This window comes from Nonomuraea sp. NPDC049378 (genome assembly GCF_055586745.1).
Genome location: NZ_JBVJHP010000003.1, coordinates 281,733 through 337,437, shown reverse-complemented (window position 1 = coordinate 337,437; position 55,705 = coordinate 281,733). Strand labels below are relative to the sequence as shown.

50 protein-coding genes (1 of these 50 running past the window's edge) are annotated in these 55,705 nt (G+C 70.5%); 23 read left to right on the top strand and 27 right to left on the bottom strand.

Annotated elements, in window-relative coordinates:
- Positions 1-7 precede the first annotated feature (7 nt).
- Both ACZ6SA_RS09255 and ACZ6SA_RS09250 read right to left on the bottom strand, forming a co-directional pair.
- Complete coding sequence (locus ACZ6SA_RS09255; protein ID WP_347616678.1) at positions 8-211, bottom strand: hypothetical protein; 204 nt, start codon at positions 209-211, stop codon at positions 8-10.
- Positions 201-1,787, bottom strand: a complete 1,587-nt coding sequence (locus ACZ6SA_RS09250; RefSeq protein WP_347646597.1) for a PspC domain-containing protein — start codon at positions 1,785-1,787, stop codon at positions 201-203. Before ACZ6SA_RS09250 ends, ACZ6SA_RS09255 begins: the two co-directional genes overlap by 11 nt.
- A 112-nt stretch (positions 1,788-1,899) precedes the next feature.
- Between ACZ6SA_RS09250 and ACZ6SA_RS09245 the strand changes: the two genes are divergently transcribed.
- On the top strand, positions 1,900-3,111 hold the full coding sequence (locus ACZ6SA_RS09245; RefSeq protein WP_347646598.1) for an ATP-binding protein: 1,212 nt from the start codon (positions 1,900-1,902) through the stop codon (positions 3,109-3,111).
- The gene (locus ACZ6SA_RS09240; protein ID WP_347646599.1) at positions 3,108-3,740 is read left to right on the top strand and encodes a response regulator transcription factor; all 633 of its coding nucleotides are present in this window, start codon (positions 3,108-3,110) and stop codon (positions 3,738-3,740) included. The genes ACZ6SA_RS09245 and ACZ6SA_RS09240 overlap by 4 nt, the downstream gene beginning before the upstream one ends.
- 100 nt (positions 3,741-3,840) lie before the next feature.
- Here ACZ6SA_RS09240 and pcrA read toward each other — a convergent pair whose 3' ends face one another.
- A complete protein-coding gene (gene pcrA / locus ACZ6SA_RS09235; RefSeq protein WP_465827352.1) occupies positions 3,841-6,093 on the bottom strand; it encodes a DNA helicase PcrA in 2,253 nt (750 codons plus the stop codon).
- Positions 6,094-6,188: 95 nt separating this feature from the next.
- On the opposite strand from pcrA, the gene ACZ6SA_RS09230 reads away from it, so the two are divergent.
- Positions 6,189-6,908 carry a PIG-L deacetylase family protein gene (locus ACZ6SA_RS09230; protein WP_347646600.1) on the top strand — a complete coding sequence of 240 codons (720 nt, stop codon included), beginning with the start codon at positions 6,189-6,191 and terminating at the stop codon, positions 6,906-6,908.
- 16 nt (positions 6,909-6,924) lie between these two features.
- On the opposite strand, the gene ACZ6SA_RS09225 is transcribed toward ACZ6SA_RS09230, so the two are convergent.
- From ACZ6SA_RS09225 to ACZ6SA_RS09200, 6 genes are all read right to left on the bottom strand, one after another.
- Positions 6,925-7,335 (bottom strand): PIN domain-containing protein, encoded by a 411-nt coding sequence (locus ACZ6SA_RS09225; RefSeq protein ID WP_465827351.1) that lies wholly within the window; start codon positions 7,333-7,335, stop codon positions 6,925-6,927.
- Positions 7,335-7,559: a type II toxin-antitoxin system VapB family antitoxin gene (locus ACZ6SA_RS09220; protein ID WP_132631692.1), complete on the bottom strand. Its 225-nt coding sequence runs from the start codon at positions 7,557-7,559 to the stop codon at positions 7,335-7,337. The genes ACZ6SA_RS09225 and ACZ6SA_RS09220 overlap by 1 nt, the downstream gene beginning before the upstream one ends.
- Positions 7,560-7,821: 262 nt before the next feature.
- On the bottom strand, positions 7,822-8,526 hold the full coding sequence (locus ACZ6SA_RS09215) for a CPBP family intramembrane glutamic endopeptidase (protein WP_347646602.1): 705 nt from the start codon (positions 8,524-8,526) through the stop codon (positions 7,822-7,824).
- Between the two features lie 84 nt (positions 8,527-8,610).
- Complete coding sequence (locus ACZ6SA_RS09210; protein WP_347646603.1) at positions 8,611-8,868, bottom strand: WhiB family transcriptional regulator; 258 nt, start codon at positions 8,866-8,868, stop codon at positions 8,611-8,613.
- Between the two features lie 98 nt (positions 8,869-8,966).
- Entirely contained in the window at positions 8,967-9,611 is a 645-nt protein-coding gene (locus ACZ6SA_RS09205; protein ID WP_347646604.1) for a neutral zinc metallopeptidase, read from the bottom strand.
- A complete protein-coding gene (locus ACZ6SA_RS09200) occupies positions 9,608-11,071 on the bottom strand; it encodes a glutamate-cysteine ligase family protein (protein WP_465827348.1) in 1,464 nt (487 codons plus the stop codon). Before ACZ6SA_RS09200 ends, ACZ6SA_RS09205 begins: the two co-directional genes overlap by 4 nt.
- Before the next feature lie 403 nt (positions 11,072-11,474).
- Between ACZ6SA_RS09200 and galE (ACZ6SA_RS09195) the strand changes: the two genes are divergently transcribed.
- Entirely contained in the window at positions 11,475-12,452 is a 978-nt protein-coding gene (gene galE, locus ACZ6SA_RS09195) for a UDP-glucose 4-epimerase GalE (protein WP_465827347.1), read from the top strand.
- A gap of 135 nt (positions 12,453-12,587) precedes the next feature.
- On the opposite strand, the gene ACZ6SA_RS09190 is transcribed toward galE (ACZ6SA_RS09195), so the two are convergent.
- Positions 12,588-13,460 carry a hypothetical protein gene (locus ACZ6SA_RS09190; protein WP_465827345.1) on the bottom strand — a complete coding sequence of 291 codons (873 nt, stop codon included), beginning with the start codon at positions 13,458-13,460 and terminating at the stop codon, positions 12,588-12,590.
- Positions 13,461-14,112: 652 nt separating this feature from the next.
- Here ACZ6SA_RS09190 and sucC point away from each other — a divergent pair.
- The 3 genes from sucC to ACZ6SA_RS09175 all read left to right on the top strand — a co-directional run bounded on the left by sucC (position 14,113) and on the right by ACZ6SA_RS09175 (position 18,115).
- Positions 14,113-15,294, top strand: coding sequence for an ADP-forming succinate--CoA ligase subunit beta (sucC, locus tag ACZ6SA_RS09185; RefSeq protein ID WP_347646732.1), 1,182 nt, complete (start codon positions 14,113-14,115; stop codon positions 15,292-15,294).
- Positions 15,295-15,297: 3 nt separating this feature from the next.
- Positions 15,298-16,173 carry a succinate--CoA ligase subunit alpha gene (gene sucD, locus ACZ6SA_RS09180; RefSeq protein WP_347616666.1) on the top strand — a complete coding sequence of 292 codons (876 nt, stop codon included), beginning with the start codon at positions 15,298-15,300 and terminating at the stop codon, positions 16,171-16,173.
- Positions 16,174-16,474: 301 nt separating this feature from the next.
- On the top strand, positions 16,475-18,115 hold the full coding sequence (locus ACZ6SA_RS09175) for a cell division protein PerM (RefSeq protein ID WP_465827343.1): 1,641 nt from the start codon (positions 16,475-16,477) through the stop codon (positions 18,113-18,115).
- A gap of 60 nt (positions 18,116-18,175) precedes the next feature.
- Here the strand turns inward: ACZ6SA_RS09175 and ACZ6SA_RS09170 are convergent, their stop codons facing one another.
- On the bottom strand, positions 18,176-19,141 hold the full coding sequence (locus tag ACZ6SA_RS09170; protein WP_465827342.1) for a helix-turn-helix transcriptional regulator: 966 nt from the start codon (positions 19,139-19,141) through the stop codon (positions 18,176-18,178).
- A 61-nt stretch (positions 19,142-19,202) separates the two neighbouring features.
- On the opposite strand from ACZ6SA_RS09170, the gene ACZ6SA_RS09165 reads away from it, so the two are divergent.
- The gene (locus ACZ6SA_RS09165) at positions 19,203-20,393 is read left to right on the top strand and encodes an epoxide hydrolase family protein (RefSeq protein WP_465827341.1); all 1,191 of its coding nucleotides are present in this window, start codon (positions 19,203-19,205) and stop codon (positions 20,391-20,393) included.
- A 55-nt stretch (positions 20,394-20,448) separates the two neighbouring features.
- On the opposite strand, the gene ACZ6SA_RS09160 is transcribed toward ACZ6SA_RS09165, so the two are convergent.
- Entirely contained in the window at positions 20,449-20,868 is a 420-nt protein-coding gene (locus tag ACZ6SA_RS09160; protein WP_347646611.1) for a hypothetical protein, read from the bottom strand.
- 76 nt (positions 20,869-20,944) lie between these two features.
- Between ACZ6SA_RS09160 and purN the strand changes: the two genes are divergently transcribed.
- The 3 genes from purN (at position 20,945) to ACZ6SA_RS09145 (ending at position 23,426) form a co-directional block, all read left to right on the top strand.
- On the top strand, positions 20,945-21,574 hold the full coding sequence (purN, locus tag ACZ6SA_RS09155; RefSeq protein ID WP_347646612.1) for a phosphoribosylglycinamide formyltransferase: 630 nt from the start codon (positions 20,945-20,947) through the stop codon (positions 21,572-21,574).
- Positions 21,571-23,112, top strand: coding sequence for a bifunctional phosphoribosylaminoimidazolecarboxamide formyltransferase/IMP cyclohydrolase (gene purH / locus ACZ6SA_RS09150; RefSeq protein WP_347646613.1), 1,542 nt, complete (start codon positions 21,571-21,573; stop codon positions 23,110-23,112). Before purN ends, purH begins: the two co-directional genes overlap by 4 nt.
- Positions 23,113-23,261: 149 nt before the next feature.
- Complete coding sequence (locus ACZ6SA_RS09145) at positions 23,262-23,426, top strand: hypothetical protein (RefSeq protein ID WP_347646614.1); 165 nt, start codon at positions 23,262-23,264, stop codon at positions 23,424-23,426.
- A 213-nt stretch (positions 23,427-23,639) separates the two neighbouring features.
- Here the strand turns inward: ACZ6SA_RS09145 and ACZ6SA_RS09140 are convergent, their stop codons facing one another.
- The 3 genes from ACZ6SA_RS09140 to ACZ6SA_RS09130 are packed head-to-tail and all read right to left on the bottom strand — an operon-like array spanning position 23,640 to position 29,907.
- Positions 23,640-24,542: an ROK family protein gene (locus ACZ6SA_RS09140; protein ID WP_443153058.1), complete on the bottom strand. Its 903-nt coding sequence runs from the start codon at positions 24,540-24,542 to the stop codon at positions 23,640-23,642.
- On the bottom strand, positions 24,542-25,666 hold the full coding sequence (locus ACZ6SA_RS09135; protein WP_465827338.1) for a DUF7158 domain-containing protein: 1,125 nt from the start codon (positions 25,664-25,666) through the stop codon (positions 24,542-24,544). Before ACZ6SA_RS09135 ends, ACZ6SA_RS09140 begins: the two co-directional genes overlap by 1 nt.
- Positions 25,663-29,907, bottom strand: a complete 4,245-nt coding sequence (locus tag ACZ6SA_RS09130) for a glycoside hydrolase family 38 N-terminal domain-containing protein (protein WP_465827336.1) — start codon at positions 29,905-29,907, stop codon at positions 25,663-25,665. Before ACZ6SA_RS09130 ends, ACZ6SA_RS09135 begins: the two co-directional genes overlap by 4 nt.
- A gap of 231 nt (positions 29,908-30,138) precedes the next feature.
- Between ACZ6SA_RS09130 and ACZ6SA_RS09125 the strand changes: the two genes are divergently transcribed.
- The gene (locus ACZ6SA_RS09125; RefSeq protein ID WP_347646618.1) at positions 30,139-31,005 is read left to right on the top strand and encodes a bifunctional methylenetetrahydrofolate dehydrogenase/methenyltetrahydrofolate cyclohydrolase; all 867 of its coding nucleotides are present in this window, start codon (positions 30,139-30,141) and stop codon (positions 31,003-31,005) included.
- A gap of 74 nt (positions 31,006-31,079) precedes the next feature.
- Here the strand turns inward: ACZ6SA_RS09125 and ACZ6SA_RS09120 are convergent, their stop codons facing one another.
- Genes ACZ6SA_RS09120 through ACZ6SA_RS09105 form a run of 4 tightly spaced genes read right to left on the bottom strand, consistent with a single transcriptional unit; the run spans position 31,080 to position 35,429 of the window.
- Positions 31,080-31,376 (bottom strand): hypothetical protein, encoded by a 297-nt coding sequence (locus tag ACZ6SA_RS09120; RefSeq protein WP_465827334.1) that lies wholly within the window; start codon positions 31,374-31,376, stop codon positions 31,080-31,082.
- A gap of 12 nt (positions 31,377-31,388) precedes the next feature.
- On the bottom strand, positions 31,389-33,086 hold the full coding sequence (locus ACZ6SA_RS09115; RefSeq protein WP_465827333.1) for a thiamine pyrophosphate-dependent enzyme: 1,698 nt from the start codon (positions 33,084-33,086) through the stop codon (positions 31,389-31,391).
- Positions 33,087-33,129: 43 nt separating this feature from the next.
- Positions 33,130-34,002 carry a MurR/RpiR family transcriptional regulator gene (locus ACZ6SA_RS09110; protein ID WP_443153052.1) on the bottom strand — a complete coding sequence of 291 codons (873 nt, stop codon included), beginning with the start codon at positions 34,000-34,002 and terminating at the stop codon, positions 33,130-33,132.
- Entirely contained in the window at positions 33,987-35,429 is a 1,443-nt protein-coding gene (locus ACZ6SA_RS09105) for a glycoside hydrolase family 3 protein (RefSeq protein ID WP_347646621.1), read from the bottom strand. Before ACZ6SA_RS09105 ends, ACZ6SA_RS09110 begins: the two co-directional genes overlap by 16 nt.
- An 88-nt stretch (positions 35,430-35,517) precedes the next feature.
- Here ACZ6SA_RS09105 and ACZ6SA_RS09100 point away from each other — a divergent pair, with 88 nt between their 5' ends.
- Entirely contained in the window at positions 35,518-37,050 is a 1,533-nt protein-coding gene (locus ACZ6SA_RS09100) for a glycoside hydrolase family 10-like protein (RefSeq protein WP_347646622.1), read from the top strand.
- Between the two features lie 181 nt (positions 37,051-37,231).
- Here ACZ6SA_RS09100 and ACZ6SA_RS09095 read toward each other — a convergent pair whose 3' ends face one another.
- On the bottom strand, positions 37,232-37,876 hold the full coding sequence (locus ACZ6SA_RS09095) for an FHA domain-containing protein (RefSeq protein WP_347646623.1): 645 nt from the start codon (positions 37,874-37,876) through the stop codon (positions 37,232-37,234).
- A gap of 239 nt (positions 37,877-38,115) precedes the next feature.
- On the opposite strand from ACZ6SA_RS09095, the gene ACZ6SA_RS09090 reads away from it, so the two are divergent.
- From ACZ6SA_RS09090 to ACZ6SA_RS09080, 3 genes are all read left to right on the top strand, one after another.
- Positions 38,116-39,237 carry a citrate/2-methylcitrate synthase gene (locus tag ACZ6SA_RS09090; RefSeq protein ID WP_347646624.1) on the top strand — a complete coding sequence of 374 codons (1,122 nt, stop codon included), beginning with the start codon at positions 38,116-38,118 and terminating at the stop codon, positions 39,235-39,237.
- Between the two features lie 181 nt (positions 39,238-39,418).
- Entirely contained in the window at positions 39,419-39,667 is a 249-nt protein-coding gene (locus ACZ6SA_RS09085) for a DUF3017 domain-containing protein (RefSeq protein WP_443153051.1), read from the top strand.
- A 53-nt stretch (positions 39,668-39,720) separates the two neighbouring features.
- Positions 39,721-40,938, top strand: a complete 1,218-nt coding sequence (locus ACZ6SA_RS09080) for an NADP-dependent isocitrate dehydrogenase (RefSeq protein WP_347646626.1) — start codon at positions 39,721-39,723, stop codon at positions 40,936-40,938.
- A gap of 248 nt (positions 40,939-41,186) precedes the next feature.
- On the opposite strand, the gene ACZ6SA_RS09075 is transcribed toward ACZ6SA_RS09080, so the two are convergent.
- On the bottom strand, positions 41,187-42,428 hold the full coding sequence (locus ACZ6SA_RS09075; protein ID WP_465827330.1) for an MFS transporter: 1,242 nt from the start codon (positions 42,426-42,428) through the stop codon (positions 41,187-41,189).
- Positions 42,429-42,549: 121 nt separating this feature from the next.
- On the opposite strand from ACZ6SA_RS09075, the gene ACZ6SA_RS09070 reads away from it, so the two are divergent.
- Both ACZ6SA_RS09070 and ACZ6SA_RS09065 read left to right on the top strand, forming a co-directional pair.
- Positions 42,550-42,999 carry a MarR family winged helix-turn-helix transcriptional regulator gene (locus ACZ6SA_RS09070; protein ID WP_443153048.1) on the top strand — a complete coding sequence of 150 codons (450 nt, stop codon included), beginning with the start codon at positions 42,550-42,552 and terminating at the stop codon, positions 42,997-42,999.
- A gap of 194 nt (positions 43,000-43,193) precedes the next feature.
- Entirely contained in the window at positions 43,194-44,222 is a 1,029-nt protein-coding gene (locus tag ACZ6SA_RS09065; RefSeq protein WP_465827329.1) for a polysaccharide deacetylase family protein, read from the top strand.
- Positions 44,223-44,246: 24 nt separating this feature from the next.
- On the opposite strand, the gene ACZ6SA_RS09060 is transcribed toward ACZ6SA_RS09065, so the two are convergent.
- Positions 44,247-45,377 (bottom strand): saccharopine dehydrogenase family protein, encoded by a 1,131-nt coding sequence (locus tag ACZ6SA_RS09060; RefSeq protein WP_347646629.1) that lies wholly within the window; start codon positions 45,375-45,377, stop codon positions 44,247-44,249.
- A 157-nt stretch (positions 45,378-45,534) separates the two neighbouring features.
- Between ACZ6SA_RS09060 and ACZ6SA_RS09055 the strand changes: the two genes are divergently transcribed.
- On the top strand, positions 45,535-47,652 hold the full coding sequence (locus ACZ6SA_RS09055; RefSeq protein ID WP_465827325.1) for a serine/threonine-protein kinase: 2,118 nt from the start codon (positions 45,535-45,537) through the stop codon (positions 47,650-47,652).
- Positions 47,653-47,710: 58 nt separating this feature from the next.
- Positions 47,711-48,697: a malate dehydrogenase gene (locus ACZ6SA_RS09050; RefSeq protein WP_347646631.1), complete on the top strand. Its 987-nt coding sequence runs from the start codon at positions 47,711-47,713 to the stop codon at positions 48,695-48,697.
- A gap of 77 nt (positions 48,698-48,774) precedes the next feature.
- Here ACZ6SA_RS09050 and ACZ6SA_RS09045 read toward each other — a convergent pair whose 3' ends face one another.
- Both ACZ6SA_RS09045 and galE (ACZ6SA_RS09040) read right to left on the bottom strand, forming a co-directional pair.
- On the bottom strand, positions 48,775-48,975 hold the full coding sequence (locus tag ACZ6SA_RS09045) for a hypothetical protein (protein ID WP_347646632.1): 201 nt from the start codon (positions 48,973-48,975) through the stop codon (positions 48,775-48,777).
- Between the two features lie 34 nt (positions 48,976-49,009).
- Positions 49,010-49,960 (bottom strand): UDP-glucose 4-epimerase GalE, encoded by a 951-nt coding sequence (galE, locus tag ACZ6SA_RS09040; RefSeq protein ID WP_465827323.1) that lies wholly within the window; start codon positions 49,958-49,960, stop codon positions 49,010-49,012.
- An 86-nt stretch (positions 49,961-50,046) separates the two neighbouring features.
- On the opposite strand from galE (ACZ6SA_RS09040), the gene ACZ6SA_RS09035 reads away from it, so the two are divergent.
- Both ACZ6SA_RS09035 and trpS read left to right on the top strand, forming a co-directional pair.
- On the top strand, positions 50,047-51,360 hold the full coding sequence (locus ACZ6SA_RS09035; RefSeq protein WP_347646634.1) for a hemolysin family protein: 1,314 nt from the start codon (positions 50,047-50,049) through the stop codon (positions 51,358-51,360).
- Positions 51,361-51,374: 14 nt separating this feature from the next.
- The gene (trpS, locus tag ACZ6SA_RS09030; protein WP_347646635.1) at positions 51,375-52,379 is read left to right on the top strand and encodes a tryptophan--tRNA ligase; all 1,005 of its coding nucleotides are present in this window, start codon (positions 51,375-51,377) and stop codon (positions 52,377-52,379) included.
- A 25-nt stretch (positions 52,380-52,404) separates the two neighbouring features.
- Here trpS and ACZ6SA_RS09025 read toward each other — a convergent pair whose 3' ends face one another.
- The 3 genes from ACZ6SA_RS09025 to ACZ6SA_RS09015 form a co-directional block, all read right to left on the bottom strand.
- Positions 52,405-53,664, bottom strand: a complete 1,260-nt coding sequence (locus ACZ6SA_RS09025) for an arginine deiminase (protein WP_465827322.1) — start codon at positions 53,662-53,664, stop codon at positions 52,405-52,407.
- 151 nt (positions 53,665-53,815) lie between these two features.
- The gene (locus ACZ6SA_RS09020) at positions 53,816-53,980 is read right to left on the bottom strand and encodes a hypothetical protein (protein ID WP_347616638.1); all 165 of its coding nucleotides are present in this window, start codon (positions 53,978-53,980) and stop codon (positions 53,816-53,818) included.
- 119 nt (positions 53,981-54,099) lie between these two features.
- The gene (locus ACZ6SA_RS09015; protein WP_465827320.1) at positions 54,100-55,290 is read right to left on the bottom strand and encodes a helix-turn-helix domain-containing protein; all 1,191 of its coding nucleotides are present in this window, start codon (positions 55,288-55,290) and stop codon (positions 54,100-54,102) included.
- Positions 55,291-55,429: 139 nt separating this feature from the next.
- Between ACZ6SA_RS09015 and ACZ6SA_RS09010 the strand changes: the two genes are divergently transcribed.
- Positions 55,430-55,705, top strand: the start of a protein-coding gene (locus tag ACZ6SA_RS09010) for a YihY/virulence factor BrkB family protein (protein WP_465827319.1). 663 nt of this gene lie beyond the right edge of the window; 276 of the gene's 939 nt are visible here — the first part of the coding sequence; its start codon is at positions 55,430-55,432; the stop codon falls past the right edge of the window.

The following is a 55,705-nucleotide window of genomic DNA, read 5'->3' as shown; positions in this document are numbered from 1 at the left end:
TCAAGGTCTACTTGCCGCGCAGCCCCTTGGCGATGATCGCCACCAGCCCCGCGAACGCCAATCCCAGCACCATCACACCCCAGAGAACCAGCCAATCCGTGATCGCCCTTGTCACCACCAAAATACCCAAAACGACAAAAAGCACGCCGCTGAGCAGGGCCATCCAGTCCGTCCTGTGCACGCGGCGCGGCCGCTCGACGTCACGCGCCACGTCGCACCTCGATGTCGCCGACGCCGCTGCGCAGATCGAGCACGAGGGTGGCGGGCTCGCCGTCCGGTTTCACCTCGGGTTGCAGCACTTCGTTCACCCGCACATCCACTCCGCCCTGGACCGACTGGTCCAGCGTGATGTCGCCGACCTTGTTGGAGGCACGCACCTCCACTCTCGCCGTCGGTGGCACGATCACCACCAGCTCGCCCGCCTTGACCGAGGCGGTGAACGTCGTCGTCGACCCCGGCGCCAGCTCCAGCTCCGACAGGTCGAGCCGGCCGTCGCCGAGCCCGGCGTCATAGTGCCGGCTCGCCTCCGCGACGCTGGCCGGGGTCCATTCCGACGATCCGACATTGCTCGGCACACCGCCCAGCATCAGCCCCGTGCCCACGAGCAGCGCGACGAACGTACCAGCGGCGACCAGCCCGGCGCCCCGCCCCCACCAGGCGGCGATCAGCAGCCCGGCGCCGATGGTGATGAGCATGGCGCCGCCGACGATGGTCGGGCTCACGCCAGTGACCGTCCTGGCCTGGGCCGCCATGACGATTCCTCCAATGATGAAAGCCAGCAACAGGGTGAAGACGCCGATGAACGACTTCGGGCGGCGTGCCGGCCTGGGCCGTTCCGCGGGGGCCGGGCGGGCGTACAGAGCCGGATCGTACGGCGAGTAGCCGCCGGCTCTCCTGGCCGGATCGAGCGGCTGGTAGGGGCCGTTGGGGGCGAACGGGTCGCCGTAGGCGGCCGTTCGCGGCTGCCGCCGTCCGTGGGCGGGCGGCTGGTACGGGGGCACGGCGTGCTCCGCCGTCACCGCGTCGCCGAGGGCCGCGTCCGGCTCGACGGCGTCGTGCCCCCGGGCAGGTCCGGCCGGCGGCGACTCCTGAGCGTTCTCGCTCACCAGCCCGGTGAACTCCCGGGTCGGCTCGTGGGGCGGTCGGCGGGTCGTCTCCTGCGCCGGTTCCTGGACCGGATGGCGGGTCGTCTCGTGTACCGGTTCCTGGACCGGCCGGTGGCCTGTCTCCTGCGCCGCGGGCTCGCCCAGGCCGGTGGCCGCGGACTGCGGGCGTACCGGAGACGTCGGCCTGGGAGGCGTGTAGGACGGCGCCGGTCGCCCGTCGCCGGTCCTGCGCCTGCTGAGCCGCTCGGGCATCGACCGGGCCAGCCCCAGCAGGTCGACCCCGCTCGCGTGCGCGGCCAGCAGCGACACGGCCAGGAACACGCCCACCACGAGCGTGCCCACGTCCAGCCACACCGTCGCCATGTTGATCCCCAGGCCGCACGCCAGCACCGCGGCCAGCAGCGCCATCACGGCGTCGGCGTCGAAGTCGCGGCGGGTCCACTGCTCGATGAGGCCGGGCTTGCCGTTCGGCTCCTTCATCAGCAGGAACGCCGCGATGTAGAGGAACAGGCCGATGCCAGAGCCGAGCATCAGCACCGCGAAGCCCACGCGGAACACCACGGGGTCGATGCCGGTGTGCCGCCCGAGGCCCGCGCAGACTCCCATGAGGAAGCGCCCCTCGCTGCTGCGTCGCAGCACACGGTGAGGAGCGGCCGGTTCCCTGGGCGGAGCTTCTGTCATGTCACCATCGTGTACCTGCGTGCGGTGTGCCCGCATCCGGGACACCCCTGACCCGACCCGGGGGTCGTTCCCTGATGCCCTTGTGCCCGGGACGTGTGACTATGGCCATGTTATGGCTGACCAGAAGACACTTGCCGAGCCCAGCGGCGAAACGCCTTATCGGCGGATGATGCGCCCCATGGAGGGCCGCCTGATCGGCGGCGTGGCCCAGGGGCTGGCGACGCAGCTCTCGCTTGATCCGGTGGTGATCAGGCTGATGTTCGTGCTGCTCAGCGTCGTCGACGGCATCGGCATGGTCGCGTACGCGGTGTTGTGGATGGTCGCGCCGAAACAGCCGTACCAGGGGACCGCCCCGCCGCAGCGTGACTGGAGCCAGCTCGCCGCGTTCAGCGCGATCGGGGTGGCGCTGCTGGCGTTCGGCTGGTTGACGGGCGCCTCCCAGGGCGGCATCGGCATGTTGCCGTTCGCCGTGGGCGGGATCGGCGCCCTCATCCTCTGGCAGCAGGCGGACCCGGAACGCCGCAAGACCTGGATGAGCGGCGCGGCCCTCAGCATGCGGAAGAACCGGGTGCGCTCGCTGCTCGGCGTCGTGCTCGTCGTGATCGGCGGGGCCGGGTTCCTGGCGGCACAGGGCGAGCTGGCCCAGGCCAGCCAGGGGCTGCTGTTCACCGCCGTCGTGGTCGGCGGCCTGGCCGTCATCGCCGCCCCCTGGCTGGCCGGCCTGTGGAAAGAGCTGCAGCTCGAACGCCGTGAGCGCATCAGGCAGGAGGAACGCGCCGAAGTGGCCGCCATGGTGCACGACTCGGTGCTCCACACGCTCACGCTGATCCAGCGGGTCGCCCACGACCAGCGCGAGGTCACCCGCCTGGCCCGTGCGCAGGAGCGCGACCTGCGCAACTGGCTCTACCAGCCGGCCCAGGACGCCGACGCCACGGTGGCGGCCGCCGTACGCAGGATCGCGGCCGAGGAGGAGGACGCGCACGGCGTGCCCATCGAGGTGGTCTGCGTCGGAGACATCGACCTCGATTCGGCGGGCAAGCTGGCCGCCATGCTCAAGGCGTCCCGGCAGGCGATGGTCAACGCCGCCAAATACTCTGGCAGTCCGTCCATTTCCGTCTATGCGGAAGTAGAGGGTGAAGAGGTCACGATTTTCGTGAAGGATCGTGGCAAGGGGTTCGACCTTGACGCCGTGCCTCTGGACAGGATGGGAATCAGGGAGTCCATCATCGGGAGAATGGAACGTCACGGAGGCGCGGCCAGGGTGCGCACCGAGCCCGGCGAGGGCACGGAAGTGATGTTGACCATGAAGGTGGAGAAGGCATGACACGGGTGTTGATCGTCGATGATCACCGGCTGTTCCGTTCCGGCGTACGCGCCGAACTCGGCGACTCGATCGAGGTGGTGGGCGAGGCCGAGGACGTGGACTCCGCGGTCAAGGCGATCGCCGAGCTGCAGCCCGACGTGGTGCTGCTCGACGTGCACATGCCCGGGGGCGGCGGCCAGGAGGTGCTGCGCCGCGTCCTGGGCTCCGGCTCCCAGGTGCGTTTCCTCGCCCTGTCGGTCTCCGACGCCGCCGAGGACGTCATCGGCGTGATCCGGGGCGGCGCCAGAGGCTACGTCACCAAGAACATCAGCGGCAAGGAGCTGACCGACGCCATCCGCAGGGTGTCGGAGGGCGACGCGGTCTTCTCGCCGCGGCTGGCGGGCTTCGTGCTGGACGCGTTCGCCTCGTCGGAGGCCCCGTCCATCGACCCTGAGCTCGACTCGCTGACGCAGCGCGAGCGCGAGGTGCTGCGGCTGATCGCGCGCGGCTACGCGTACAAGGAGATCGCGAAGGAGCTGTTCATCTCGGTCAAGACCGTGGAGACGCACGTGTCGTCGGTGCTGCGCAAGCTCCAGCTCTCCAACCGCCACGAGCTTTCCCGCTGGGCCACCGCCCGCCGCCTGGTCTGACCCCCGACTGCCGGACCGTCCGCGCGGACGCCCGCCACCAGCGATCTCACCGCCGGCGGCGGGCGGCAGGGACGGGCGCGGGTTTCTGCGCCGGCCGGAGCTACAGCTTCTCGAGCGGCGCGTACGCCAGCAGCAGCGTCTTCTCACCGCCGCTGCCGAAGTCGATCTTGACCTTGGTCTTCTCCGCCACCCCGTCGACGGACACCACCGTGCCCAGCCCGAACGCGTCATGGCTGACCCGGTCGCCCGGCGCCAGCGACGGCACGGTGCGCCCGCCGCTCTTCGCCGGGGCGGGCCGGGCGGCCGGCTCGCGCCGCGTGGCCGCGCTCCATGCGGACTTCTCGGGGTCGGTGCGCCAGTCGACGAGCTGCGCCGGCACCTCGTTGACGAAGCGGGAGGCGGGATTGAACGACGGCGCCCCCCAGGAGCTGCGCACGGCCGCGCGCGTGAGGTAGAGCCGCTGCTGGGCCCGGGTGATGCCGACGTAGGCCAGCCGCCGCTCCTCCTCCAGCTCCTTGGGCTCGCTCAGCGACCTGATGTGCGGGAACACGCCGTCCTCCATCGCCGTCAGGAAGACGACGGGGAACTCCAGCCCCTTGGCGGTGTGCAGGGTCATCAGCGTGACGACGCCCTGCCCGCCGTCGGCGTCGGGGATCTGGTCGGCGTCGGCCACCAGCGACACCTGCTCCAGGAACTCGACCAGCGTGCCCTCCGGGTTGGCCTCCTCGAACTCGGAGGCCACGGAGATGAGCTCGTTGAGGTTTTCCAGGCGCGACTCGTCCTGCGGATCTTCTGAGGCCTCCAGCTCGGCGCGGTAGCCGGTGGCCACCAGCACCTCCTCGGCCAGCGCGGACGGCGGCACGCCCTCGGCCTTGGTGATCAGCTCCTCGATCATCGCGACGAACTCGCGCACCGCGTTGAGCGAGCGGGTGGCCATGCCGTACGCCTCGTCGGCCCTGCGCAGCGCGTCCCAGAACGAGATGCGCTCGCGCGACGACAGCGCCTCGATCATGGCCTCCGCCCGGTCGCCGATGCCGCGCTTGGGCACGTTGAGGATGCGCCGCAGCGACACCACGTCGGCCGGGTTGGCCAGCACCCGCAGGTAGGCCAGCAGGTCCTTGACCTCCTTGCGCTCGTAGAAGCGCACGCCCCCGACCACCTTGTAGGGCAGGCCGGTGCGGATGAAGATCTCCTCGAACACGCGGGAGGCGGCGTTGGTGCGGTAGAAGACCGCGACGTCGCCGGCCTTGACGCCCTCCTCGTCGCTGAGCCGGTCGACCTCCTGGGCCACGAACATGGCCTCGTCGTGCTCGTTGTCGGCGACGTAGCCCACGATCTTGGGGCCGTCGCCCTGGTCGGACCAGAGGTTCTTGGGCTTGCGCGACTCGTTGCGCGCGATGACGGCGTTGGCGGCGGCCAGGATGTTCTGGGTGGAGCGGTAGTTCTGCTCCAGCATGATCGTGCGCGCGTCGGGATAGTCGCGCTCGAACTCCAGGATGTTGCGGATCGTCGCGCCGCGGAAGGCGTAGATCGACTGGTCGGCGTCGCCCACCACGCACAGCTCCGACTGGTCGGCCCCCGACCGCACCAGGTCGCCGTCGGCGGTGCGCAGCTCGGGATGCCCCACCAGCTCCCTGATCAATATGTACTGGGCGTGGTTGGTGTCCTGGTATTCGTCGACCAGCACGTGCCTGAAGCGCATCCGGTAGTGCTCGGCCACCTCGGGGAAGAGCTGGAACAACGTCACCGTGTTCATGATGATGTCGTCGAAGTCCATCGCGCCGGCCTCGGTCAGCTTGAGCTGGTAGGCCTTGTACGCCTGCGCGAGCGTCTTCTCCAGATGCGAGCCCGCCCTGTCGAGCGCGCTCTCGTAGTCGACCAGCTCGTTCTTGAAGTTGCTGACCTGGGCGGAGAACGAGCGCGGCGGATAGCGCTTCGGGTCGAGCTCCATCTCCCTGCAGACCATCGCCATGAGCCGCTGGGAGTCGGCCTGGTCGTAGATCGAGAAGCTGGAGGGGAACCCCAGCCGCTTGGCCTCCCGCCGCAGGATGCGCATGCAGGCGCTGTGGAACGTCATCACCCACATGGCCTTGGAGCGCGGCCCGACCAACTGGTCGATGCGCTCCTTCATCTCCTTGGCGGCCTTGTTGGTGAAGGTGATCGCGAGGATCTCGCCCGGATGCGCGTCGCGCTCGGCCAGCAGATAGGCGATGCGATGCGTCAGCACCCGCGTCTTGCCTGACCCTGCCCCCGCGACGATGAGCAGCGGGCTGCCATGATGGATCACGGCCTCGCGCTGCTGCGGGTTGAGGCCATCGAGCAAGGGGTGGTCAACAGAGACTTGGGTCGGCACCCACCTAGGTTAAGACGCCCCACCGACAAACGTCGCACGGAATGCCGTCGCCGGTGCTCCGGTTGTGCTCGACGGAATGTCCAGAAAGGGGAACCATGCTGCCGGAGAGCGAGATCAACCGGGTTCTTGTCGTGACCGCCCACCCGGATGACGCCGATTTCGGCGCGGCGGGGAGCGTGGCGCTGTTCGTCGACCGGGGCGTGGAGGTCACGTACCTGCTGGTCACGGACGGTGACGCGGGCGGCAACGAACGCACTCTGGACAACTCGGGCATGGCCGAGCTGCGCAGGACCGAGCAGCGGGCCGCCGCCAAGGCGGTCGGCGTCACGGATCTGCGTTTTCTCGGCTACCCGGACGGCCAGGTGGTGCCGTCGCTCGAGCTCAGGTGTGACATCGCCCGCGTGATCCGGCAGGTCAGGCCCGACCTGGTCATCACCCACCATCCGGATCGTAACTACCGGTTCGTCGCGCCCAGCCATCCCGACCATCGCGCGGTGGGCGGCGCCGCCCTCGACGCCGTCTATCCCGACGCCCGCAACCCCTACGCCTTCCCCGAGCTGGCGCGGGACGAGGGCCTGGAGGCCTGGACCGTGCGTGAGGTGTGGCTGACCGGCGGCCCCGCACCGGATCACTGGGTGGACGTCACCGGCGCCATGGACCGCAAGCTCGCGGCCTTGCAGTCACATGTGAGCCAGGTCGCTCATGTGGAGGGCTTCGCCGACTTCGTCAGGAGCCGTTTCGCCGCCTGGGGCGAGCAGGCCGGCTTCGGCGAGGGCCGCTACGCGGAGGGCTTCCAGGTCGTCTCCACGGACTGACCTCCGCCTCGCGGTGTTACGGCACCGATCCGGGGGCAACCACCCAGAGCGCGGGCTGCCCCGTGATCTCGGAGATGACGTCGAAGTCGCGGTCGTAGTGCAGGATCGTCGCCCCGTGCACCTCGGCGCAGGCGGCGATCAGCAGATCGTTCGGTCCGATGCCGCGGTGCTGAGAGATCGTTACGAGCTGTTTCTGCACGTCCAGGGCCCGTGCCTGCACCTCCTGGTCCATCGGGAGCAGCACGCACTCGCGCTGGGCCTGAAGGATGCGTTGGTAGTGGGCGATGTCGCGGGCGCTATAGAGCACTTCGAGATCGATGATGCTGCAGGTCGCCACGGCCCGGGCCGCGTAGAGCGGATGGAGCGCCTTCGCGACCGCGTCGCTGGTGCGGATGCGCGCGAGCGCGCTCTTGTCCAGCAGATACATCAGTCCTGCCGTCGCCACGCATTCTTCATGATCTCCGGGTCGAGCAGATCCGGGCTCCCCTCCGTGCGCCAGAACTCGAAGGCCTCGATCGCGCTTGCCCTCTCCGCGTCCCTGTCGATGACCACCTGCAGTGCGATGTGGACCGTCTCCTTCATGGTCGGCGTCCCTAGCTTCTGCTGGGCCTCCTCCAGGAGCTCCTTGTCGATGTCGATCACTGTACGCATGCAACACCACCTCCGTACCTCCAGCGTATATCAGAAATTACGATCTTGATATACGCCCTTCCCGAGGAGGAGCGATTTCCCGGGAAGGGCGCCACGCAGACGCTAGAGCATCGAGGCAGGGGTCGTGTGGAACGATCCAGAAGGCGCCGGAGGGATCTTCACTCCCGGGTGGAGAACCTTCATTCCCGGATGGGTAGATGATCTACCGCGGGACGGGAGGGACGGTCACCGTACGTGGTCAGAACGGGATGAGCGGAAGATCTCAGGCTGAGGCGCGAGGGCTTGGTTTCTGCTTGCCGGCGAGGCGGGCGAAGAGGTAGCCGAAGGAGTTGGTGGCCAGGTGCAGCATCACGGGGGTGAGCAGGCCGCCCCGGCGGCGTAGCTCGCAGAACATCACGCCCGCCGCCGCCGTGGACACCACGCTGCCCGCCACCACGCGGGCGGTGTCGAGGCGCCCGGGGGCTTCGTCGGCGACCAGGGCGCCGAGCGCGGGGTTGGCGCGGGCCATGTCGATGGCCGGGAGGATGTGCCAGAGGCCGAACAGGGCGGAGGAGACCCCGGTGGCGGCGACCGTGCCGTGCCTCTGGCGGAGCAACGCGTGGAGGGCGCCCCTGAAGCCCACCTCTTCCAGCAGGACCGTGCCGAAGGGGACCTGGATCAGCGCCTCCTCCCAGACACGGGCGCGCGAGAGCGACAGGGCGCGGTCGTCGTGGAAGAGGGGCCTGGTGCGCGGCATCGAGATGCCGACCGTGTAGACGGCGGCCACTCCGGCGGCAAGGGCGCCGCCCGCGATCGCGCCCCGGCGGCCGTGCTCGAAGCCGAGCTCCTGCCACGAAAGGCCGGACCTGCGGGCCATCGCCACCAGGGCGGCCGTCGCGGCGGCGGACGTCACCGGGCCGAGCCGGGGGGCGATCTTGTTGTTCATGATGTTGGCGGCGGCGAGGATCGCGATCGAGCGAAGCAGCACCCCTGCAGGCTACGTCGCCCGCGTCGTCAGGGGGCGGGCGACGGAGCACAGGCCGTCAGGAGGCGGGCGACGTAACACAGGCCGTCAGGAGGCGGCGGGACGGCGCCAGCCCTCGGGGAAGCGGGTGCGGCGGCGCTCCTGCGGGGTGAGGCCGCCCCAGATGCCCTCCGCCTCGCCCTCCCTTAACGCGTAGGAACGGCACTCCTCGATGACCTGGCAGCCGGCGCAGACCGCTTTGGCCCGCGCCTCCTGCAGCGGTGTGGGGGCGAGGGGGAAGAAGAGGTCAGGGTCGCTGGACCTGCACGCGCCCCTGCGCAGCCAGCCGATCTCCTCCAGTGACATGGGTCAAAGGTAGAGCGTGGTCATGATCGGACACATCATCCTCTCGGTTGACGCGCGCGTACATCCCTGGGGTGGAGGGCCGTCCGGTCCGTACGGCGTCAGCAGGCGCTCACCCCGTCCCGGTATCCCCTCGCGAACGAGGCCTGACGTTGCGCCGCCGTTCCGTGTGCCGAGGGGTCGAGCCAGTCGTCCGTCGGGTCGCCCGCCGCCTCCAGGCTGTAGAGCAGCTCTTCCTCGTCGCCCTCCTCCGCCCGCAGCGCGCCCGAGTTCACCAGGGCGGACAGGGTGCCGCCCGCGTAGCAGTCGGCCTGGAGCTCCGCCTGCACGTTCAGCTGGAAGCCCGTCTGGAGCTGCGCCTGTACGGCGTGCCCTATCTCATGCGGGATGATCACATAGACGGATCCGTCGCCCATCTCCGTCCACAGCGCCTCCATCCAGTCCCGGTCAAACGCGACGAAGTGACCGAGCGGACAGTAGAAGGCGTTGTTCGGGACTGCGGGCTCGTTGCCGCAGGCAGGGCCGGAGCGGCCCGCGTAGGGGACGAAGGCGGTCAGTGGCCGATATATCCGGCCTAACTGCTCGAACTGCTGCTTCCAGAACGCCTCCGACAACGTACGTGCCGTGCGGACGTCCTCCTCGAAGGAGTCGGCGCCCTCCGTGTCCATGGACGCCGGCCGGGTGATGCCGCACGCGCCGACCAGCAGGACCAGGACGAGAACCAGGGCTCGGATCACAGGCTTCACACATCCCAAGTGTGCACGGGCTCGTTGCTGTGCATGCGCTCGATGTACTCCAGCGTCATGGCCCGCAGCGCCTCGTGCCGGTCGCCTCCGTGCGCGTGCACGCGCTCCACCTGCCAGCTCGCGCCCGTACGGCCGGCGATGCAGCGTCCCTCGATGATGCCGAGCAGCCGGTCGGCGACGGGCCCGTCCACGCCCCACGCGGCCAGCCCCTCCTGGGCCATGGGCAGCAGGCGGCGCAGGATCAGCTCGGCCGCGGGCACCTCGCCCACCCCTGGCCAGTACAGCCGCGCGTCCAGCCCGTGCCGGGCCGCGGCGGCGAGGTTGTCGGCCGCCGCCTGGAACGACATCCGGCTCCACAGCGGCCGCTCGGCGTACGGCAGGACGCGCATCAACCCGTAGTAGAAGGCCGCGTTGGCGGTGATGTCGGCCACGGAGGGTCCGGCGGGCAGCACCCGGTTCTCGACGCGCAGGTGCGGCACCCCGCTCACCACCGCGTACACCGGCCGGTTCCATCGGTAGATCGTGCCGTTGTGCAGGGTGAGCTCGTGGAGCTCCGGCATGCGGCCCTGTTCGAGCTCCGCGCGCGGGTCCTCGCTCTCGCAGAGGGGCAGCAGCGCGGGGAAGTAGCTGACGTTCTCCTCGAAGAGGTCGAAGACGCTCGTGATCCACCGCTCGCCGAACCAGACTCTCGGCCGTACGCCCTGCGTCTTCAGCTCCGCCGGCCGCGTGTCCGTGGCCTGCTCGAACAGCGCCATCCTGGTCTCGCGGTGCAGCTCCTTGCCGAACAGGTAGGGCGAGTTGGCCGCGGCCGCGACCTGGGGGGCGGCGATGATCTGGGCCGCGTTCCAGTGGGCGCCGAACGCCTCGGGGCTGACCTGAAGGTGGAGCTGCACGCTGGTGCAGGCGGCTTCGGGCGTGATGCTGTCCGCGTGCGTGTCGAGGCGTTCGACGCCCTCGATGGACAGGTGCAGGTCCTCGCCGCGGGCCGCGAAGATCTGCTCGTTGAGCAGGCGGTAGCGGGGGTTCGCGGAGAGCGTGCCCTCGCCGATGTCCTGCTCGCGCAGGGTGGGCAGGATGCCGACCAGGGCCAGGTGGGCGTCCTGGGAGCGGGCGCGATCCTCGGCGTGGTTGAGCCGCGCCCTGATGTCGTTCTCCAGGAGGAGCGCGCCGTCGCCGCCGAGCTCCCGGGGCTCGATGTTGATCTCGATGTTGAACTGGCCCAGCTCCGTCGCCCAGTCCGGCCGCTCGATGGCGGCGAGCACCTGGGCGTTGCGCATGACGGCCTCGCCGCGCGCGTCCACGATGTTGAGCTCGATCTCCAGTCCGGCGAGCGGGCGTTCGAAGTCGAAGCGGGATTCGCGCAACATCTGGGCGAAGACGTCGAGGCACCGACGCACCTTTTCCCGATATTTCCGGCGGTCGTCCCGGCTGAAGGCGACGACTGGCACGTCCCTGCCCATATCAGGAAATGTCGCACGCCAACGCCGCCAAAACCAGAGCGCAGGCCAGTCTTTACCGCAGCCTGGGCCGCCGGATGACGTCCCATGGACCACCGCCGAAACCGCCGGTCACCGGACGGCCCCCGGCCACCGTTTCTGAGAGCGGCCTGCCGCACCTCGATACCCGTCGGTACGGAGACGGAGGGGCCCGGCGTGAGCGGTTCACGCGGCGCCGGTCGCCACGGGGCAACGGGTCACCACGGAACACGGCCTGCGGGGCGCTCCGTGGCGGCGGCGCGCCACTGAAGGGTCAGAAAGCGTTGCCCTGGAAGGTCCCCGGCCGGCGTGCGGTGGGTGGCCGGCCTTGGCGGAGCCGTAAAGGATCGGACGGGCAGGAGAGCTGAGGCGAGGCTAGGGTGCTGGGATGCGTGTTCTGATAACTGGCGGGGCGGGTTATATCGGCAGCACGGTCGCGTCGGCGTGCCTGGACGCCGGGATCACTCCCGTGATTCTGGACAGCCTTGTGACGGGGCGGAGGGAGTTCGCCGAAGGGCGGGTGTTCTATGAGGGAGATATCGGCGATGGCCCACTGATTGACAAGATATTCGCCGAAAATCCGGATATCGAGGCTGTCGTCCACTGCGCGGCGCTCATCGTGGTGCCGGATTCCGTGGCCGACCCCATCGGCTACTACCGCGCGAACGTCGCCAAGAGCCTCGAACTCGTCGACCACCTGCTCCGCAACGGGTGCGAGCGGATGATCTTCAGCTCCTCCGCGTCGATCTACCAGGCGGGCGCGGACCACACGGTGGACGAGGACTCGCCGCTCGCCCCTCAGAGCCCGTACGCGCAGACCAAGGCGGTGTGCGAGGCGATGTTCGCCGACATCGCGGCCGGCCGCCCGATCAGGATCCTGTCCCTGCGCTACTTCAACCCGGTCGGCGCCGACCCGCGGATGCGCACCGGCCTGCAACTGCGCCGTCCCAGCCACGCCCTGGGCAAGATGATCGAGGCGTACGAGGACGGCGTGCCCTTCCAGATCACCGGCACCGGCTACCCGACGAGAGACGGCACCGGCATCCGCGACTACGTGCACGTCTGGGATCTGGCGACCGCGCACGTGGCGGCCCTGCGCAGGTTCGACGGACTGGACACCGACGTGATCAACCTGGGCACCGGCGCGGGCACCACGGTCCGCGAGCTGGCCGAGGCGTTCAACCGGGTCGTGGACCGTCCCATCGAGGTCGTCGAGGCCCCCGCCCGCCCCGGCGACGTGCCCGGCGCCTACACCCGCAGCGACCGGGCCCGCCGCCTGCTGGACTGGCAGGCCCGCCACTCCCTCGACGAGGGCATCAGGCACTCTCTCGAATGGGCGGCCCTCCGGGAGTCCAGACTGGGCTGAGCCCGGCCGCCCCTCTCCCGCGCGGCCGCGCCCTTCCCGTCCGGTACGGCATCCGTCCCGCTCTGCGCGGCGCCCATCCCGCCCGGTACGCGCCTCTCCCGTCCTGGGGAGGGAGAGGCGCGGACGGTCAGCAGGTCAGCCGGTGACGGCGAACACGCCGAGGGGGATCTCGGTCAGGCTGGAGATGTCCTCCCGGCCGTCCTCGAACGAGGTCGCGACGTCCTTGGCCGCCGGCGCCTTGATCGACACGGCCTTGCCCCAGCCGGTGTATCTCGTGTCCACGCTCACGCTGCCCTTGTCGCCGGTGCCGTTCACCGTTGAGGAGAACGTCGTGACGAGGCGCGTCGGCAGGCCGGCCGCGTTCACGGTGAGCCGCCACGCGATCGGGGCCTTCAGCGCCTTGGCGGACGGCTTGCTCGGCGAGCCGGCGCGCAGCCAGGGCGAGGCCTTCCACAGGGCGCCCAGCTTGATGGTGCCCTTGTAGCCGTGGCTGGTGGCCTTGGCGCCCTTGAGCAGGGTCTTGAGCGTGGAGTATTCGCCGACGTTGACGGGCTGGCCGTACGTGCCGGTGATGCCGCCGGGCGGGCCCTTGGGCGCCTTGAACCAGGTCTTGCCCTCGGGCAGCAGGGTCGTCCACATGTTGCCGGAGAGGTAGGCCGTGGTGCCGACCCTGATCGTGCGCTCGGGCTTGGCCACGGCCCTGAGGATCTCGCCGAACTCGCTGTCCGGTACGTCGCCCAGGTCCTTGGAGGTGATGTTGAGCTTGCCGGTGATGTCGGAGGCGGCGATGCCCGACCTGCTGAACTGCAGGGTGCCGCTGCGCCGGAGGAACACCTCGCGCTTGTTGCCCTGGGAGACGGTCGTGCGCTCGGTGAAGCTCACCCCCTTGCCGGGGGTCATCCGCTTCTTGACGGCGACCACGGGGTCCTTGGGGGCGGCCATCGCCGGGGTGGCGGTCACCAGCGCGGCGGTCGTGGCTAACGCCACGCCGGTCAGGATTCGCTTCATGCGGATTTCCTTCGTCGAAGTTCTGTTGTTGAGGTCAAGGCAGAAGTAGGGCCTTGTGGAGCGGCTCGGCGGGCCGGCCATTACGGAATGCCGCCGAGCGAGCGGATCGGGTCTTCCTCAAGGAACGCCGTGTGCCCCCGTGCGTGCGGCCGTGGTCACCGCCCGGCCGCGACAAATCGGTTCATACAAGTTTCCTCTGGTTCCAAAAGGAAGAGGCATCGATTCTGCCAATCGAAGATCACGACCGTATATCGAGAACCGGGGCGTATGCCGTCGAATCGGTGCAAAATTCGTGCAGATGCCGTCGTGGAGAAGTGAGATCACCGTCACATAGCGCGAGAACCCCCACCCGATGACCTGGTCAGGTCAAGCTTCGGGCTAGGCTTCACTGGCGGAAACGCCCGGCACGCACCCTGAGCGTAGGAGCTCGCCGTGAGAGAGCGAGGCACGATGCCACCGAACGGCGAAGCGGACGCGACCGTAAGTGCAGGTGCCCGGGCCGCCGAACATCAGTCGGACAAGCGTCGAACATTCAGTCGGATAAGCAAGGAGCGAACCCGACGCAGCGAGCGGAGTGGAGGGCCGACGCAGAAGGCACTCCACGGAGCGAGTGAGGAGGGTGAGCGACAAATGGGAAGAGGACGGACCCCTCGTGGACCTGTTCGAACATCAGGCGAAGGAACTCTTCGCTGACTACGGCATCCCGGTGCCACGCGGCATCGTCGCCCACACCGTGGAGGAGGTGCGGTCGGCGGCCGAGGAGCTGACAGGCCGCGTTGTTGTCAAGGCACAGGTCAAGACCGGTGGCCGTGGCAAGGCCGGCGGTGTGAAGGTGGCGGCCGACGCCGCCGACGCCGTCGAGAAGGCCACCGCCATCCTCGGCATGGACATCAAGGGCCACACGGTCCACAAGGTGCTCGTGGAGGAGGCCAGCGCGATCGCGGAGGAGTATTACTTCTCCTTCCTGCTCGACCGCGCCAACCGTACATTCCTCGCGATCTGCTCCGCCGCCGGCGGCATGGACATCGAAGAGGTCGCCCACACCGCGCCGGAGAAGGTCGCCAAGGTGCCGGTCTCGGCGCTGACCGGCATCGACCGCGCCAAGGCCCGCGAGATCGCGGTGGCCGGCGGCCTGCCGGACAAGGCGCTCGACGGCGCCGCCGAGCTCATCGAGAAGCTGTGGTGCTGCTTCGTCGACGAAGACGCCACGCTCGTCGAGGTCAACCCCATGATCCTGTCGGCCGACGGCCAGGTGAAGGCCCTCGACGGCAAGGTCACCCTCGACGACAACGCCACGTTCCGCCAGCCCGACCACGAGGCGCTCGCCGACAAGGCGGCCGAGGACCCGCTCGAGGCCAAGGCCAAGGAGAAGGACCTCAACTACGTCAAGCTCGACGGCGACGTCGGCATCATCGGCAACGGCGCGGGCCTGGTCATGTCCACGCTCGACGTGGTGGCCTACGCGGGCGAGCAGTTCCCCGGCAAGCCGTCCCCCGCGAACTTCCTCGACATCGGCGGCGGCGCCTCGGCCGAGGTCATGGCCGCGGGCCTGGAGATCATCCTCTCCGACCCGAGCGTCAAGTCGATCTTCGTGAACGTCTTCGGCGGCATCACCGCCTGCGACGCCGTCGCCAACGGCATCGTCTCGGCGTTCAAGCTGCTGGAGAGCCGTGGCGAGGCCGTGACCCATCCCCTGGTGGTCCGCCTCGACGGCAACAACGCCCAGCTCGGGCGGCAGATCCTGGCCGACGCCGCACTCCCGCGGGTCGAGCTGGTAGACACGATGGACGACGCGGCCAAGCGGGCCGCCGAGCTCGCTGCGGCAGGTGTGTGACCCATGGCCATCTGGTTGACCGAGAACAGCAAGATCATCGTTCAGGGCATGACGGGCGGCGAGGGCACCAAGCACACCCGCCGCATGCTCGCCTCCGGCGCCCGCGTGGTCGGCGGCGTCAACGCCCGCAAGGCCGGCACCACGCACGAGGGCCTGCCCGTGTTCGGGACGGTCAAGGAGGCGATGGAGCAGACCGGCGCCGACGTGTCGGTCGTGTTCGTGCCCCCGGCGTTCACCAAGGACGCGGTCAAGGAGGCCATCGACGCCGAGATGCCGCTCTGCGTGGTCATCACCGAGGGCGTGCCGGTGCACGACTCGACCGAGTTCTGGGCCTACGCGGTGGCCAAGGGCAACAAGACCCGCATCATCGGCCCCAACTGCCCGGGCATCGCCTCCCCCGGCGCCTCCAACGCCGGCATCATCCCCGCCGACATCACCACCGCCGGCCGCATCGGCCTGGTCTCGAAGTCCGGCACGCTCACCTACCAGCTGATGTACGAGCTTCGCGACTTCGGCTTCTCCACCGCCGTGGGCATCGGCGGCGACCCGGTCATCGGCACCACGCACATCGACGCGCTCCAGGCGTTCCAGGAAGACCCCGCCACCGACGCGATCGTGATGATCGGCGAGATCGGCGGCGACGCCGAGGAACGGGCCGCCGCCTACATCGAGCAGCACGTCACCAAGCCGGTCGTGGCCTACGTCGCGGGCTTCACCGCCCCAGAGGGCAAGACGATGGGCCACGCGGGCGCCATCGTGTCCGGCTCCGCCGGCACCGCCCAGGCGAAGAAGGAGGCCCTGGAGAAGGTCGGCGTCCGCGTCGGCAAGACCCCCTCCGAGACGGCCCGCCTCATGCGCGAGATCATGCAGGCTCGCTGAGCGCCTGCCCTGGCAGCCCCGCACGGGACCGATCCCGTGCGGGGCTTCTCGTCTGCCACGGAACACGGTCAGCGAGTCGTCGTGGCGGCGGCGCGCCACTGACCGGCTCAGCAGCGTCTCCCTGGACTGGCGCCGGCCCCGGTCGGCGGCTGGGGCAACCACGGCAGCGCCGTAAAGGAGCGTCGTGAAGGATGGAGACGGAGAGCGTCGCGCGACCGGGACGGGATCGGCGGCCACAAAGTAAGGGCGGGCGGCGCGTCAACCAAGCGCTGGTCGGGAAAGCTTGAGAAAATCGCCTACTGTGACGGCGATTCTCGACCAGCTACGTGCCGCCCCCCGGTCGGTGCTCGGCCGACTGCCCGGGGTCTCGAGCGACGACGACGAGACCAGGCGGCCGCTGCCCGTGTCGGGGATGCTGGCGGCCGCCGCCACGCTCGGCGTCGGGCTGGCGGCGCTCACCACGCTCACGCTGGTCGGCTGGATCGCAGCGCCACGCGGCACGCTCGAAGCCGGGCTGCCGGGCGTGTTCCGTACGGCGGCGCAGCTCTGGCTGGCCGCGCACCACGCCGGGTTCGCGATCCCAGGCGGGCGGGTCGGCCTGCTGCCGCTGGGGCTGATGCTGCTGCCCGCCGTGCTGCTCTACCGCGCGGCACGATGGATGGCTCGCGACGCCGACCTGCGGCTGCGCCTGCCCGCCCGGCTGCCGAAGAACAGCCCGAAGGCGCAGGCGGGGGCCCGGCGGCGGGCCCAGCTGGTGCTCGTGGTGCAGGCGGGGGTGTCGCTGGCGGCCCCGTACGCGCTGCTCGCCGGACTGATCGCGCTCGTCGCGCGCAACGAGATCACCCAGCCGTTCCTCGGCGAGACGCTGTTCAGCCACTTCGTGCTGGCGTTCCTCGCCGGCTCGCTGGCCACGGCGCGGATGATCGGGCCCTGGCGGGTCATGTTGCGGCTGCTGCCCGAGCGGGTGCGCGCCCTGACCGTCGGCACGGCCGTCGCCACGGCGGTGCTGCTCGTGGCCGGGCTCGCGCTCGTGCTGGTCGCCATCGTGCTCAACCTCGGGCAGATCCAGGAGCTGTCCAGCGTGCTCTCGCCCGGGTTCGTGGGCGGGGTGCTGCTGTTGCTGCTGCAACTCCTCTACGCCCTCAACGCCGTCGTCTGGGCCCTGTCCTACATCGCGGGGCCGGGGTTCGCGATCGGCGCCGACACCCTGGTCGCGCCCACCGGGGTGCAACTCGGCACGGTTCCGAGCCTGCCGCTGCTGGGGGCGCTGCCGGAGAGCGGCACCGTGCCGGCGTGGATGATGGCGGTGATCGCGCTGCCGTTCGCGGCCGGAGCGGTGGCGGGCGTGATGGTGGCCAGGATCTCGCCGTCGCCGTCCTACGAGGCGGCGCCGCTGTGGGGGTTCCTCAGCGGGGTCTCCACAGGCGTCGTGGCGGGGGTCCTGGCCGCGCTGTCCGGCGGCCCCATCGGCGGCGGCAAGCTCGCCACGGTCGGGCCGTCTCCCTGGGAGGTGGCGCTGTCGGTGGCTCTTGAGGTCGGCGTGGCCGCGGGCATCTCCGCCGGCGTGACCAACCTGCTGCTGCTCAACAAACGCGCCCGCACACCCCTCGACAAGGCGGCCGCCCCCGTGCGCAAGGCCGGGGCCGCGCTGGCCAAGGCGGCGAGCAAGGTGGGGCTGGCCGAGTCCGATCCGCGCCCGCTGCCCGGCCACTGGATGGACGCGACGGAGGCCGACACCCAGGAGATCCCCGTCATCAGGGACGACTGGCAGGACGAGCACGCGTCGGCGGCGGCCGAGACGCTGGCCCAGTCCCGCTCGCGCGTGCCGGAGCCGAGTCCGGGGCCGGACGCCCGCCCGCCGCGCAAGGACATCGTCGACGAGTCGGACGACCGCGGCGGCCACGTCATCTACGTCGACCCCTACGCCTGGGACCGCGACTAGCGCTGTGACGGCCGTCCGGTCGGGCGGCTCGACGGCCGGCACGCCGCGCGGCGACGTACGTCAAGGTGTTCCCTCCGGAACCGCCCGCCGGTAGCGCTCGGCCAGCGCGCGGATCTCCGCGACGAGTTCGGGCGGCTCGGTGACCTCGAAGCCGGCGCCGAGCATGCCGAGATAGCAGGCCAGCATCTGCGGTGTGTCCGAGCCGACCTCGGCCACGCAGGCGTCATCGCCCAAGGGCTCCACCCGGACGCCGGACGGCAGCCGGTCGCGTACGTGCTCGGCCGGTGCGCGGACCGTCACCCGTGCCCTGCACTGCCAGGTCGCGGTGGCCAGGCCGGTGGTGACATGGCCGACGAGGTCACCGCCGGGTTCCTCGCGTGGCGTGAACCGGGGGCCGTTCGGGGTCCGCAACCGCATCCGGTCCACCCGGAACGTGCGCCAGTCGGACCTCGCGACGTCCCACCCGACCAGGTACCAGCGGCCACGGCTGTGCGCGAGCCGGTGCGGCTCGACCTCGCGGCGGCCGGCCGACCCGTCATGTGCGGCGTAGTCGAACCGGAGCCGCTCGTGGTCGCGCGAGGCCGCCGCGATCGCGGTGAGCGTGTCGGCGTCCACCCGGGAACCCGCGTGCGGGAGCGGGACGAGGTAGGCGCGCAAGCCGTTGACACGGTGGCGAAGCCGTGACGGCAGCAGCTGTTCCAGCTTGGTCAAGGCACGCAGCGCCGCCTCCTCGATGCCGGTGACCGCTCCCTGCGTGGCGCCCACCCGGAGGCCGACCGCGACGGCGACCGCCTCGTCGTCATCGAGCAGCAGCGGCGGCAACCGCGCACCAGGTCCGAGCCGGTAACCGCCGGTGACGCCCCTGATCCCGTGCACCGGATAGCCGAGACCGCGCAGGCGTTCGACATCGTTGCGCACGGTGCGCGCGGTGACGCCGAGACGCTCGGCCAGCTCTGGTCCGCTCCAGTCCCGCGGCGTCTGCAACAAGGAGAGCAGCCGCAGCAGTCGTTGTGCTGTGTCCGACATAGGGCAAAGTCTGCCCGCATACAGGAACGGCTGGTTCCGGTATCGCTCCTACGTTCCCGGTATGAACTCCAACACGGACATCCGCCCGTTCCGCGTCGACATTCCGCAGGCCGAACTGGACGACCTGCGCGATCGCCTCACCCGCACCCGCTGGCCCCGGCAGATCCGCGGAACCGGGTGGGAGCGCGGCGTTCCCGTGGACTACCTCAAGGACTTGGCGGGCTACTGGGCGAACGGCTTCGACTGGCGTGCGCAGGAGAAGACACTGAACGGGTACCCGCAGTTCGTGACCACGATCGACGGCCAGGACATCCACTTCCTGCATGTCCGCTCGCCCGAGCCGGACGCGCTGCCGCTGATTCTCTTCCACGGCTGGCCCGGCTCGTTCGTGGACTTCCTGGACGTGATCGGGCCGCTGACCGACCCTCGCGCGCACGGCGGTGATCCGGCGGACGCGTTCCACGTCGTGGTCCCGTCGCTGCCCGGCTTCGCGTTCTCCAACCCGGTGCGGGACCCGGGCTGGGGCAACCTGTTCCGGGTGGCCGCCGCGTTCGGGGAGCTGATGGCCCGGCTCGGGTACGAGCGGTTCGCCGCGCAAGGCGGTGACGTCGGGGGCGGTGTGAGCATGCTGCTGCCCATGGCCGCCCCGGGTCGTGTGGTCGCCACCCATATCAACGGTCCGTCGCCGTACCCCTTCGGCCCGCCCATCGAGCTGGACGGCCTGTCCGGCGCGGACCGAGCCCGCGCCGAGCGCTTCAACGCCGCCCGCCAGGACGGCCTCGGCTATCTGCACCTGCAGTCCACCCGCCCGCGGACCCTTGGCTACTCGCTGAACGACTCGCCGATCGGACAGCTGGCGTGGATCGCGGAGAAGTTCAAAGAATGGACTGATCCTGCCGCCGATCTACCCGATGACGCGGTGGACCGCGACCGGCTGCTCACCGGCGTGAGCCTGTACTGGTTCACCGGCTCCGGCGCGTCCTCGGCCGACATGCTGTACGAGGGCATGCGCGCCTACCGCGAGATGGCCTCCGGCCAGTTCGGCGCCGACCAGGCGGAGTGGCCGTCCGTGCCGGCGCCGCCGCAGGGGATCGCGGTGTTCGCGGCGGATATGACGATCCGCACCCTCGCCGACCCGGCGAACACCGTCCGCCACTGGTCGGAGTTCGACCGGGGTGGCCACTTCCCGGCGCTGGAAACGCCCGACCTGCTGGTCGGCGACCTGCGGGAGTTCTTCCGCGTCGCACGGTGACCCTGGCGGCGGGCGGCCGACCGGCCTGAGGCCAGGTCCGCGTGAAGAGACGCGCCTACGGTTGCATGGCGCCGAGCAGTTCGAGCACGTCGGCCGGGAGCTTGCGCTCAGCCGCGTCCCTGAACTGCGTGAAACACTCGCCCTGGGACGACACCGTGCCCGCGCCCTTCATGCACTCCTGGTAGGCGGAGTATTCGTCCATCAGGTAGAGCTGCATCCCCGTGGCCATCGCGGACAGCGCCAGGGCGATCGCAGAGACGGTGATGCCGCCCACAGCGACGCCCGTGGGCTTGCCCTCGCCTTTGAGCAGCGGCAGAGCCTTGATGCCGGCCATGAGCGCGAACAACGCCATGACCAGGCCCGCGAGCGGCAACATGAACGTCATGGCCAGCGCTGCGATGGACAACCAGATCGCTCGGCGGCCCGCCGATTCAGCGGGCTGCTGGCCTGCCGGTGCCTTCACCGGTGTCGACACCTGACCTCCTCTGCGTCGCCGGGCGAGGAACAGATACGCTGACAGCCCCACCCTGTTACCTCTTGGGAGAGTGTGCGTGTCTAAGGTTGGGCGGCTCGTCGTCCTCGTCTCCGGCTCTGGAACCAACCTACAGGCCCTGCTGGACGCTTCTGCCGACCCGTCTTACGGTGCTCGCGTGGTCGCGGTCGGCGCCGACAGGGAGGGGATAGAGGGGCTGGTCAGGGCCTCGAAGGCAGGCATCCCGACTTTTGTGGAAAAAGTGGGCGATTACGCGACACGGGCGGAATGGGATGTGGCCATCGCGGCCAGGATCGCCGCGTACGAGCCTGACCTGGTCGTGTCGGCGGGCTTCATGAAAATTCTCGGCAAGCCCACGCTCCAGGCCTTTCCCCTGCTCAACACACACCCCGCGCTCCTGCCGTCGTTCCCCGGCGCCCACGGCGTGCGCGACGCGCTGGCCCACGGCGTCAAAGTGACCGGCTGCACGGTGATGCTGGCCGACGAGGGCGTCGACAGCGGGCCGATCGTCGCCCAGGAAGCGGTGCCCGTGCTCCCCGACGACGACGAAGCCGTCCTGCACGAGCGCATCAAGACCGTCGAGCGCCGTCTGCTCGTCGAGATCGTCGGCCGGATGGCTCGCGAGGGCTGGACGGTCAGCGGACGCAGCGTCCGCATCGGCAACCACACAGGAGGGGAATCCACGTGACTCGCATCGCCATCCGGCGCGCGTTGATCGCTGTATACGACAAGTCCGGTCTCGAAGAGCTGGCCAGAGGCCTCGACGGCGCAGGCGTGGAGATCGTCTCGACCGGTGGCACCGCGGCCGCGATCTCGTCCTTCGGGATCCCGGTGACGAAGGTGGAGCAGCTGACCGGGTTCCCCGAGTGCCTCGACGGACGGGTCAAGACCCTGCACCCGCGCGTGCACGCCGGGCTGCTGGCCGACATCACCAAGCCCCACCACGTGACCCAGCTGGAGGAGCTGGAGATCGACCCGTTCCAGCTCGTGGTCGTCAACCTCTATCCGTTCCAGGAGACGGTGGCCTCGGGGGCGTCCGGTGAGGAGTGCGTCGAGCAGATCGACATCGGCGGGCCCGCCATGATCCGTGGCGCCGCGAAGAACCACAACACCTGCGCGGTCGTGGTCGATCCCGGCTTCTACGGCGACGTGCTCGCCGCCGTGGCCGAGGGCGGGTTCACGCTGGCCGAGCGCCGGCGCCTGGCCGGCATCGCCTACGCCCACACGGCCTCGTACGACGTGGCCGTGGCCAACTGGTTCGCCGGCACGTACGGAGAGGAGGGTGACTTCCCGTCGTTCACCGGCGGCGCCTACCAGCGCAAGGCCACCCTGCGCTACGGCGAGAACCCGCACCAGGGCGCCGCCCTCTACACGGGCGGCACGGGCGGTCTCGCCAACGCCGAGCAGCTGCACGGCAAGGAGATGTCCTACAACAACTACCTCGACTCCGACGCCGCCTGGCGCGCCGCGTGGGACTTCACCGAGCCCTGCGTCGCCATCATCAAGCACCAGAATCCCTGCGGCATCGCGGTCGGCTCCGACGTGGCCGAGGCGCACCGCAAGGCCCACGCGTGCGACCCCGTGTCCGCCTACGGCGGCGTGATCGCCGTCAACCGCGAGGTCACGGCCGAGCTGGCCAGGCAGATCGCCGACGTCTTCACCGAGGTCGTCATCGCTCCCTCCTACGCCGCCGAGGCCCTGGAGACGTTGCGTGCCAAGAAGAGCCTGCGCCTTCTGGTGTGCCCGCAGGGCCCGTCACGAAGGACGGAGCTGCGCGAGATCGACGGCGGCCTGCTGGTGCAGTCGGTCGACAAGGTGGACGCGCCCGGCGACTCGGCCGCCCAGTGGGAGCTCAAGACCGGCACACCCGCGACGCCCGAGCAGCTGGCCGACCTGGAGTTCGCCTGGCGGGCCTGCCGCTCGGTCAAGTCGAACGCCATCCTGCTCGCCGCCGACGGCGCGACCGTGGGCGTCGGCATGGGTCAGGTCAACCGGGTCGACTCCTGCCGTCTGGCGGCCACCAGGGCGGGCGAGCGCGCCGCCGGCGCGGTCGCGGCCTCCGACGCGTTCTTCCCGTTCCCCGACGGCCCGCAGGTGCTGATCGAGGCGGGTGTGCGGGCGATCGTCGAACCCGGCGGCTCCATCCGTGACCAGGAGGTCATCGACGCGGCCGAGAAGGCGGGCATCACCCTCTACTTCACCGGCACGCGCCACTTCTTCCACTGATCACCCTACGTCCAGTGATCATCCGTCAAAGGGCGACATGGCCGATCATGTCGCCCTTTGGCCGTTTTGCGGCGAGCATCCCTTGTCTCCGGTTAACCTGATGCCTTCTCCCGTTTGCTCGTTCTCCGGAGTCTTCGTTGCTTGACGCGATGCTGCAGGCCCTCGTCACTGTGAACGGCCTCGCTACCAGCCCCTTCGTCCTCCTGGTGCTCGCCTTCATCGGTGCCTATCTGGGCAGCCGCGTCATGGAGATCATCCCCTTCACCCGCCGCATCATCGAACGCCGCGAGGCCCGGCTCACCGAACCGGAGTAAACCGGGCGACCCACGGCAGGGTTTCCCGCCACACGGGCCGCCGTCTCCACACGGCACGGGCCGTCTTCCCCGCGCGGCACACGGGCCGTCTTCCCCATGCGGCACGGGCCGTCGTCCCCACGAGGCACGGGCCGTCGTCCCCACGAGGCACGGGCCGTCGTCCCCACGAGGCACGGGCGTGGCACAACTCGCCGTCCCAGCGGTCGGTAAGGGCTATGCCGGTGGTGAATGATCCAGCGCGAGCTTCGCCGCGCCGGCCAGAGAGGCCCGGACGCCCAGTACGGAAGGCACGACGCGGACGGCCCGGACGAAGGCGAGGCCCGCGACGTCGTCGAGCGCCCGCGCCAAGGGTTCGAACAGCACCTTGCCGGCCATTGACACGCCGCCACCGACCACCACCTTCGTGGTCTCGGTTGCGGCCGTCACCGAGGCGATCATCCCCGCGAGCGCCCTGGCCCCACGCTCGAACGCGGCCAGCGCGACCGAGTCGCCCGCGGCCGCGTCCTCGGCCAGAGTGCGGGCGTCGGCCGGCTCGCCTTTCCAGCCGTGACCGACGGCCCAGCGAACCAGGTTGGGGCCACTGGAGTAGCGCTCCACGCACCCGCGGCCGCCGCACTCGCACCGCTCACCGTTCGGGTCGACGGACATGTGCCCCACATGGCCGGAGTTGCCTGTCGGGCCGAGCAGCGGCGAGCCGTTGATCACCAGGCCGCCGCCGATGCCCGTGGAGACCACGATGCCGAGCAGCGCGTCGCTGCCCTGGCCCGCGCCCAGCCAGTGCTCCCCGAGCGCGAAGCACTGCGCGTCGCCCGCCAGCATGGTGGGCAGGCCGGTCAGCTTCCGTACTTCGTCGCGCAGCGGGAATGCCCGCCAACTCGGCATGTTGACCGGGCTCACGGTTCCGGCGGCGAGGTCGATGGGCCCCGCGCAGCCGATGCCGGCGGCCACGGGCGGCGGACCGCCCGTCTTCACCTCCGAGATGAGAGCCGCCAGCACGTTCATGACGTCCGCACGCGGTGTGGGCCGGGTCGCGGAACGCAGGATCGACCCCGACTCGTCCACCAGTGCGGCGGCGAGCTTGGTCCCTCCGATGTCGATGGCGAGTACGCAGGTCATCAGTGTTTGTGGTGGTTGTCGGGCTGGCGTGGATCGCCAGGATGCTCAAAGCCGGGAACGAGCTTCACCTTCTTGGCACGTAGGTCGTCGAGCCATCGCGCGAACGCCTGCCGCTGCGCCGCCTCCAAGAGGTATGGATCTTGGCGCGACGCACGGGACATCCGATGCGATTGTTGCTCCTCCAGGGCGGATCCTCCCATAAAGCCCGCCACAGCCGTTCTCGGGGTCGTGGTTGCGGTAGTTTCCTGAGGTGACGGCGAGCTCACATCGGTGGCCGGGGCGGGGATCGGGGCAGGGACCACGCCCGGGCCGGTCCGGGTCGTGCCTGCGGCCGGTCGCCCGGTAGCGGTTGCGGAAGGTCCGGAGGGCGACGGCGAGCTCGTCTGTGAGGTCGGGCCTGGGGCGGTGCCGAAGGCCGAGCCCGAAGCCGGGACGGTGGTGGGTTCAGGGGCTGAACGTGGGGCCGAGTGGGCGGGCGGGCTCGGGGTAGCGATGGCGACGTGCCAGCCGAGGTTGTCTTCGACCGGGCCGACGAGCGTGGCGCACGGGTGGGCCTGGAGGGCTTCGGCGACGGCGATCGGTAGCGAGTCGAGCGTGATCGCCCCGAGAGGTTCGAGATCGGCGGGGGAGGCTTCGCTCGCCTGCTCGCGATCGGTGAACAGACGATGTCGTACGAGGTGCCGTGACGGGGAAGCAGGGGCGGGAGACGGCCTGCGCCGCCATTCCGATGGGGTGATGACATCGGCTGTGACGTGGTCGAACATGGCGCGCACCCACGGGCTGCCGTTGTAGGCGGCGGCGTTGATCGAGCCCAGCTCGACGGCGGCCAAGCGATCCAGTGGCGGTCTCTCCTTCGGGCGCAGGCCGAGACCGGTGGCCGTGCTCTCGCACAGTGCCTCGGTGAGGATGACCTGGGTGAGCCACCTGGCGAGCTGGCGGTCCTCGGAGGTGCCCGGCACCGGAAGCGCCGCGCTGAGCGGGCCCTCTCGCAGGGCGGTGAGGCGCTCGTCGAGGAGCTTGCGGGAGATCGGGCGGCCGTCCACCCAGCCGATCACCTCCCGCTGACCGGAGTGCGTCTCGTGCCGTGTCTCCGCCGCCGTGGGACTCTGGAGGTGGTGGGTCACCGGGTCACCTCCAGGCGGATGGCTGGGGCGTACTGGCAGCGGCCGAACCACATGACCTTGGCCAGGGCCCAGGCGTGGCCGTCGCTCGCGTCCGTGGGGACCTCCACCGGGAACGACACCTCCGCCGTCTCGCCCGCGGCCACCGTGAAGCCCTGGATGACCTCCGGGAGCATGGACCACGTGCCCCAAGGGGAGGCGAGCTGGGCCTCGCCGCGGATCTCGTCCGAGGTCGTGTTGGCGAGCCTGAGCGTGAGCGAGGCGCGGTCGCCGGGCTGGAGCTTCAGCGACCCGGTGGCGGGGGTGACCGACAGGCCCGTCGGGCGGGCATCGGCGGACTTGGTGCCCCGGTTGGCTCTGCGAGGTTCGGCGGGGGTGCCGGCCACGGGCAACTCGGGGGCGTCGCCGAAGGCGACCGTGGTGACGTCTTCGACGAGCTGGCCGCCCGCTGTGGTGCGGGCCGAGACGAAGCAGAGGCCGGATCCCGGGAGGGACGGGGGCGTCACGGTCACCGGGAACCGCAGGTGGCCGCCGGGTGGGAGGCGGAAGGGACGCTGGGCCGGGGTGGCGGTCCACCCTTCGGGCACGCGGACCTCTGCCACGCCCTCGTGGGGCTCGTCGGTCAGGTGGGAGGAGACGACGACCTCCACCTCGAAGGGCTCCCGCGGTGAGGTGACGAGGCCGGGGTCGATGGCGATGGAGACCGGCAGGTAGCCCAGGGGTGCGGGGCCCTTGTTGTGCAGCCAGTAGCGGCTGTAGACCGGCTGCGCCGGCTCCGTTTCCGGGCCGAACTCGGGTGCGTCGGTGGCGGGCAGGGCTGCGGGGGCGATGTAGGTGGCGATCTCGGCGCCGGTCAGGGTGAGGTCGGTGGCCGGCGTGCCGGGACGTTCGAGCAGATCGGCGTGGACGAGCCGGTCGAGGGGGAGCACGGGAGAGCCGAGCCCGGCCTGGGAGCCCAGCCCGGTCGACTCGACCAGGCGGATGGTGACACCGTCGTCGGGCCGGCCGGCGCGGCCGTGGGCGTGCGGGTTGCCGGTGGCCTTGAGGGTGCCCAGCAGCACGTCGCGCGCCGGCGTGAGGGTCAGCAGGGAGTGGACCTCGGGAAGAGCGCCCTGCTGTGCGGCGTCGACGGTGCGGGGGAGCAGCGGGGTGATGTGCTCCTGGGCCGCCGCCGGCAGCCGCAGGGCCCGCCAGTCACCCTCACCGGCCACCAGGGAGTAGGAGAACTCGTGGGTCCAGTGCTGGAGCTGGAAACCCGAGCCGTCGGGCGTCGTGCGGTGGGGCGGGTCGAGCCAGATGCCCGACGGCCAGCCCGTGCACGAGCGCATCAGGGACAGGTGCAGCGCGCCGGACGGGTCGACGGCGAAGCCGGGCAGGCCATCGGTCAGCAGGGCGACCGTACGGTCGTCGAGCCGCTCGGCGCCCAGCGGGCAGACCGCCTCGATCGTGGCGTCGGCGAGGTCGGCCACCAGGTCGGTGACGGGGCCGGTGACGATCAGGGCGGGCAGGGCGCGTACGTCGCGCAGGTCGGCGCTGGGCTGCCAGACCTCCGTCAGCGGGCGTTCGGCGGGCACCCACACCCGGGACGCGCCCGACTTGAGCGCGTCGAGGTAGGCCGGGTCGGCGCGGGAGAGCAGCTCGGCGGCCAGCGGGTTGTCGTCGGGGCCGCCGATGACGATGCGCACGTCGGGCAGGTTGGAGTCGACGTCGAGCCAGCCGTAACGGGTGCCGGGCGCGCAGGACGTGGTGGCGGTGACACCGACGCGGGCCAGGGCGACCACCAGGTCGCGGGCCTTGGGGGCGTCGTCGAGTGCGGGCACCACGACCTCGGCCACGCCCAACGCCCGCGAACCCGCTTCGCCGAGGTCGACCTTCGCCGTGGTGGACAGGCCGAACCAGGTGTTGGCCGGGTTGTCGAGGGTCCACGGGTGCTCGGCGGTGTCGACGTCGGGCAGCGCGAACCCGCGCCCCACCACGGCGCCGGCCACGTCGGACGCCGGCAGCGCCCCGTCGACACGGGCGGGGAAACGCACCCGGAGCAGGCGGTCCGCGCCGGTGTGGTCGAGGACGCGGGTGGTGAAGTCGATGCGGTCGGAGCCGTCCGTCAGGGTCACGGTCTGCTCGTAGGTGATCTCGCCGACCTGGCCAGTGACCGTCAGGCGGTGGCCGATCGGGCTCGTCTGCGCGGAGGCCGACAGCGCCCGCGTCTCGGCGGAGCCTTCGGCCTGGCCGGTGGGGATGAGATGCCATGGGCCCTCGCCCATGTCGGGATGTTGCGGGTATTCGTGATAAAGGCGCAGCTCGTTGCCGGGACCGGTCAGCAACTCCCGGCCTGAGGCGAGATCGAGGATGGAGGTCAGCGCCCCGCCGCGCGCCGGATCGGCCGTGACGCGCCACCGGTCGTTTTCGATGGTGACCGGCGTCGACGCGCCGGCGGGGACGGGGCCGGAACGCGAGGTGTCCGAGGCGACCGGCGTCGGAGGGGTCTCCGGCTCGGTGGCGTGGGTCACGGGAGCCTGAGCCTGCCAGGAGCCGGGGACGCCCCGCACCACGCGATAGGTGCGCCAGCCCAGCGAGGGCACGTCGCGGGCCAGGAAGGTCAGCGTGCCGCCCTCCGCGACGGCGGGGACCTCGGCTCCCGAGTGGCCGGCCACGGTGTGACCGGCGGGAACGCTCACGCGGACCAGGCCGTCGCGGGCGAAGGGCAGGGTGTTGGTCACCACAACGCTGTGGCCGTCGAGCGTGATCTGGCCGGTCAGCGCGTCGAGCGCGCGGTCGCGGGCGGTCGCGGCCAGGTCGTGGGCCTCGCGCCAGCCGGTCAGCAGGTCGATGTAGACCTGGTCGGACTCGGAGCCGGTGATCGCGTCGTGGTGTGCGCCGTAGGCCAGCTGCCGCCACACCTTGTCGAGCGCGGTGTGCGGGTAGCGGCCGAGCCCGAGCAGGGCGGCGAACGTCGACAGGCGCTCGGCGTCGAGTGCCGCCACCTCGGCGGCCCGCTGGGCCTGCTTGGTGTCGATGTAGGAGACGTCTTTGCCGGTGTAGATGGGGTTCATGTCGCGCGTCTGAGGGCTGAACGACGACCTGCCGGCGCGAACGGCGTCGAGGAAGTCGCGGGGTGTGGCGCAGACGAACCGGGGCCACACGTAGCGGGAGGCCCAGGTGCGGTGGATGTCGGTGACCCACTTGTTGGGCGGTGTGTAGTCGGTGCCGACGGGGAGCAGGATGTTCTTCGTCGCGGCGACGGGCTTGAGCGAGCGGTAGAGGTCGTAGACCGCCTGACAGGCCTCGTCGAGGGAGGGCGAGGAGTCCATCGACCAGCCGGCGGAATAGTGGGCGGGCATGTAGTGGGTCAGCACGCCCTGCCCTGACGGCGAGATCCACTCGAACTCGCTGGGAAACTGCATCAGCGCCGCGTCGTTCTTGGCCTGCTTGAAGTTTTTGCTGATCGGGCCCCACTGGTGGAACGGCCCGCGTGCCCACGCGCTGCCGGTCAGCCCGGCCGCCGCGAGGTAGCCGGGGAACTGGGGGTCGTGCCCGAACACGTCGAGCTGCCACGCGGTGCGCGGATCGCCGCCGAGGATGTCGCGCTGGTAGCCGATGCCGTAGACGAGGTTGCGGATGGTGGTCTCGGCGCCGGTCAGGTTGGTGTTGGGCTCGTTGTAGGTGCCGCCGATCAGCTCGACGCGGCCCTCGGCCATGAGGGCCCGCAGGTCAGCGCGCCGCTCGGGGTGGGTGTCGAAGAACGGCTTGAGATAGTCGACCTCGGCCAGCACGAAGCGGTAGTCGGGGTCGCGCAGCGCCAGCTCGATGTGCGCCTCGACCAGCGCGAACGCGTTTCGCTCATAGAGCGGCCTGGTCGTGTTGTCGGCGGAGAGCAGCTCCCACGGGCTGGTGTAGGCGGCCTGAGTGTTCCACCACACCGGGTCGTAGTGGAAGTGGGAGACCATGTGCATGGTCCAGCCAGGCTCCTCGGCCGTGACGGTGACCTCGAGGGACTCCTCGCCCAGGGTGAGCAGGCAGGGCACGGCGGCGCCCGGGGGCGCGGACACGGCCATGGGGACCTCCAGCACGCCGGCCGTGGCGGGAACGCGCACGGGCCCGGCCAGGCGGACGCCCTCGCCGCGCAGGTCGAGCGACGTCTCCTGGTCTCCTGCTGCGACGGTGACGCGCAGCACTTGGTGCGGCTCGTCACGCGAGCCCACGAACAGATCGGTCGACTCCGCGGACAACAGGCGGGTGGGCAAGGGGGACCTCCTGAGCTTGTTGCTGGCGCCCGCAACACTAAGCCTTCGAAAGATCGATGACAACGATGTCAAGAGCGGCCTGTGGATAACCGGATCCAGCTGCCTGGGGTCTGTGGATAACTGGCGGCCCCGCTCCGTTCTCCGCCGCGTACGTGATCACTGGTCTCCCTCGTCGCGAACGCCCCGAGCACCCTGTACGAGGGCCGAGACGAGGCATGGAAGGATTGCCGCATGAGTGCAGTGAAACTCGATGGCAAGGCCACCGCCGCCAAGATCAAGGCCGACCTCGCGACCAGGGTGGCCGCGCTGAGAGAACGCGGCATCACGCCCGGCCTCGGCACCGTGCTCGTGGGCGACGACCCCGGCAGCCAGATCTACGTCGCAGGCAAGCACCGGGACTGCGCGGAGGTGGGCATCGCCTCCATCCGCGTCGATCTGCCTGAGACCGCCACCCAGGCCGAGGTCGAGGCGGCCATCGACGAGCTCAACGCCTCCCCCGAGTGCACCGGCTACATCGTCCAGCTGCCCCTGCCCAAGCACCTCGACACGATGGCCCTGCTGGAGCGGATGGACCCGGCGAAGGACGCCGACGGCCTCCACCCGATCAACCTCGGCCGCCTCGTGCACATGGTCGACGCGCCCCTCCCGTGCACCCCGCACGGCATCGTGCTGCTCCTGCAGGAATACGGCGTGCCGATCAAGGGCGCCGAGGTGGCCGTGGTCGGCCGCGGCATCACGGTGGGCCGCTCGCTGGGGCTGCTGCTGACCCGCCGCAGCGAGAACGCCACCGTCACCCTCTGCCACACCGGCACCCAAGACCTGGCCGGCCACGTGCGCAGGGCCGACATCGTGGTCGCGGCGGCCGGCGTTCCCGAGCTCATCACCCGTGACATGGTCAAGCCCGGCGCGGCCGTGCTCGACGTGGGCGTCTCCCGGGTCAACGGGAAGATCGCCGGAGACGTGGCGCTCGACGTCGAGGGGGTCGCGGGCTTCCTCACCCCCAATCCGGGCGGAGTCGGCCCCATGACCCGAGCCCTGCTGCTCTCCAACGTGGTGGAGGCGGCTGAGCGGCTCCGGTCCGGCGCTTCCGGCGGCTGACGCGGGCCGCACCCGGCTGCCGCCGTACGGGCGGCGCGCCCAGGAAGCGTGAGGGCGTTCCAGGGGGCCGGGCGTCAGAACGGGTACGCCGCGACGTCGCCCTGCATGGTGACCCACTGCGTCTCCGTGAAGGCGTCGATGTCCGCACCCGGCCCGCCCAGCCGCGTGCCCGTCCCCGACGCGCCCCGCCCGCCGAACGAGGCCACGGCGGCCCGCTGCTCCTCGCGGGCTCGTACGGTGGCCGCCGCGACGTCGTCGGCTCCGGCGGCGCCCGCCCGGCCGAGTTCGATGACGGGCGCGTCTCCGGAGCGGGAGGCGGTCCAGCCGCCGAAGACGGAGCCCGTCCAGGTCTTGGGGTCCAGGAACGTCAAGGGAGCAGCGTCTCAAGGCTGGAAGTCGGGATCAACGGCCACGGTCACGTCGAGCAGCAGGGGTTCCTCGCGGGCGGACAGCCCGGGCAGGACCTCGTCGAGGGTCGCCGTCAGCTCGTCGTACGAGTCCACCCGCCGGGCCGGGCAGCCGAGTGACCTGGCCAGGCCACGTACGTCCACCTCGGTGAACGGTGGCCACGGCGCCTTGCCGCCCTGCTTGTCGGCCAGCCGGTCCATGACCGCGTACCGGCCGTTGGCGAGCACGACGAACAGCGCGCCGACGCGGTAGTGGGTGGCGCTCCAGAGGGCGTGCAGTCCGTAGAGCGCCGACCCGTCGCCCACGACCGCGACCACCGGGCGGTCGGGGAGCGCCATGCGCAGTCCTACGGCGGCGGGCAGGGCGAAGCCGAGTCCGCCCATGGCCGCGGAGACGAAGCCGAGCGGGGTCCTCGCGGGCACGAGGCGGTGCAGGTCGGGGCGGGAGGACGGGGTCTCCTCGATGAGCACGGTGTCCGTGGGCAGCCGGCTTGCCAGCGCGCGCAGCACGTGCGCGGCCCGCAGCGGCCCACCGTCACGGGGAGGCTCGCCGGGGCCGGACGCGGGAGCGCCGCCCGGGGTGCCTGCTGGGGGTGCCGGGCCGTCAAGACCGGGCTCCAGGGTGGCAGGGCCGCCTGCCGGGGGTTCGGGGCTGGGGGTGGCGGGGACGTTCGGTCGGTGGTGCGGCGGGGTGGCCGGGACGGCGGGGAGGAGGGTGGCGAGGCGGGCGCAGACGGCGGCGGGGGAGGCGAGGCAGGCCAGGTCGGCCGCGCTGCGGTGCGCCTCCGCCGGGTCGTCGGTGACCAGGGCGACCGAGGTGCCCGGGGCGACCAGCGGGCCCGGCACGTACACGTACTGCCGGAACACAGGGGCGCCCACCGCGAGCACCACGTCATGCGGGGCCAGCCGCTTTCGCAGGCGTTCCCTGTCGGCGGGCAGGACGCCCGCGTACTGCGGGTGGTCCTGCGGGAAGCCGGCGCGCGCCCCGAACGACTCCTGGAACACCGGGCACCGCAGCCGCTCGGCCAGCGCGACCAGGGGGTCCCATGCGGCCCCCGCGCCGGCCACGATCGCCGGGGAGCGCGCGCCCGCCAGCAGCCGCACCAGCGGCGCCAGGTCGGCGTCGGGGACGGCGGCCGGGCGCAGCAGCCGGGCCGGCGCCGCGAGGACCTCCCCGTCGAAGGGCTCCTGCCAGTCGTCCATCGGCACGATCACCAGCGCGGGCCCGCGGGCCGTGACCGCCTCGTGCCAGGCGCGGGCCAGCGCCCCTGGTACGTCCTGCGCGCGTGCCGGCTGGTTCGCCCACACCGGGTAGTCGCCGGCCAGCCCTTCCAGCCGTCCGGTCAGGAACGGCTCCAGCGCCAGGTGCCGCCGGTCCTGCTGCCCCACGATGATCACCAGGGGCGCCCGGTTGACCCGGGCGGTGGCGATGGCGCCGACGGCGGTGCCCAGCCCGGCGGTGGTGTGCAGCACGACCAGCGCGGGGGCTTCGTTCCCGATGGCCCAGCCGGTCGCCATCCCGACCACGGAGGCCTCGTGCAGGCCGAGCACGAAGCGCAGCGCGTCCGGCAGGTCCACGAGCAGCGACACCTCGGTGGAGCCGGGGTTGCAGAAGATCGTGGTCAGCCCGCGGCTGCTCAGCACGTCGAACGCGGCGTCCCTGACGGTGCTCACCGTTCTAGCATTCCCCGCCGGGTCTGCCGGTAGACGTGTCCGGTCAGCGGGCGCGGTAGCGGTCGGTGGCCTCCCTGGTGGCGCGGATGGCCGCGTCGGCCCTGTCGTAGGTGCGCTGCGCCAGTCCCACGAAGATGCAGTCGACGATCAGCAGCTGGCTGATCCGGCTGGCCAGCGCGCCGGGCCGGAAGGCCGTCTCGCGGCCCGCCGACACCAGCGTGTGGTGCGCCATCTCGGCCAGCGACGAGCGGGGGTTGTTGGTGATCGCGACGATCATCGCGCCCGTGTCCGCGGCCGTCCTGGCGGGGACGAGCACGTCGGGCGTCTCGCCGCTGCAGCTGATCGCCACCGCCACGTCGCCTTTCCTGAGCAGCGCCGCGCTGGTCAGGGCCAGGTGCGCGTCGCTGAACGGATGGCTGGACAGCCCGATCCGCAGCAGCTTCTGCGACATGTCGGCGGCTACCAGGCCGGAGGCCGCGACGCCGTACACGTCGACGCGCCGGGCCGTCGAGATGGCCTGCACGATCTCGCCCAGCTGGTCGGGGTCGAGCTGCGCCGCCGTGTCGGCCAGCGCCTCCGACTCGGCGCGCGCGACCTTGGCGATCACGTCGGTCAGCGGGTCGTCGGGCGCGAGGTCGCCCGGCACCAGCCGCTCGGGCTCCTTGGCGACGGCCGCGGCGAGCGCGAAGCGCATCTGCGAGTACCCGGCGAACCCGAGCGCCCGCGCCGTGCGGACGATCGTCGCCTCGCTGGTGCCGGAGACCGAGCTGAACTCGGTGATCGTGCTCCGTACGACCAGCCCGGGATCGTCGAGGATGATGCGGGCGATGGACTGCGCGGCGGGGGTGAGCGACGGCAGCACGGCGCGTACGGCCGCGACCGGGTTCGCGGGCTCGGCGGTCACCGAAGCAGCCATTCCGCCGCCGCGAGGGCGGACACGCGGGAGATGCCGTGGGTGGCCACATGGGTGAACCCGTGGGTGGCGCCGTCGGGCGGGGCGGGGATGCCGGTGTCGACCACGATCGCGTCGGGCCTGAGCGCGAGGGCCTTCGCCACGGTCTCCCGCACCCAGGCGTGCCGGGCGGCGTCGTGCACCACCAGCACGACCGGCCGTTCGTCGAAGGGCGGCAGCTCGCCCTGCGGCTCCATCTGCACCCTGGCCGTGTTCGGCAGCAGGGAGGCCAGCGCGGCAGTGACGCCGGTCGGCGTGGCCGGGTCGACCGCCTTGCTGAAGCGGGTGTTGACCTCGACGACCAGGGGTCCGCGGTCGAGCGCGGGGGTGCCGGAGGTGGTGAGCGCCGCCCTGGCGGCCTCCAGGCCGACGCCTTCGTCGACGTCGCCGCGGACCTTGTCGCGCAGCTCCGTGCGGGCGGCGTACCAGCCGGCGAGTGCGCGGACCCGGGCGGCGGCCTCCGCCAGGCGCTCCTCCTGCAGCGTCCCCTCGCGCACGGCGGCCACGATCGCGTCGCGGATCTCGTGCAGGCTGTCCTCCGTGGACAGCCCCACGCAGATCGCGTCCACGCCCGCGTCGAGCGCGCGCACCGCGATCTCGCCGGGACCGAACATGTCGGCCACCGCCTGCATCTCGATCGCGTCGGTGACGAGCATCCCGTCGAAACCGAGCTCGCCCCTCAGGAGCTCGGTCAGGATGGTACGGCTGAGTGTCGCCGGCATCGACGGATCGAGGGCGGGGATGAGCAGGTGGCCCGACATGATGGAGCGCACCCCGGCGTCGATCGCGGCGCGGAAGGGCGGGAGGTCGCGTTCGTGGAAGACCTCGCGCGAGGCGTGCACGGTGGGCAGCGCCAGGTGGGAGTCGGTGACCGTGTCGCCGTGCCCGGGGAAGTGCTTGGCGCAGGCGGCCACGCCGGCGCCCTGCACGCCGTTGACGTAGGCGACGGTGTGGCGGGTGACCAGGTCGGGCGTCGCGCCGAACGAGCGCACGCCGATCACGGGGTTGGCCGGGTTGGAGTTCACGTCGGCGGAGGGCGCGTAGTCGAGCGTGATGTCGAGGTCGGCGAGCATCCTGCCGATCTGCCGGCCCACCCGCTCGGTGAGCGTCACGTCGTCGACCACGCCCAGCGCCCGGTTGCCGGGGAAGGAGCTGCCGTTCGTGACCTCGAGCCGGGTGACCGCGCCGCCCTCCTCGTCGATCGCCACGATCGTGTCCGGGTTCTCGGCGCGGAAGTGCCGTACGAGCTGCGCGTCGATGGCGTTGCGGGCGAACAGCACCACGCCGCCAAGACCTTCGCCCAGCGCCCGGCGCAGCCAGTCGGGGGTGGAGGTCCCCTCGTACCCCGGATGCAGCACCGTCATCGCCAGTCTGTACAGGTCACCGCTCATCGGCATTTTCCTTCACGATTGTTGATCTGAAGGTAATTTTCTGTCATTGTCGCCCTCGACACAACCACTTCCGAGAGGCCACCCCCCAATGCCCAGCAGAAGGACTCTCCTGAAGGGCTTAGCCCTCGCCGCCGCCGCCTCCGCCGTTCCGCTGCCCGCCTACGCGTCGACGAACGGCCACATCCCGCCGCTGCGCCAGATGCGCGGCATGTGGATCGCCTCCGTGGTCAACATCAACTGGCCCTCGAAGCCGGGACTGACCGCGGACGAGCAGAAGGCCGAATATCTCGCCTGGCTGGACGTGGCCGTGCAGCGCAAGCTCAACTCGGTGTTCGTGCAGATCAGGCCGACCGCCGACGCGTTCTGGCCGTCGCCGTTCGAACCCTGGTCACAGTATCTGACCGGGACGCAGGGGCAGGACCCCGGCTACGACCCGCTCGGGTTCGCCGTGGAGGAGACCCACAAGCGCGGCCTGGCCTTCCACGCGTGGTTCAACCCCTACCGCGTCTCGATGCAGGACGACCCGGCCAAGCTGCACCCCGACCACCCCGGGCGCAAGCACCCCGACTGGATCCTGCCGTTCGGCGGCAAGCTCTACTACAACCCCGGCATGCCGGAAGTGCGGAAGTTCTGTCAGGACGCCATGATGGACGCGGTCACCCGCTACGACATCGACGGCCTCCACTTCGACGACTACTTCTACCCGACCAACACCACGGGCTTCGACGACAGCGCCGCGTTCGCCGAGCACGGCGCCGGCTTCCCCGACCTGGCCTCCTGGCGGCGCAACAACGTCGACCTCATGGTCCAGGAGATGCAGCAGCGGGTGCTGGAGTCCAAGCCGGAGATCGCGTGGGGCATCAGCCCGTCCGGCATCTGGCGCAACAAGGCCAGCGACCCGCTCGGCTCCGACACCAACGGCGGCCAGTCGTACGACAACCTGCACGCCGACACCCGCGGCTGGGTCAAGAAGGGCTGGCTCGACTACATCGCCCCGCAGCTCTACTGGTACATCGGGCAGCCGCCGGCCGACTACTCCAAGCTCGTCCCCTGGTGGTCCGACGTCGCCGCGGGCACGAAGACGCAGCTGTGGATCGGCCAGGCCGCCTACAAGGCCGGCGACCCCGCCCAGGCGGCGGAGTGGCAGGCGCCGGACGAGCTGTCCAGGCACCTGACCCTCAACAGGGACCACCCCGAGATCGGCGGCGACATCTGGTACAACGCCAACGACGTCAAGGTCGACAGGATCGCCTCCATCTCGACCGCGGTCGACGACCACTACCGGCGGCCCGCGTTGGCGCCCGTGCTGCCCAGGCTCGCCAAGGGGGAGCCGCCGCGCCGGCCGGTGCTGGCGTACGCGCTGCGCCGCCACGGCGGGGTCGAGGTGCGGGCGGTGGCGACCGGCCGGGACGAGCCGTTCCTGTTCGCCGTCTTCCGCTTCGACAGGAACGCGCGGTCCGGCGACTTCGCCGACGCGCGCCACCTGGTGGCCGTCGTGCCCGGCGACCGGCAGGTGCGCTGGACCGACCCCGACGGCGGACGCGGCGACCACTACTACGTGGTGGCGGTCGACCGCGCCAACAGGACCAGCAAGCCCAGCAACGGCTTCCGGGTGATCTGAGCCGGTTCGCGGGCGTGCTGCGCCCGTACGTGTCGCCGGCCGGTCATCCGGCCGGCGATCACCCGGCACGCCCCGCCCGAGTGCATGCCCCCGCCACCGCTCGTGAAGGTTCCGATGCCGCCGGAACCCCTCGCCGTGGCCCCGGTCGCGATCCGGTCTACGCAGGTGGCCTTTCAGGCACCTAAGAAGCCCTCCGCCCAGCGGGCGACGGCTGCTCGGTGGCTCCCGACGACCTCTGTGGCGGCACCACGGGGGTCGGGCGTACCAGTCCGAGCGCGACGACCTCGTTGGCCAGCCGTGTGCGCCGGTTGGTGCCCTCGGGAATCCTGAACTTCTGGTAGAGCCGCAGCAAATGCTGCTTGACCGCGGCCTCGGTCACGACCAGGTCGTCGGCGATCTCGCGTGCGGTCGCCGGGGCGACGAACGCCTCGTCCGACAGCGCCGGCCTGCAGAGCGAGGTCAGCACGTCGACCTCGCGCCTGGTCAGCTCGGGCGCGGCCGCCCTGCGCAGCTCGACCTCAGGGGTGAAGTCCTCACGGGGGACTCCACCGATGCGACCCCGGGCCGCGCCGAAGGAGACGACGTCGCCGTCGTCAAGGACCCTCCGGGCGATCGGCCTGCCGTTCACCCGCGTGCCGTTCCTGGACAGCCCCAGGTCGACGACATACAGGTAGGGTCCTCGTCTGACGAACTCGGCATGGAGTCGAGACACGCTGGGGTCGGTGAGCCGGATGTCCACACCCCGGCCCCTCCCCACCGTCGTGATCTCGGGGCGCAAGGGGACCACCTCGCCGGTGTCCTCGATGCGTATGAACGGCCCCTCCACTGGCGGTTCCTCCCCTGGGTTGACGCAGCGTATGAACGGCACGCCTACTCCTGGGCACGGCAGTTCCTCCCCAGGTAGCCCGCCGTAACTATTACTACAGCTCCGGCTTACCCAAACGAGGGGATGCGGAATCTCCTTTGCTGAAAGGAGAATCCGACGTGAAATTGGTCTGGACCTTTGAAGCCGGTTTTGCCTGCTCACGGGTAGACTCCGAGGGAAGATAAGCGGAGGAAACACCCATGGCGGACAAGCCCACGAAAGGTCTGGCCGATGTCGTCGCCGCGTCCACAGCGCTGAGCGACATCGACGGAAAGGCCGGCCGGCTCTTCTACCGTGGATACGACATCCACGACCTGGCCGGCCGTGCGACGTTCGAGGAGACCGCACACTTGCTGCAGCGCGGCAAGCTGCCCGACAGGGCCGAGCTCGACGCGTACGGCGCCGAGCTGGCGCGCGGCAGGGAGCTCGGTGCCCTGGTCTCGGCGAACATCGCCGAAATCGCCGAGAAACAGAAACCCATGGAGGCGCTGCGCTCGCTGGTCTCGCTGTCGGGCGCCGACGACCCGGACAAGGACTCCATCACCCCGGACGCCAACCTGCGCAAGGCCGCCCGGCTGACCGCGCAGCAACCCCTCCTGGTCGCCCGCTTCCACGCCGCCCGCGGCGGCGGGAGCGTTCCCGACCCCGACTCCTCGCTGAGCATCGCCGCGAACTTCCTGCTCCAGGTGACCGGTCGCACTCCCGACCCCCGTGAGGTCGAGATCTTCGACGAGTGCCTGGTGCTGCACGCCGACCACACCATGAACGCCTCCACGTTCGCCGCCCGCGTGTGCGCCGCGACGCTGTCGGACATGCACTCCGCCATCGTCGCCGCCATCGGCACCCTCAAGGGCCCGCTGCACGGCGGGGCGAACGAGCAGGTCATGAAGACCCTGGAGTCGCTGACGCCCGGCAGCGTGGCCCAGGCCGTACGCGACAAGCTCGCGGCCGGCGAGAAGATCATGGGCTTCGGCCACCGCGTCTACAAGACCGAGGACCCGCGCGCCACCCACCTGCGCAGGATGTCCGCCGAACTGGCCGGGGCGTCCGGGGACGACACCTACTACCGGATGTCCAAGGAGATGGAGGAGGTCGTCTTCGAGACGAAGGGCCTCTATCCGAACGTCGACTTCTACGCCGCGTCCGTCTACCACTACCTGGGCATCCCGACCGACCTGTTCACGCCGGTCTTCTCCATCAGCCGCATGTCCGGCTGGACCGCCCACGTCATCGAGCAGCACGCCGACAACCGGCTCATCCGCCCGGACAGCGAGTACATCGGGGAGACGGACCAGAAGTGGAAGCCGGTCGACGAGCGATGAGCCGGCGAATGCGACCGTCAGCACGAGCGATGAGCCGGCGAATGCGTCCGTCAGCACGAGCGATGAGCCGGGCCGGGGAGAATGGGACCATCAACAGGTGCGATGACTGATGTGACTGTGAGCGGATGCGTTGAGCCAGGGGACTGAACGCGAGAGCTGGGGACCGTACCCGCTGATCCTGGTGGGTGCGGTCGTCGGCGTGCTCGTGACCTACTTCGTGAACCTGCGCTGGGGCGGGTTCACCATGGGCGCCGTCATCATGGTCGCCGCCGCCCTCCGCTTCGCCGGATACGGCGGGCAACTGTCCGTGCGGAGCAGACGGACCGATGTCGTCACGCTGTCGGTCTTCGGCTTCGTGCTGGTGCTGACCTCACTGCTGCTTTACAACAACGAGCTGAAGGCGCTGATCCTGTCCCTTTTAGCCCGGTGACTTGACGGTCCGATAGCCTCAACGCATCACATCATTGAAGGGGAACCATTCGCATGCCCAAGATCAAGGTGGAGGGTCCCGTCGTCGAGCTTGACGGCGACGAGATGACCCGGATCATCTGGCAGTTCATCAAGGACCAGTTGATCCTTCCCTACCTCGATGTCGATCTGAAGTACTACGACCTCGGCATCGAGCATCGGGACGCGACGGACGACCAGGTCACCATCGACGCCGCCAACGCCATCAAGCAGCACGGCGTCGGCGTGAAGTGCGCCACCATCACCCCGGACGAGGCGCGGGTCGAGGAGTTCGGCCTCAAGAAGATGTGGAAGTCCCCCAACGGGACCATCCGCAACATCCTCGGCGGCGTCATCTTCCGCGAGCCGATCATCATGTCCAACGTGCCGCGGCTCGTCCCGGGCTGGACCAAGCCGATCGTCGTCGGCCGTCACGCCTTCGGTGACCAGTATCGCGCCACCGATCTGAAGGTCCCCGGCGAGGGCACGCTCACCCTGACGTTCACGCCGAAGGACGGCTCCGAGCCGATCGAGCTCGACGTGTACGACTTCCCCGGCAGCGGCATCGCGATGGCGATGTACAACCTGGACGAGTCGATCCGCGACTTCGCCCGCGCGTCGATGCGTTACGGCCTGTCCCGCAACTACCCGGTCTACCTCTCGACGAAGAACACGATCCTCAAGGCGTACGACGGCCGCTTCAAGGACATCTTCGCCGAGGTCTACGAGTCGGAGTTCAAGGCCGACTTCGAGAAGGCCGGCCTCACCTACGAGCACCGCCTCATCGACGACATGGTCGCGGCGGCGCTGAAGTGGGAGGGCGGCTACGTCTGGGCGGCGAAGAACTACGACGGCGACGTGCAGTCCGACACCGTGGCGCAGGGCTTCGGCTCGCTCGGCCTGATGACCTCGGTGCTGATGACCCCTGACGGCCGCACCGTCGAGGCGGAGGCCGCGCACGGAACGGTGACCCGCCACTACCGCCAGCACCAGCAGGGCAAGCCGACCTCCACCAACCCGATCGCCTCGATCTTCGCGTGGACGCGCGGCCTGGCCCACCGGGGCAAGCTCGACGGCACCCCCGCCGTGATCGACTTCGCCGGCAAGCTGGAGCAGGTCTGCGTCGAGACCGTCGAGGGCGGCCAGATGACCAAGGACCTCGCGCTCCTGGTCGGCGGCGACGCCCAGTGGCTGACCACCCAGGACTTCCTGGCGGCGCTGGACGAGAACCTCAAGAAGAAGATGTCCGCCTAGTCGAATACGGCCTCTATCCGCGGTTCCGCTGCGTGATAGAGGCCGTTTCGCATGTTTGTGAGCCGTCACGGCTCCGGATCGGGTGCGGACACGGCGGCGTCCCGAGCAGCCGATGACGTGCTGGCCGAGAAGAGCTTCGACGCCTCCTCAACACCCGAGAGCCGCTGGACGAAAGCCGCGGCCGCGGCAATCGCGCGCGCCGTGGTGGCCGACCGCCCGCGGTGACCGGCGGGGAGCAGGGGATCAACTCAACGTGCCGGGCGCTCGGTCGGCGAGGCCGCTGCGGTCGGGCAGGGTGCCGGCGACATCGCGCGTGGGGTCCGCTGAGCGGGCCGTACGGCGAGCCGAGCCGCGACCGCCAGCACGGCGACCGCGCCGATCGTCAGGCCCGTGCCCGCCCAGACCGGCGAGGTGAAGCCGAGGCCCGCGCCGATCGTCAGCCCGCCCAGCCAGGCGCCGAGCGCGTTGCCCACGTTGAAGGCGGCGATGTTGCTGCCCGAGGCCAGCGTTTCGGCGCGCCCCGCGTAGTGCATGATCCGCATCTGCAGGCCCGGCACGGTCGCGAAGCCGAACGCCCCCATCAGCAGCAGTGAGACGAGGGTCATCGCCTGGCTTCGCGCGGTGAGCGCGAACCCGGCGAGCACGACCGCGAGTGCGGTGAACACCACCGCGAGAGTGCCGTCGGCGGTCCATCGGTCGGCGGCCTTGCCGCCGGCCAGGTTCCCCACGAACAGGCCGCAGCCGAACAGGATGAGGAGCCACGGCACGGTTGTGGCGGCGAAGCCGCTCACCTCGGTGAGGGTGAAGGCGATGTAGGTGAAGGCGCCGAACATGCCGCCGAAGCCGAGAACCGTCAGAAGCAGTGAGAACCACACCTGCGGGTGCGCGAACGCGGCGATCTCGGCCCGTAGTCCGTCCGAGCGCGTCGCGACGGACCGGCCCGCCGTACGTCCGGGCACCAGCAGTGCCACCCCGCCCATCGCGACCACCCCGATGAGGGTGATCACCCAGAACGTGGCCCGCCAGCCGAACTGCTGGCCGACGAAGGTGCCGAGCGGCACTCCGAGCACGTTGGCCGTGGTCAGTCCGGCGAACATCGTCGCGATGGCGCCCGCGCGCCGGTCGGGCGCCACCAGTCCGGCGGCCACGACCGAGCCCACCCCGAAGAACGCGCCGTGCGACAGGGCGGCGACGATCCTTCCCGCGAGCATGGCGCCGTAGCCGGGGGCGAGCGCGGAGATCATGTTGCCCGCGATGAAGATCACCATCAGGCCGAGGAGCACGTGCTTGCGGTTGATCCTGGTCACGGCTGCGGTGAGCCCGATGCCGCCCACCGCGACGCTGAGCGCGTAGCCGGAGATGAGCCATCCGGCGACCGGCTCCGTGACCCCAAGGTCCGTCGCGACCTCGGGCAGCAGTCCCATGATCACGAACTCGGTGAGTCCGATCCCGAAACCTCCGATAGCGAGAGCGAGCAAGCCTAGAGGCATGACTCATCCATCCTTGGTTGTACAGGCTAAAAGAGCGCGCATGCAACTAATTGCGCGAGCAGCAACATACTTGCAGGCGCGGTATATTTCAAAGCGGGCAATCTTGGCAGGAGGACGGACCGTGGGCATCTCTGACGACGCCGTGCAGATCCGCGCTCGAGGCTGGCGCACCCTGGCCGCGCTCCACGGCATGATCGACACCGCTCTGGAGAAGGCTCTTCAGTCCAGCCTCCGGCTCTCCGTGGTGGAGTACACCGTCCTCGACGCGCTGTCCCGCCAGGACGGCTGGCACATGCGCATGCGGCAACTCGCCCGCGCCGCCGCACTGTCGAGCAGCGCCACCACCCGCCTCGTCACCCGCCTGGAGGATCGTGGGCTGCTGACGCGCGTCCTGTGCCAGGACGACCGGCGCGGCATCTACACCGAGCTCACCGACCAGGGCTGGACCCTCCTCCTCCAGGCCCGCCCCATTCACGACGAAACCCTCGCCGCCACCCTCGCCCAGGCCGGGCAACTCCCCGAACTCGCTCCCTTGGTCACTGCGCTCCACGACGTGGCTGCCTCCGCGTGACCTCCCGCCTCCCCGGGCGGACGGGGAGGCGCCGCGCGGGCTGGTGGCGCGGCTTGCACGTTTCCCCGCGATCTGCGGACCATCTCTTGACGGTGGGGCGCGCGTGGCATAGTTGATCACTTGGGTAGGAGCCTCCCTGTAGGTACACACACCGCTACCTACCGTTACGGTCGTTCGTGTCTCGGGGGGTTCGGATGCGACTGGGAATTATGGGCGGGCTGGGACTGATCGCCGCGGTCGCGATGGTGTCCGGTTGTGACTCGCCGCCCGACACCGCCAGGCTGGCGGACAGCAAGGCCGACGCCGCCACCAAGGTCAAGGTCAGCAAGGCGGCCAAGGCCAAGGCCGCGGCCGCCGTGAAGGCGAACGAGCTGGGGCAGATCCCGGTGCTGATGTTCCACCGGGTCATCCCCAAGCCGACCACGACGGACGACCGGACGCCGAAGCAGTTCCGCGCGGACCTGGAGCGGCTGGCCAAGGAGGGGTACGTGCCGATCACGGCCGCCGAGATGGTGTCCGGCAAGATCGACATCCCGGCCGGCAAGCACCCCGTGGTCCTGACCTTCGACGACTCCTCACCGTCGCAGCTCACCCTGAACCAGATGGGCGTGCCGCAGAAGGACACCGCCGTCGAGATCCTGCTCGACGTGGCCGCCAAGAACCCGGGCTTCCGCCCGGCCGCCACCTTCTACGTGACCCGCGACATGTTCGGCAAGAGCACCCCCGAGGAGCAGGCGCAGATGCTGCTCTGGCTGAAGAACCACAATTTCGAGATCGGCAACCACACCCGCGACCACCTCAACCTGCGCGGGCTCTCGCACGAGAAGGTCGAGGAGCAGATCGGCTCGATCGCCAAGCAGGTCGGCACGTTGTCCTCGGTCAAGCCGACCACGATCTCCCTGCCGTACGGCAACCAGCCGCGCAAGAAGCAGTGGGCCATGCGGGGCAAGCACTTCAAGCACCAGGGGGCGTTCCTGGCCGGCTACACGCCCGCCCAAGCGCCGTTCAGCAAGTCGTTCGACCCGGCGGGCATCCCGCGGATCAAGGTCATGGAGAAGAAGGGCGACTGCAAGCAGTTCTGCTCGCACGCGTGGCTCGACTGGCTCAAGAACAACCCGGACATGCGCTACACCTCGGACGGGGACCCGCGGACGGTCGCGTACCCGAAGTACAAGGCGCCGTACCTGCGGAAGTCGTTCCTCACGTGGAGCCTGCCGTACTGACGGCCGGGGCCGGCCGGCGCGACGTCACCCCGATCGCGTGGTGAAGGCGATGCCGGCCGCCCGCAGCCGGTCGATGAGCGGCCGGCCCATGGCCGAGGCGGTCGTGAGCTGGCCGGCGAGGTCGGGCACGTCGTCGAAGGCCAGGCAGAGCGCCGACTCGGCGAGCATCTTGGCGGTCTCGTCGTAGCCGGGGTCGCCGCCCGCGACCTCCGTGACGACCCGCTCGCCGCCGCCCTCGCCCAGGAACGTGACCTTGAACCAGCTCTTCGCGCGCTGCTCGGGCGACGGACCCTCGCCGGGTTTCACCCGGCTCTGGAGCCAGCCGCGTACGGCGGGGACCTGGGAGAGCGTCGCGAACGCCCCGGCGCCCGCCGCGACCGCCAGCGCGGCCGGGAGGGTCTTGACGGCGATGTGCTGGCGGTAGGCGAAGTCGGGGCCGTAGCGGTCGAGGAGGCGGGCCGAGCGGCCGACGATGCGCGGGTCGACGGTGGGCATCGGGAGCGCCCAGCCGCCCACGTAACGCAGGCCGCCCGCCCTGGCGCTCACCCTGCGGCCGAGGGGCCCTGTCTCGGCGGAGCGGCGCCGGGCGCCGGCCTCGGCGGCCTGCCTGGCCCGTCCGACGATGGACATCGCGCTGGTCAGCGTGCCGCTGGAGAAGCGCGCGTTGGCCCGCAGGAAGGCGCTGACCGTCAGCGGGACGTCCTTGGGCAGCTGGGAGACGGTGTAGAGGGTGCCGAGATCGAAAACGATCGAGTCGAAGCCGCAGGCGTGCACGATCTTGGCGCCGCTGCTGACGGCCCGGTCGTGGTGGCGGACGTAGACCCGGTCCACGAACTCCGGCTCGCCCGTGAGGTCGAGGTAGTGGGTGCCGGCGTCGGCGCACGCGGCGACGAGCGGGTCGCCGTACGTGATGTAGGGGCCGACCGTGGTGGCCAGGACGCGCGTCCGGCGGGCCAGCTCGGCCAGCGAGCCGGCGTCCGTGGCGTCGGCGAGCAGGATGGGTACGTCGAGCCCGAGACGCTCCAGCTTGGCCCGGTCGCGCCCCGCCAGCGCCCACCGCGTGCCGGGGCCGGCGGCGCGGGCGAGATAGGCGGCGGTGAGGGCGCCGGTGAACCCGCTCGCACCGAAAAGTACGATGTCGTAGGGACGGTCCATGATCAGCGGCTCCTGGTGATCGTCTGCTGCACATTCGACCGTGCCCATGGCCACGCCGGCGAACCCCCAAGGTCTCGAAGGCTTAACAAATCCCTGGGAAGTGGCTGGGCGTCGTAAAGTTTGCGTCGTTGGGGTCAAGCACACGTGGGGATGACGAATGCCGCGAATCGCACCGTTGGTGGCCGGCGATCCCGACCACCTGGGGTCGTTCCGGCTGTCCGGACGGGTCGGAGAAGGCGGTCAGGGCATCGTCTACCTCGGCGTCAACGACGAGGGGGAGCGTGCGGCCATCAAGTTGCTGCACGTGAAGTTCAGCGGCGACACCATCGCCCGGTCACGGTTCGCCAGGGAGCTGAAGGCCGCGCAGCGGGTGGCGTCGTTCTGCACGGCCAGGGTGATCGAGGCCGACCTCGACGGTGACACCCCGTACATCGCCAGCGAGTATATCGAGGGCAAGGCGCTGCGTGACCTCGTCGAGACCGACGGGCCGCTCACCGGCACGGCGCTCGACCGCCTCGCCATCGGCACCGCCACCGCGCTCACCGCCATCCACCACGCCTCGATCATCCACCGCGACTTCAAGCCCGACAACGTGCTGATCGCCGCCGACGGGCCGCGCGTGGTCGACTTCGGCATCGCCCGCATCATCGACTCCACCGGCACGATCACCAGCCGGGCCATCGGCACGCCCGCCTACATGGCGCCCGAGCAGATCGCCGGCGACGACATCGGCCCCTACACCGACGTGTTCTCGTGGGGGGCGACCATCGCCTTCGCGGCGACGGGAGAGACGGTCTTCGAGGGCAAGTCGATCGCGGTGGTGCTCAACCGGATCCTCAACCACGAGGTCGACGTCGACATGATGCCGGAGCCGCTGCGGAGCGTGGTGAGCTCGGCGCTGGCCAAGTCGCCGGCCGAGCGGCCCTCGGCCGACCAGATCCTGCTGCGGCTGCTCGGGCAGTCGTCCACGGCGGGGGCGTCGACGGCCGTGCTCACCAAGGGCGTGCAGCTGGCGGGCGATGACACGACGCCGTTCATCCGGGTGTCGGCGGGGTCGATCACCGACCACCCCAGCCGGCGGGCCTCCGCCGTACCGACCCACGGGCCGGCCCACGGCACGGGCCAGGGGCCGTTCCACGGCACGGGCCATCAGACCGGTTCCGGCCACCACGCCCGCACGGCCTGGCCCGCGGTGGGGCACGCCGCGACGGGGACGGAAACGGGCGCCGGGACGGGCACAGGCACAGGGACGGGCACGGGCACAGGGACAGGGAACGCCGCGACGGGGCCTCAGAGCGCGGCAGGGCAGGAGACGGCGCCTCCGGGCGAATCCGGGCCGCCCACGGGCGAGACGGGGCCGTCTGAGGGCGGCGGGACGCCGTACCCGGCGAAGAAGCTCGCCACTCGCGGCCGGCGCCGGTGGGCGAAGGCAGGGGTCGCGGCGGCCGCCGCGCTCGCCCTCGTCGCGGCCGCCGCGGTGGCGGCGACGATGAACGGCTGGCTGTCGTTGCCCTTCGGCGGCACGGCGGAGCAGACGGTCGATCCCTCCCGCCCGAGCGTGGTGGACAAGGTGGCCGGCACCGGGCGGATCGTGATCGGCGTGCGGGGCGACCTGCCCGGCGTCGGCCTGCGCAACGGCGACGGTTTCGACGGTTTCGACGTCGACATCGCCAGAGAGCTCGCCGCGGAGCTCGGCGCGAAGGAGACGAAGTTCGTCCAGGTCAGCAGGGGCAACAGGGCCGACGCGCTGGAGAAGGGCCAGGTCGACCTCGTCGTCGCCGCGTACTCCATCGACAAGGGCAGAACACAGTTCGCCGGCCCCTACTACCTGGCGCACCGCGACCTGCTGGTGCGCGCGGACAGCGACCACGACACGATCGCCGATCTCAAGGGCGAGAAGGTCTGCGCCCCGAGCAGTTCTTCCCTCGGCGAGGTGCAGGAGAAGGTGACGGTCGAGCCGGTGGCGGCCAGCGACTACGCCGCCTGCATGGACCTGCTCAGAAGCGGCAAGGTCGCCGCGGTGCCGGGGGAGGACGTGGTCCTGGCCGGTTTCGCGCAGCGCGAGAGCATGCGCTACAGGATCCTCGGCGCCAAGCTCAACAACGAGCGTTACGCGGTCGGCATCAGGAACGGCGACGTGAAGACCTGCAAGGCGGTCAAGGCCGTCATCGCCGACCTCTACGCCAGGGGTGTCGTCAAGCGGCTCCTGACCAGCAGGTTCGGTAGGGTCGATTTCGAAATGGAGCTGAAGGTACCCGCGATGGAAACCTGTTGATGACGTGCGGGTAACATCCCGAAGGTCAATGAATCGTCCTGCGAGTTAGGGGAAGGCCATGGCGTCGTCAGCCACTGCGCCCGTCAAGGTGACCGTCACCGGAGCAGCCGGCCAGATCGGCTACGCGCTGCTGTTCCGCATCGCGTCGGGGCAACTGCTCGGCGCCGACGTCCCGGTCAGGCTGAGCCTGCTGGAGATCCCGGCGGCGGTGAAGGCGGCCGAGGGCACCGCGATGGAGCTCGACGACTGCGCGTTCCCGCTGCTGTCCGGCATCGAGATCACCGACGACCCCAACGTCGCCTTCGCGGGCGCCAACGTCGCCCTGCTGGTGGGCGCCATGCCGCGTAAGGCCGGCATGGAGCGCGGCGACCTGCTCGGCGCCAACGGCGGCATCTTCGGCCCTCAGGGCAAGGCGATCAACGACCACGCCGCCGACGACATCAGGGTCCTGGTCGTGGGCAACCCGGCCAACACCAACGCGCTCATCGCCCAGCGCAACGCGCCCGACGTGCCCGCCGACCGCTTCACGGCGATGACCAGGCTCGACCACAACCGCGCGCTGTCGCAGCTGGCCGCCAAGCTGCAGGTGCCGGTCACCGAGATCAAGAAGATGACGATCTGGGGCAACCACTCCGCCACCCAATACCCTGACCTGTTCCACGCCGAGGTGGGCGGCAAGGTCGCGGCCGAGCAGGTCGACGGCGACTGGCTGCGTGACACGTTCATCCCGACGGTGGCCAAGCGCGGCGCCGCGATCATCGAGGCGCGCGGCGCGTCCTCGGCCGCCTCGGCGGCCAACGCCGCGATCGACCACGTCCACGACTGGGTCAACGGCAGCGAGTGGACGTCGGCGGCCGTGGTCTCCGACGGCTCCTATGGCGTGCCCGAGGGGCTCATCTCGTCGTTCCCCGTGCGCGCGGCCGGCGGCGCGTTCGAGATCATCCAGGGTCTCGAGATCGACGCGTTCTCCCGGGAGCGCATCGACGCCAGCGTGCGCGAGCTGGAGGAGGAGCGCGACGCGGTGACGTCGCTGGGCCTCATCTGAGCGGCAGGCGCCGCCCGAACGCGAAACGCGCGCCCTCGTCGTCACGGGGGCGCGTTCGCGTTCGTGGGCCCGCCCGGCTAGGGGCAGGCCGCGGTGGGGACAACGGGTGCGGCGGGCACGGACTGGATCGACGGCACGGGCAGGATCGCCGGCGTGGGCTGCAGGGCCGGCGCCGGCTGCGACGTCGCGAACAACACGCCGGCGGCGGCCATCAGGCTGCCCGCCACGACGAGGGCACCGTAGAGCAGCTTCGTGACCCTTGGTGAAAAGCTCCTCACGTTTCGATATCCCAGCACATATCTCGCCTTCTTATCAGGTGTTTGGCGAAAGCGCTCTCCAGGCATCGGAGACGATGTCGCCCAACGCCGCCCGCTCGGCCTTCCAGCCCAGCTCGCGCTGGATCTTCGCGGACGAGGCGACCAGCACGGCCGGGTCGCCGGGCCGGCGGTCGCCCACGACGACGGGGATCTCGTGGCCGGTGACCTCACGGCAGACCGAGATCACCTCCTGGACGCTGAAGCCGGTGCCGCTGCCCAGGTTGTAGATCTTGTGCTCGCCCGGCGTGATCGCGCCGAGCGCCAGCAGGTGCGCCCTGGCCAGGTCGGACACGTGGATGTAGTCGCGCACGCAGGTGCCGTCGGGCGTCGGGTAGTCGGAGCCGAACACGCTCACGGAGTCGCGCTCGCCGGTCGCGACCTTCAGGACGTTGGGGATGAGGTGGGTCTCGACCGTGTGCCGCTCGCGGTAGCGGCCGTGGGCGCCGGCCACGTTGAAGTAGCGCAGGCTCACCGCGCCGAGCCCGCGCACCTGCGCGAACGCGGTCAGCGCGGTGTCGACGGCCAGCTTGGAGGCGCCGTAGGGGTTGGTGGGGCGCGTCGGGTCGCTCTCCTGGATGGGGGAGCGCTCGGGCTCGCCGTACGTGGCCGCGGTCGAGGAGAACACGATCCTGGCCACGCCCTTGTCCCGCATGGCGTCGAGCAGGGCCAGCGTGCCGCCGAGGTTGTTGGCCCAGTAGAGTCCGGGCTTGGCCACCGACTCGCCGACCAGCGACTTGGCCGCGAAGTGCAGCACCGCGTCGGCGCCGTCGAGCGCGTCGTGCGCGTGGGCGATGTCCGCCCGCACGAATCGGGCGCCCTCGGGCACGGCGTCCTCGTGCCCTGTCGACAGGTCGTCGAGTACGGTCACCTCGTGGCCCGCCTCGACGAGCTGCGCCGCGACGACGCTGCCGACGTATCCGGCACCACCCGTGACCAGCAGCCTCATGTTCACTCCTGTTCAAATATGTTTGATTTTGTACGGCTTGCCGTTCAGCATACGCGGGAAAGCGGCCGAGTACGCTGCCAACCACCATGTTTGACACCGTCGTGGCCAACATCGCCCTGGTTCTGCTGTTCATTCTGATCGGCGGCTTCTTCGCCGCCGCCGAGATAGCGATGGTGTCCCTGAGGGACAGCCAGGTACGCCAGATGTCGCAGCGGGGCCGCAGAGGCGAGCGTGTGGCCAAGCTGGCCCGCGACCCCAACCGTTTCCTGTCCGCCGTGCAGATCGGCGTGACGGTGGCCACCATGTTGTCGGCCGCGTTCGGCGCCGACCGGCTGGCCGCCCAGCTCGTGCCCGTGCTCGAAGGGTGGCGGGTGCCCGAGGCCGTCGCCCCCGTCATGGCGCTCGTGCTGGTGACGCTGGCCATCTCGTACGTGTCGCTCGTGCTGGGGGAGCTGGCCCCCAAGCGGCTGGCGCTGCAGCGGGCCGAGGGCCTGTCGTTGTACGTGGCGCCGTTCCTCGACCGGCTCGCCGCCCTGTCGCGCCCGATCATCTGGGCGCTGTCCAAGTCCACCGACGTCGTGGTCCGGCTGCTCGGAGGCAACCCGAAGGCCGACAGGGAGGAGGTCACGACCGAGGAGCTGCGCGAGATGGTGGTCGGCCACACCGACCTGACCGCCGACGAGCGCAAGCTGATCGCGGAGGTGTTCGCCGCGGGCAAGCGGCAGCTCAGGGAGGTGATGCTGCCGCGTACGGAGGTGGAGTTCATGGAGGCGGACACGCCGCTGGACGACGCCGCCCGCCTGGCCGCCACGCTCCCGCACTCGCGCTTCCCCGTCTACCGCGAGTCGTACGACGAGGTGGTCGGGTTCGTGCACGTGCGTGACCTGCTCGACCCCGAGCTGGCCGGGCGGAGCGAGCCGATCAGCGCGGTCGTGCCGATCAGGGCGGCGAAGTTCGTGCCCGCGTCCAAGCGGCTGCTCACCACGCTCAACGAGATGCGCGCGGAGGGCCAGCACCTGGCCATCGTGGTGGACGAGTACGGCGGCACGGCGGGCATCGTCACCCTGGAGGACCTCGTCGAGGAGCTGATCGGCGACATCAGGGACGAGTACGACGTGGAGGAGGACGTCGTGGTCCTGCCGGCGGGCGAGATCGAGATCGACGGCCTGACGAACCTGAACGACTTCGCCACGGAGACCGGCATCCGGCTGCCGGACGGGCCCTACGAGACGCTGGCCGGGTTTGTCATGGCCATGCTGGGGCACGTGCCCGTCGTCGGGGAGAAGGTGGAGGTGCTGGGCTTCGAGATGAGCGTCACCGAGCTCGACGGCCGCCGTATCGCCAGGGTACGCGTGAAACGCCGTCCGGTCGTCGAGTCGCCGCCCGACCAGGATTCCTGACACAATTGCCTGCTATGGCCAGACCTCGTGTACTCTCCGGCATCCAGCCCACAGCGGACTCCTTCCACCTGGGCAACTACCTGGGTGCGGTCCGCCAGTGGGTCACCTTGCAGGAGACCCACGACGCGTTCTACTGCGTGGTCGATCTCCACGCGATCACCGTGCCGACCGAGCCCGACGCGCTGCGCCGCCGCAGCCGCGTGGCGGCCGCGCAGCTCTTCGCCGCCGGCCTCGATCCCGAGCGGTCGACCGTCTTCGTGCAGTCGCACGTGCGCGAGCACAGCGAGCTCGCCTGGATCCTCAACTGCCTCACCGGGATGGGCGAGGCGGCCAGGATGACCCAGTTCAAGGACAAGTCCGCCAAGTTCGGGGAGAGCGCCGCCAGCGTCGGCCTGTTCACCTACCCGATCCTGCAGGCGGCCGACATCCTGCTCTACCAGGCCGACCGCGTGCCGGTGGGCGCCGACCAGAAGCAGCATCTCGAGCTCACCCGTGACCTGGGCGGGCGCTTCAACCACCGGTTCGGCGCGACCTTCCGGCTTCCGGAGCCGTACATCCTGAAGGAGGTCGAGAAGATCACCGACCTGCAGGACCCGACGGCGAAGATGTCCAAGTCGTCCTCCAGCCCCGCCGGCATCCTCGATGTCCTGGAGCAGCCGGGCCCGCTGCGCAAGAAGGTCATGCGCGCGGTGACCGACACCGGCTCCGAGGTGCTGTTCGACGAGGAGAACAAACCGGGCATCAGCAACCTGCTGCGCATCCAGTCAGCGCTGACCGGCACGTCCATCCCCGACCTGGTGGCCCGCTACGAAGGGCAGGGCTACGGCACGTTCAAGAAGGACGTGGCCGAGGCGGTCGTCGAGGCGTTCTCGCCGATCAGGGAGCGCACGGAGAAGCTGCTGTCCGACGAGAAGGAGCTCGACCGGATGCTCGCGATCGGCGCCGAGCGCGCGTCGGCGGTGGCCAGGGAGACGATGGCCCAGGTCCGCGACCGGGTCGGCTTCCTGCCCACGTCGTAGTGGCCGCCGCGGGTGCGACGGGCGCTCAGACGTCGTCGCGCAGGACGGGGCAGGTCATGCAGCGCGCGCCCCCGCGGCCCTTGCCCAGCTCGAAACCGTCGATCTCGATGACCTCGACGCCGTGCTCGCGCAGCTTGCGGTTGGTGAACTGGTTCTTGCGGTAGCCCACCACGACCCCGGGCGACAGGGCGAAGAAGTTGTTGCCCGAATCCCACTGCTCGCGGGCCCGCTGGTGGTCGTCGCCGCCGGTGGGGATGACGTCCAGGCGGCGCACGCCCAGCGACTCCTCCAGCGCGTTCACGAAGCCGGTGTCGCGGCGCACGTCGAGGGTGCCCGGCTTGTCGCCGGGCCGCAGCGAGTAGGTGGTCGCCGCTTCGAGGAACGGCGGGTACGCCGTGGCCTTGTCGACGTCGAGCAGCGTGAAGACGGTGTCCAGGTGCATGTACGACCGGCTCTTCGGCACGTGGACGGCGATGACCCGCTCGGCGACCTCCGCCGCGAACAACGACAGCGCCAGATGCTCGACGGTGCGCGTGGTGGTGCGCTGGCTGATGCCGACGGCGACCGTCCTGTTGCCGATGGGCATCATGTCGCCGCCCTCCATCGCCGCCGTGCCGTAGTCCTTCTCGTTGAAACGCCGGTCGTCACCCGCGAACGGATACCAGAAGCCGAAGTCGCGCCCCGCGAACATCGGGTGGTGGTGGTAGATCGTGGACTGGTTCATCGTCTCCAGCAGCCGGACGGGGAAGAACATCGGGTTCAGCGCGACGCCGCCGTACAACCAGGCCGAGGGGTCGCGCTGGTAGAGCGAGTTGGGCAGCGGCGGCAGGATGAACTCCCCGCTCTCGCCCGCCGCGGCGACCAGCGAGGAGTGCTCCAGGGCGGCCGTCCCGAACTCCTCCTTGGTCAGACCGCCGATCAGGGCCGCGGCGAGCCGGTCGCCGCTCCACCCGGCCAGGGTCTCCCTGACGGTGTCGACGAGGACCGGGCCCACCGTCAGGTGGGTGACGGTCTCCTCGATGGCGTGCCACTTGGCCTCGAAGCCCGTGTCGAGGGCCTCGGCCAGCAGCTGCTGGTGGTAATGGACCTCGATGCCGCGCTCGCGCATCAGGGCCACGAACGCGTCGTGCTCCCGCTGCGCCTGCTCGACCCAGAGGATGTCGTCGAACAGCAGCTGGTCGCTGTTGGCCGGGGTGAGCCGCCTGAGGCTGAGCTCCGGCCGGTGCACGATGACCTTGCGCAGAGTGCCCACCTCGGAGTGGACGCCGAACCGCTGATCGTTCATGGTGATCTCCTCGGACGGTGATCAGCGAACCCGCCCGACCCCGCGCGAACGCCGGGCCGGGCTCCCGAACATCCCCGTCCGCGTCACCGGCCAACCGCGTCGCGCGGGGCCTTGGAGATTTCCTGCCTCCCCCATGGGAGGCCGCGCGAGGTCAGCCGCGCCGCACGACCCGGTGCACCCGCAGCAGCGCCCGCAGGGCGGCCAGGCTTGGCCGGGTGAACCGGGTCTCGCCGCGGACGGCCGTCCAGCCGGAGGGTCCGCGGTCGAAATCCCAGCCGGGAAACTCGCGCGTCGCCTCCTGAAGCAGTCTTTCCATGACGAGATGGGCACTTGGCGCTGTGGTCATGAACGCAGAGTGGCACCAGGACGCCGCACGGTGACGAACTGAGGCGAAGGATCTCCCAGTTCGCATGGACCGAACTCAGAGTTCGCTCCTCAGATCAGGATGCCGTGCCGCTCGGCCAGGAAGCGGACCTCCGGCGCCCACGAGGGCCGCGCCCGCCGTGCCAGAGCCCGGACCATCTCTCTCAGCAGCGGCTTGTGGTCGAGCTCCTCGGGGCTCTCCCGCTCGAGGCGCAGCAGGTGGAGCAGGCTGGCGGCGTCGTCGCCGAGGTCCTCGCAGGCGCGGGCCACGTGGCCGAGGTGGGTGGTCCGCCGCTCGATGGACGGCGTGCGGCGCAGGTCGATGTCGTCGGCGATGCGCAGCACGGCGTCGGGGCGGCCGGCGTCGTTCTCGACGCTGGCCATGTGGATGGCGACGTTGGTGGGTCCGAAGAAGGCCAGGTCGTAGCCGTCCGAGTGCTCGTGCACCCGCTCCGCGAGCTGCGTGGCGGGACCGCGCAGCCGTTCCCTGGCCTCGTCGTCGTCGCCCGAGCGGGCGGCGCCGACGGCGGCGAGCAGGTGCAGCGCGCCGAGCGCCTTCCTGTGGCGCTCGTCTCCGCCGGCGACGTGGGGTTCGAGCACTTCGAGGCCCCGCCGGGCGACGTCGTACGCGATCTGGTGCATGTCGTCGGACAACATCGACTGCCCCAGGCTCCAGTACGCCCACGCTCTCATCAGCGGATCGGCCGACTCCTCGGCGAAGCGCATGGCCCGGTCGGCGGCGAGGTGGGCGAGGTCCACCCGGCCCAGATGTTTGAGCACGCCCCTGGCCAGCAGGTACGCGTCGGTCGCGACGCCGTGGGAGGCGGGGGTGCGTTCGAGCGCGAGGTTCTCGGCGTCGGAGATGAGCGAGGGCAGGGCGGCCATCAGGATCGAGTAGCGGCGGGCCGAGGTGAACCAGGCGTTGCGGGCCGCCGCCACGCGTTCGGTGAGCTGCTCGGCGTCGGGCGGCTCGATGTCGGGGGCCAGCGTGCGGCAGGTGAACAGCGCGCGTTCGATGTCGCGGATCTGCGGGCGGCTCGGCTCGTGGGAGTCGCGCGGCGTCTCTCCTAAGAGGACCGTGGTGCGTACGCCGAGCACCTTGGCGATCTCCCGCAGGAGGGGGAGTGACGGGGTGCGTTTGCCGTGTTCGATCAGCTCGATGTGCCTGGCGGTGCAGCCGGCCTGGGTCGCCAGCGCGGTGGTGCTCATGCCCCTTCGTTCGCGCTGGAGCCTGACCATCTGCCCGGTGCTGATTTCGGCCATGGGCGTGGCGCCTCCTGGGTCGGTCCTAACTGCACAGGCTAGGGCCCACGAAGATCGCCTGTACTGGATTCCGCCCTGCTCAGGGGAGGTGATGGCGGCACGCTCGTGAAAGGGTGATCGGCCGGGGAATGGGAGTGGGATGGCGAGTCTGGCGGAGCGGTTCGAGCCGGTGAAGGCCTGGGGCCGGCGCACGGTGGACGACTGGCGGGTCCGCCGGCCGTCGATCGACCACCTCATCATGACGGTGCAGCGTTACCGGCTGCAGTCGGGCGACCGGCTGGCCGGCGCGGTCACCTACTTCGCCTTCCTGTCCTTCTTCCCGCTCCTCTCGCTGTCGTACGCGGTGCTCGGGTTCGCGGTGGCGGCCAGCGAAGCCACCCGCGACGCGCTGCAGCGGGCGATCGCCGAGCGGCTG

Excerpts from the sequence above, each read along its gene's own strand:
- ACZ6SA_RS09250 (WP_347646597.1), bottom strand. The coding sequence starts at position 1,787 with ATGACAGAAGCTCCGCCCAGGGAACCGGCCGCTCCTCACCGTGTGCTG.
- ACZ6SA_RS09245 (WP_347646598.1), top strand. The coding sequence starts at position 1,900 with ATGGCTGACCAGAAGACACTTGCCGAGCCCAGCGGCGAAACGCCTTAT.
- ACZ6SA_RS09240 (WP_347646599.1), top strand. The coding sequence starts at position 3,108 with ATGACACGGGTGTTGATCGTCGATGATCACCGGCTGTTCCGTTCCGGC.
- ACZ6SA_RS09230 (WP_347646600.1), top strand. The coding sequence starts at position 6,189 with ATGCTGCCGGAGAGCGAGATCAACCGGGTTCTTGTCGTGACCGCCCAC.
- ACZ6SA_RS09225 (WP_465827351.1), bottom strand. The coding sequence starts at position 7,335 with ATGTATCTGCTGGACAAGAGCGCGCTCGCGCGCATCCGCACCAGCGAC.
- ACZ6SA_RS09220 (WP_132631692.1), bottom strand. The coding sequence starts at position 7,559 with ATGCGTACAGTGATCGACATCGACAAGGAGCTCCTGGAGGAGGCCCAG.
- ACZ6SA_RS09210 (WP_347646603.1), bottom strand. The coding sequence starts at position 8,868 with ATGTCACTGGAGGAGATCGGCTGGCTGCGCAGGGGCGCGTGCAGGTCC.
- ACZ6SA_RS09200 (WP_465827348.1), bottom strand. The coding sequence starts at position 11,071 with ATGGGCAGGGACGTGCCAGTCGTCGCCTTCAGCCGGGACGACCGCCGG.
- galE (WP_465827347.1), top strand. The coding sequence starts at position 11,475 with ATGCGTGTTCTGATAACTGGCGGGGCGGGTTATATCGGCAGCACGGTC.
- ACZ6SA_RS09190 (WP_465827345.1), bottom strand. The coding sequence starts at position 13,460 with ATGAAGCGAATCCTGACCGGCGTGGCGTTAGCCACGACCGCCGCGCTG.
- sucD (WP_347616666.1), top strand. The coding sequence starts at position 15,298 with ATGGCCATCTGGTTGACCGAGAACAGCAAGATCATCGTTCAGGGCATG.
- ACZ6SA_RS09170 (WP_465827342.1), bottom strand. The coding sequence starts at position 19,141 with ATGTCGGACACAGCACAACGACTGCTGCGGCTGCTCTCCTTGTTGCAG.
- ACZ6SA_RS09165 (WP_465827341.1), top strand. The coding sequence starts at position 19,203 with ATGAACTCCAACACGGACATCCGCCCGTTCCGCGTCGACATTCCGCAG.
- ACZ6SA_RS09145 (WP_347646614.1), top strand. The coding sequence starts at position 23,262 with ATGCTGCAGGCCCTCGTCACTGTGAACGGCCTCGCTACCAGCCCCTTC.
- ACZ6SA_RS09140 (WP_443153058.1), bottom strand. The coding sequence starts at position 24,542 with ATGACCTGCGTACTCGCCATCGACATCGGAGGGACCAAGCTCGCCGCC.
- ACZ6SA_RS09125 (WP_347646618.1), top strand. The coding sequence starts at position 30,139 with ATGAGTGCAGTGAAACTCGATGGCAAGGCCACCGCCGCCAAGATCAAG.
- ACZ6SA_RS09110 (WP_443153052.1), bottom strand. The coding sequence starts at position 34,002 with ATGGCTGCTTCGGTGACCGCCGAGCCCGCGAACCCGGTCGCGGCCGTA.
- ACZ6SA_RS09105 (WP_347646621.1), bottom strand. The coding sequence starts at position 35,429 with ATGAGCGGTGACCTGTACAGACTGGCGATGACGGTGCTGCATCCGGGG.
- ACZ6SA_RS09100 (WP_347646622.1), top strand. The coding sequence starts at position 35,518 with ATGCCCAGCAGAAGGACTCTCCTGAAGGGCTTAGCCCTCGCCGCCGCC.
- ACZ6SA_RS09090 (WP_347646624.1), top strand. The coding sequence starts at position 38,116 with ATGGCGGACAAGCCCACGAAAGGTCTGGCCGATGTCGTCGCCGCGTCC.
- ACZ6SA_RS09080 (WP_347646626.1), top strand. The coding sequence starts at position 39,721 with ATGCCCAAGATCAAGGTGGAGGGTCCCGTCGTCGAGCTTGACGGCGAC.
- ACZ6SA_RS09075 (WP_465827330.1), bottom strand. The coding sequence starts at position 42,428 with ATGCCTCTAGGCTTGCTCGCTCTCGCTATCGGAGGTTTCGGGATCGGA.
- ACZ6SA_RS09065 (WP_465827329.1), top strand. The coding sequence starts at position 43,194 with ATGCGACTGGGAATTATGGGCGGGCTGGGACTGATCGCCGCGGTCGCG.
- ACZ6SA_RS09060 (WP_347646629.1), bottom strand. The coding sequence starts at position 45,377 with ATGGACCGTCCCTACGACATCGTACTTTTCGGTGCGAGCGGGTTCACC.
- ACZ6SA_RS09055 (WP_465827325.1), top strand. The coding sequence starts at position 45,535 with ATGCCGCGAATCGCACCGTTGGTGGCCGGCGATCCCGACCACCTGGGG.
- ACZ6SA_RS09050 (WP_347646631.1), top strand. The coding sequence starts at position 47,711 with ATGGCGTCGTCAGCCACTGCGCCCGTCAAGGTGACCGTCACCGGAGCA.
- galE (WP_465827323.1), bottom strand. The coding sequence starts at position 49,960 with ATGAGGCTGCTGGTCACGGGTGGTGCCGGATACGTCGGCAGCGTCGTC.
- ACZ6SA_RS09035 (WP_347646634.1), top strand. The coding sequence starts at position 50,047 with ATGTTTGACACCGTCGTGGCCAACATCGCCCTGGTTCTGCTGTTCATT.
- trpS (WP_347646635.1), top strand. The coding sequence starts at position 51,375 with ATGGCCAGACCTCGTGTACTCTCCGGCATCCAGCCCACAGCGGACTCC.
- ACZ6SA_RS09025 (WP_465827322.1), bottom strand. The coding sequence starts at position 53,664 with ATGAACGATCAGCGGTTCGGCGTCCACTCCGAGGTGGGCACTCTGCGC.
- ACZ6SA_RS09020 (WP_347616638.1), bottom strand. The coding sequence starts at position 53,980 with ATGGAAAGACTGCTTCAGGAGGCGACGCGCGAGTTTCCCGGCTGGGAT.
- ACZ6SA_RS09015 (WP_465827320.1), bottom strand. The coding sequence starts at position 55,290 with ATGGCCGAAATCAGCACCGGGCAGATGGTCAGGCTCCAGCGCGAACGA.